The following is a 57,671-nucleotide window of genomic DNA, read 5'->3' as shown; positions in this document are numbered from 1 at the left end:
GGACTACAAGGCAGCCTACAAGGACAGCCAGAAAGTCTATGCTTTTGAACGCTTGCTAAATGACGAAAAACTGTTGGTCCTCAACAATTTCTTCGCAGAAGAGGTTGAACTAGACCTAGCAGACGACTACGCACGTGGTCAAGTCCTCATCAGCAACTATCCTGACAGCAAACTCGGTAAAAAAATTAGCTTGAAACCTTATCAAGCCTTGGCGATTTTGGTGAAATAAGCAAGAAAAGAGGAGCCCGCTCCTCTTTTGTGATAGAATGAAATAAAAAATGGAAAGGAACATTATGCTCCAAGAATTTTTGAACAAGGTCAACAATCCTGTCTTGAAGGACAAACTGGCAAGAATCTTCACCCAAATCCAGCAAGAATTTCCAAGTCTAACCACAGAAATCAAATGGAACCAGCCCATGTTTATCATGGACGGAACCTTTATCATTGGTTTCTCTACTGCCAAGGCTCACATTTCCATTGCACCTGAAACGGTCACTATGGAAACCTTTGCTCAGGACATCAAGGAGGCCGGCTACGAAGCAACCTCCAACCTCTTCAAAATCAAGGAAGACCAAGAAGTCAACTGGGACCTGCTCCGTAATATCATCGCCTATAACATGGACGAGAAGAAAGGCTATGACAAGTTCTGGAGATAAGAAACGAATGAAAATCTGCCTGGAAAATAACTTCAAAAAAATCGTAGTATTTTTAGCTATTTTTCAAAAAATACTGTTACAATATATTACAGAAACAGCTATCTCAGGGGGGAGATAGCTGTTTTTTTGATTGTCCATCGTTTGTAATGCCCTAATGGATCACATATTAGGAGTAGACTGATTGAGCACTTGGTGCTGTACCCAATCAGTATTTTTTAGTGCCACCAGTTCCGTAATAAATGTTTCATGTTAATTCTCCTTTTCAAAATCAAGATCAACCATCAATTCAAAATCCTCCGACAAGCGAACCAAACCAAACTTATCCAGATTTAACTCCTGTCCCAATGCATCCAAATACTTGAAGTAACCTGATTGCAAAGCGATCGCTTCGCCGTCACAGAATGTCGACATAAACTCATCTCCCTTACCAAATCGAACCCCTTCTGCATTGATAAAGTAATACTTGCCATCTTCTACACAGTAGGCATAAGGGCTTGAACCAAATCCTGAGAGGAAGTCTAAATCTTCTGACTGGAACAAGATGTGGCCATCTTCGTTGATAATATTCCAAAAGATCGATTTCTCTTCATCCATCTCAATAATGATATCATCTTCTTCTCTTGCTTGGTCTTGGTCTTCTAGAGCCACTGCTCGTTCAATTTGGACACTAGCTAGACCGTTTGCCCCAAAGGTGCTGGCTCGTAAAAATTGATTTTTAAAGACGATGCTGCCCTCACTATCAATATAACCCCATAGCCCGTTTTGTTTGTAGGGATGCAGATTACCAAACTCACTCACCTCCAAACTCTCGCAACAAGCTGATACGATGACATCTCCCTGCTTATTGATGATACCTACTTCATCCCCAACCTTGAAGGTTGTGATGTCCTTACTTGTAAACTTTTCCACTTCCCATTCGGATGGATAGTAGAAAACGATTTGACCAGAGGTATTTACAAAAGCAGTTTGACCAGTATGCAAGGTCACATTTGACAAACCACCCGCAAAATGAGAGGCAGCCGCAAAGGTCATCCCAAAGACAGCCTCACCCTTTTCATTGATAAACCAGGTCTTGCCATCTTTTGTAACAGGAGCCAAACCATTTTCAAAAATAGAGGCATCGTCAAACTGAGGTTCTATAACAAGATTATTCTCTTTATTGATGTAACCAAACAAACCATTGTCGAACTGGACAGGAGCCAGACCATTCTCCGCAAATTCATAAGCCAATTGGTACTGACAAGGAATGACTTCTCGACCTGTTTCATCTACATAGCCAACCAAGTCATCCATAACCACCTGCCGCATCCCATGGGATATAGAGTAAATTTCATCATAGTGCTTTTCCGACCTAAAAATAACATCCATATCTTCATTGACAGCTATGTAGGAACTCAACTCACGAATTAGATAGGTATTGCTCAAATCTAATTTATGAATACTAGCATAGAATTGGTTGTTTACAATCCGTCCATCTTCCCCAAGCAAGCAATAGGTTTTATAGTGCTGAGCTATGGCTAATCCTTCTTCCGAGAATTCTGAAATTGCATGGTAGCCCTGATCAAAATTCAATTTCTTATTGAGTTGCTTACCTGTCCGATCAATAATTCCCCACGAGCTAGGTGAGTGATTAAATTTAACAGGCGCTGCCCCCTTGGCTGAGAATTTCTTAGCCTCTGTAAATTGGAAAGGAATTACCAGCTGACCTTCTTCATCTAAGTAGCCCCAGAGCTTGTCTTTTCTGACTGCAATCAGACCATTAGAATATTCGGATATTTCGGAATAAAGTGGCGGAAAAATCATTTTTCCATCTACTGTCATCAAACCAAACAAACCATTCTTTTTCAATAATAATAGTGACATCATAGTACCTCTTTTCTTATTTATGTGACTATTATATAAAATGTTATGGGTAGAAGATTACACATTATCAACTTCTATTGGTATTTTTTTAATATTTTTTCTAAACCTTCTTTCATTCTCTTCCGGAGATGGTCGGGAGCTATTATTTCAAAATGTTCCCCGTATTGCAGGGCCCAGTGATAAAAGGCATCTTCATTACAGATAAGCTCAACAGTCACCATATCGCCCTCTTGTTTCACGAAGCGAAAATCCTTGCCAAACCAATCAATTACAATCCCCACTAATTGTTCTTTGAAGGCAATCCGAACTTTGCCAGTCGGACCAGAAAACATATAGAGATGTTCCTTCATGTACTGACCTAGATGAAACCGCTCTCTCATACTAGCACTCTGATCGAGCTTACGTCGTGGTTCTGAGAGGACCTCAACCTGAGTAATCCGATCCAGACGGCGGTTCTCCAGATATTGCCCCCGACAGTCGTCATAACAAATCACATAGTAGCGAGACATGGAAGAAACAATGTAATAGGGACTGATGATACTAGTGCCTGTATCCACTAATTTCCCCGACAGATTGTAACGACAGGTCGTAATTTGAACCTTTCTATTCTTCTCGATAGCCTCCTCCAAACCTTCAACAACTTGATCCAGGCACATATTATCAGTATGGTTCATGGAGGATAGGTAGCTAATGTGTTTGGCCCGGTTTTTGACACGGGTAGGAGATAGATTCCTTAATTTTTCAATCAAGGTGACAGCCTGCTCATCCGGCATATGTTTAGCATAGAGGATACTATCAATCAAGTATTTTAATTCATTATCAGAAAAATCCCGGCGAATATAGACACCCCGTTGACCTTCAATATATCCCTCTTCTTTTAATCTCACCAGATAGTTGGAAAGAGTCTTTCTGGTAATCGAAATGGTATAGTCAGTTTCTAAACGCTTCATAATCTGCGCTTGTGTGAGCCTACTTTGGTGGCTGGAATACTTTTTTAATATCTCTAAGATATAGATCGCCAGCAACAATTTATCTTTCATATCTCAACCGCCAATTGTTATTTTTCTCTATTCTAAAAAATTTTACTACTATTTGCAAGTCCAATAACTTTCCTCTGGGCGACTTTGACCGGTTGGCAGTACAATCGCATAGAATATCTCCATCCCATAGATAAATTTACGCAATTCTTCGCTTTTTTTCTTTTCCCGGACATATTCCAACCAAACGTTTGCTAGAGTATAGTTATCTATGCTGGTAATATGGTGGTTGAGAACTGGCTTATGAAAATTTGTAGCCGCCCCGTCATTTGAACAGAGTTTTCTTAATTGCCAACGGTCTAACATGGTCTGAGTTCCTAAATCAGACCCCATATTAGTATAGAATAGAGATTCCATCACCTTAGCGACATCTTTCAGACCATTTTGTGAGTTGAGAAAAGAAGCAATCCCTGGTTGAGAACGACGGAAAAGACAGAAGGGTTTGCTTTTTAACCACTGAATAATATCACTGTCTACTTTGGCGACTTCCATTGCTCGTATGGTTACTCGCGACCAGTCCTTAGCCCCTGTATCTGACCACAATAAGCTAGCAGATAAAGGTTCAAACAAGTAATCCCTTTTCAAGAGCCGTTCTGTATTATCAATCGCCTCCTTCCTAGCCTTATTTTCATCCTGACGATACTTCTCCACAAAAGAAAAATTCTTTGAATGGGGATAAGCACTAAACTCACAATGTTCCACTGTTCTAGCAGTACATTCCTCCACCATACCCGTTCTCGATGAGTAGTGATATAGCACCATCTTCCAGTCCTCCTTTATTCTTCTAGCTCATAGTCATAATCATCATCTTCTTCAAATAAGTAGGCTATCTCTTTTTCCAACTCTTCATTCACCCTTGCGACTAAGAAGTCCGAATAACCACATCTGTAATAACCAATCCCAATAAATTCTCCCGTACAATAGACTTCGTATCCTAGCCAGGCAAAGAATTCAATAATGTTATATTTGGCATACAAGCGTTCTACCAAAAGGGGCAGTATCTTATCAATGCTCATCCCTGGGGCAGGACTTGGTCCACCCGCTATCCGATAATCCCCTTCACAAGCATAAAATTGCTCCACCATTTTTATTAACTGAGGATCTTCCGTAAAATCAGCCGCGGGACCCAGAACAGTCATTGGTAAGGCTTCATTTTCATACTCTTGGAATAAAAATTCCAAAATAGCTTCCTCAAGCTCCTCACTATTCAAAAACACATGAAGATACTCCGAACTACCTTCTATATTTAACAAATTCCCCGGTCCATGCCCCTTAAAACACGGCTCTACGAGCGAGCTATATTGTAAACTTGGATACCTCCGGCGATTGTCCTCCCATTTTTCCAAATAGGCTTCCCCTTCTGCCTTGGTTTCAAAATGAGGACTGGCTTCTACTTCACATTTTCGAAAAAGACCACCACATTTTGCCACTTTTCCTTGATAATTGATATGAAACATTAGACACTTACTCCATTTTCTAAGCTTTCAAAAGTATAGTTTCCAGGAAGGAAAAAGTTTTGGGTATAGATGATGGATTGTTCCTTGTCCAAGACCTGATACAGGATACCCATGCCAGTGTCAAAGCGATTGATGTCAATAAAAATACATGTATCCTGGTCCCTATTTAAAAGACCAATATCATACATAGCTTCTTTATAGGTATCAAAGATTCTTTCTGTCATCCCCTCAACAGCTATGAATAGACGAGGATCGGCTTCCAAACCGTGAAAAGTAAAGGGAATTAACATCCATCTTTGAAAAACGGGTCCATAGGGTCGCACCCACATCTTCTCTAAAGGAAAATCATCCCCACGGTAGTAGTCAAATGGAACCCTGTGAAAAGAACCCTTACCAAAGAATGCAATCAACTGATGCTTGTCCTCCGAATGATGAACCAAGATAGTATCCTTAGGTATATCTGAAAAATCTTCAGGAGCAACTTCTTGAGGCAATCTTCTGTACTCAATGACAACCGAGGAACCAAAAGGTTCTCCACTGGTCACATAGAGTACATCCTGTTGTTCAAAAGCCTCCAGACGATCATAGTCAGGCGAATAGGTCTTCCGTGTCACAATTTTCTTCCGAATGTGTGGCTTTATTTCACTTCCTGAATGATAAAAGTTTGCGGTCCGATTGGTGAAGTATTCTTTTTTCACAAAATAAACAACACCTGCCATGATAGCCAGACCAAGTAAGCCCGTCAGCACCTTACTTGGCAGAATAATTTTATACAAGACAAAGATAGTTGCTAGAATAAGCAGACAGCCTTTTTTATTGTTCATAGGTCCCCCATTCAAAGGTCACAGGCTTCTCTTCCGTTCCCATGACAAATTCACCCCGTTGCAAGGCACGACCATTCTTGTCCGTCAACACATAGGTCCACTTTGCGCCGTATTTCGTTTTTCTTATCTCCGTATACCAAATAATGTCCTCGACTTGATTGATAGAAGCAAGCAGTTTTTCCCACTCTGGAAATTGATTTCTATTTTGCTCACTAGACCAACCAATAACCAGGCGTGGATCAGCTTCAAAACCATGGTAACCAATAGGAATAATATGAGTCCTATCATACTGCCCAGCATCTACTGGACGGATCCACGGCCGCAAAGACCGTCTATGATAATCTCCCAGCCCTAGCTCCTTGTCACGCTTAAAACGTTTAGCAGACTGTTTACGGAAGCGAGCCAAAACCTGATGAACCTCCCCATCATGATAAATCTTGATATGATCATAGGGCATATCGTCAATGTCAAATTCATGCAACCACCGATTGGAACGACGATAGGTGATAACTGTCTTGTCTGGATTTTCAGCAGTATCTATCGTGAATTTCATAATCGTCTGCTTAGCGAATGCTTCTAAATCATCCAATTGAGGATTGTAGAAACCATCTCTCACGATAATCCCCTCTTGAAAGGCATGGCGCACGGCCAGTGCCTCTTCCGTCTTTCTCTGCTCCATCCTCTTGGCACGTTCTTTTTCATCTTTCAGTGCCTGCTCTTTTTCCCTGAAGGTTGATTTACGATACCAAAGAACCAGGAGAATAAAGATGACAATTGTCCCTTGAAAAGCATAGTCTGTCGTCAACTCCATAATCCACCAAATCGAATAGACAAAATAAAGAATAGGGAGTAGATGGAGATGGGAACGGTAGCGGGCATAAAAGTCTGGAAAGAAAAGCCGCGCAAACAGTATCCCAGTATAGAGCCAAAACATCACATTGATAAAGGTAAAGGGCCACAGGGATGCAAGCGTATTGCGAACCACAAAAACACCCACTCCGAACAAAACTATCCGCAATATAAATTCAAATTTCTTCCCCATAGCTATTTCCTTCTAATATCTGGTTGTTTTGCGACTGGTTTGATAAGACTTGGTTCAGTTAGTGGCTTCAAGGATGTTGCCCGTCTTTCTGCCTCAGTCTTTACCTTGCCAGAGCCAGGACCTGTTAGGTATTGCTCTGGTTTGTAAATTTTCCAATTTTTCCCTTCCTCATCCATAGTCCAATACAAAGATAGAGTAATGAAAGGAAGTTGGACAGGAACAACTGTCGCAGCGTGGTACTTAATTTCTGCATTATACCGCCTATCTTCTTCCCACTTCTGTTGGACAGTAGAGCCGCCTGATGACTTGACCTTGAAAAGTTCCTCATAAAAACCTGGCTTCAGATGTGGAAATACGGGCGAAGCTTGGTCAAAGAGATGATAAGAAAAATTATGCATACTGTAATTAAAACGAATCGAAATCATCTTATACAAGAACACGAGAACCAGAGGGTGAATATAGGTCCCAACCTTTAAAAAAGATAGAAAGGCTGGTAAAGGGACCGACCCTGCTTGAAGATAGACAATACTTAAAAAAATACCACAGACGATAGCTAGGCGATCAAATCTTGGTGTCTTATTAAGAATAAATAGCCTTATCTTCTTAGGCTGATGCTTAAAAAATTTTGGCACCTGCATATAACCAGAACGATCTGTTCCAGCGATAAAAATTGCCGCACGATAGATGAGCCAAAAAGGTAGAACAATTCCGATGCATACAAAAATTAGTAAAGCGATTACAGAAATAAATCCTCCAATTACCCGAAAGAACCCATTCTCCTGTAGCAAACTTTCCACACGAAACAAGGAATAGACTGTTGGAATGAACAGAAAAAGGACGACCGCTACCATAGCAAATAATTTTAGATAAATCTCTTTATAAAAGGTCGATTGCCGTAGATCGTTCATTTTGCCACTGCCGAAAAGCAAGACCACTATTCCCACTACAATAAAATTAGCTAATTTGCTTGGATTGGATAGACTAATGTCAAAAACATCCCAACAAACAATCAGAATAACTATCTTCAGAAAAAACAAAGCAAGATTGCCAATAGACTGAATTCCTTTTAACATATATAACTCCTTAAAATGTATTTGCATATCTCCTATGCTTCTGTCTATAGCATAACAAATACTATGGGTAGTATTTTACCCACAAGGAAAATTCTTAATCTCGTGGTCAAGTTTTTATTCTAGTTTACCCTATTTGTCTATGCCGCTTCCATTATAGCCCCCGTATATTTTATCAATATATTTGATAAATATTCGTCTTTTTTGGATTTACAGCTATTGCTCTTGTGATAAGATTGTTTTTTCCTTATTTTATGACAGCTATTCAATAAAAACATTCCCTTTTATCCAATAAAAGGACGCAAAAAAACTCATCCTCTAAAGGATGAGTTTTACTATTTGTCTTATGGATTAAATGACACGTGTACGTGGTCGTAGTGGTTTTCTGTAATGCTTCCGCGGTCTGGCATCAAGTTCCAAGTGTAAGCTGGACCGTAGATACTGTCAAATGGCGCATAGAAACGTTGTTTCCAGATGATATAAGAAATGTTTTTCGCACCCATATTAGCAATAGCATACTCTGCCACCTGGTCACCTAATGCTGAACTTTGTGGTACCATGAAGTCAATTGCCAATCCCTTACCATGGTCGCCAGAATCACCAGGACGGTAACCTGAGAAAGAAGTAATACCGAAGGCGTTAGCTACTTCTGCACGGAAGGCTGCGACCTGTGGTTGCAAGCCTACATCGTAAGAGCTAGTTGCTGCTTGAGCTGCAGCTGCTGCTTGAGCTGCCGCCGCCGCTTGGGCTTCTGCTGCCGCTTGGGCTTCTGCTGCCGCTTGGGCTTCTGCTGCTGCTTGAGCTTCTGCTGCCGCTTGGGCTTCCGCCGCTGCTTGAGCTTCTGCTGCCGCTTGGGCTTCTGCCGCTGCTTGAGCTTCTGCTGCCGCTTGGGCTTCTGCTGCCGCTTGAGCTTCTGCTGCTGCCTGAGCTTCCGCTACTGCTGGCTCAACGGACGCTGTTGCCTCGGCTGGAGTTTCTACTGCTGGCTCAACGGGAGCTGTTGCCTCGGCTGGAGTTTCTACTGCTGGCTCAACAGGGGCTGTTGCCTCGGCTGGAGTTTCTACTGCTGGCTCAACAGGGGCTGTCGCCTCGGCTGGAACTTCTACTGCTGGCTCAACGGGAGCTGTTACCTCGGCTGGAGTTTCTACTGCTGGCTCAACGGGGGCTGTCGCCTCGGCTGTAGCTTCTACTGCTGGAGCGACTGGGGCTACTACAGGAACTTCAGCCAAGTTTACAACTGTATTATCAATAGTCGCCTGATTAGCTGTCACATCCACAGTTGCTTGAACAGTTTCTGCTGGATTTTCCTGGCTTGGTGTTTCAATTTCAATCTGGGTAACTTGATTGTTTTGATCAAGAGTAGCTGTCAAAACTGTATCTGGGAAAATCAAGTTAATATCTGTAATCTGATTGATTTTAGCCAACAAATGCATATCAACATTCATAGCTGAAGCGATAGCACTAAGGGTATCACCATACTTAACCGTATAAGTCAACTGACCTTCATTGTTGGTAATTTCAGTAACGATTTCTTCAACAGTTCGTGGTGTCCACTCCAATGCGAGAACTTGTGGACTAACCATACCAGTTGTGAAAAGTGAAAGGGCCAAGGTTGACGCGTACATCATTTTTTTATTTGTTTGCAAAAGGGATGTTTTTCTCTTACGACGCATATGCTTTGGTTTTGTAACTCTTTTACGTTTCATCTTCTATTCCTTTTCTGATTTGATAGTACTATCATACCTAATTCTGTTATGAAAAACAAGAACAAAGAGGGCTTTTTAATAAACTGTTGCCCTTACGTAATATTGCTTCTTTTCTGTCACACAACCTATATATTTGTTACAGTTCTGTCACATTGCTCACCAAAGAAAGCCATTCCCAAAATCTACCTAAAGCTCTCAAATAGAGTTCAAGGAGCTTCCTAAACTTCCTCCGGATAGACCAAGCCCCATTCTTTGCGGAGTTGGGTCATAATGTCCATGACATCTTGGGTGTAGGCTAGATGCATGGTATTTTCAAGTCCTGCGACAGCTTTTTCCATATCCGCCACTTCATAAGAGAGGGCCTTGGCTGTCTCGCCCGCTTCGATTACTTCTTGACTACCGTCTTCAGTATAGGTAATGACCGCCTTCTGACCACGAGGATACTCATAGAGTTCAATATAGCCCTTGTCATAGGCGATAGTCCCACGTTTTGGCTGTTTGGCATGGAGGGTCAGAGCAATGGTCGCCATCTCTCCTGCATCATTGCTGAGCAAAATCCCTACCTGCTCGTCCACACCTGTCGGAGCCAATTTGACCTGGGACAAGACCTGATTTGGCTTTTCTGTCATAAACCAACGGACAAAGGACAGAGCGTAGACCCCAATATCCAAGAGGGCACCGCCTGCTAAGTTCTTATTGAAAAAGCGGTTGGTCATGTCATATTCCTTGTAGCTGCCAAAGTTCATCTGAATCATCTTCAACTCTCCAAGTTTGCCACTTGCAACAACTTCACTCAACTGACGATAGATTGGCATGTGGAAAATGGTCATGGCTTCTGCCAAGACGACCTGGTTTTCCTCTGCCAACTGAATAGCTTCTGCTAATTCTTCCGAATTCAAGGTAATGGACTTCTCACAGAGGACGTGTTTCCCAGCCTTCAAGGCCTTTCTCAAATAATTGATATGGGTATTGTGAGGCGTTGAGATATAGATAATATCCACTTCTGGATCCGCAAACACCTCATCGATTTCCGCATAAACCTTTTCAATCCCATATTTTTTTGCAAACTCCACACCCTTATCATAGGTGCGGTTGGCTACCGAATAAAGATTGCCACCCATGGCTTGCAAGGCCTGAACCAATTCATTGGCAATGACACCTGTTCCCAGGGACGCCCACTTGTACTGTACTTGATCTTTCATTGTCTACCTCACTTTCTCCTCCTATTATAGTAAAAACCACCCTTTTCTGCACACTCTAACCCGCATTTGTGATACAATAAAAACATGAATACTCTTGTCCTAAAGCCATCAACCCAGCAAAAACAGGCCATGCTAGCCCACTACGACCGCTATCGACAGGCTAGCAAAAATCCTTATATAGAAGCATTTTTCAAACTAGCTGGTGCTAGCTTGTCCATCTATACTTCAGGCAAGGTCGTTTTCCAAGGGGAAATGGCAGAGCAGGAAGCAAGTCTCTGGGGCTATGAGCCAGAACGCTCTGAACAGTCGACTAGGCCAGGTCAAGATCTGCCCATGATTGGGACCGATGAGGTTGGAAACGGGTCTTATTTTGGAGGTTTGGCAGTCGTTGCCAGTTTTGTCCGCCCAGAAGACCATGCCTTTCTCAAGTCGCTTGGCGTGGATGATTCCAAAAAAATGACAGACCAAAAAATCTGCCAATTCGCCCCTCTCTTAAAAGAGAAAATCCCCCACCAAGCTCTGCTATTGTCACCCCAAAAATACAACGAAGTCATCGAGCAAGGTTACAATGCGGTGTCTGTCAAGGTCGCCCTACACAATCAGGCTATTTTCCTGCTCCTACAAAAGGGAACCCAGCCTGAGAAGATTGTCATTGATGCCTTTACTTCTAGTCAAAATTATCAAAAGTACCTGAAGAAAGAAGCCAATCAATTTACTAATCCAGTGACCTTGGAAGAAAAGGCTGAGGGCAAGTACTTGGCTGTGGCAGTATCTTCTATTATTGCTAGAGCTATGTTTTTAGAAAATCTTGTCCAGCTTGGTCAACTAGTTGGGATGAATCTGCCGTCTGGTGCAGGCAGTAAGTCCGACCATGTCGCAGCCAGCATCTTAAAAGACTATGGCATGGCAGGACTCAACCAAACTGCCAAACTCCACTTTGCCAATACGCAAAAAGCACAAAAATTATTGAAATGAGGAACAAATATGGGAAAAAGACGAGGCACGAAACGCTCGCCATTCATAGCCTTCATAGCTGAATGGGGGACCCTCATTCTCTTTATGATCGCTCTCTTTGCTAGTCGCTACTTCTTGTGGGACCCTGTATCCGTTGATGGTCATTCTATGGATCCTACTCTCCAACACCAAGAAAAGTTAGTAATGTTCAAAACCACATCCATAGATCGTTTTGATATTGTCGTGGCCAGCGAAACAGACAGCGATGGTAAAGAAAAATTGATTGTTAAACGGGTGGTCGGCATGCCAGGCGATACCATTCGCTATGCAAATGATGTCCTCTATATCAACGAGCAGGAAGTGGATGAACCCTATCTTGATGAATACCTAGCAGCCTTTCAAAAGGACAAATTGCAAGAAGAATATGCTTACAACAAACAATTCCAAGCCGTTGCCCAAACTGCCCAAGCCTTTACACAGGATGCTAATGGTTCGGTTGATTTCAGCCTTACAGTACCTGAAGGACAATACTATCTCTTAGGTGATGACCGCCTAGTATCTTTAGATAGCCGTAGCGTAGGAACATTTGCACGCGATAATATCAAGGGGGAAGTTGTCTTCCGCATGTGGCCTTTCAATCGAATTGGAACTGTTGATTAACAGAAACAAGGGAGTGGGAAAGAACTCGACTAGTCTAAAAAAGAGTTCGTCAACAGGTCCTTATTTCCAGTTGTTGAGCTGAAACAGTCTATTCCCAGACATCAATTTATGTGAGCTGACTGCCGTCAGCTTATATCTCCCACTTTAAAAGGTCTCCCAGACCTTTTAAACTCCCACCCCCGCATAGCTCCAAAGGTTTGGGGAACCTTTGGAGGTCGGAGATAGAGCGAATAGAGTTCGCTACAAAACAGTCAGAGTAGTGACTGTTGGAGCTTGGAAATAGAGCGAACGTTGTTCGCAACAGTCGTAATGGTCAGATTTGGAGTGTAAAACATGAACTGCTGAGATTTGCTTTGCAAATCTTATCTCCTACCTTTAACAGTCTCCCAGACTGTTAAAGCCAATCAACCACTGCGCTGAGATGTTGACACGAACACTGAGAAGTGGGCCAGGGCTTTTTGCCCAGCCTCTTCTTTTTTCACTATTTTAGGAAATATTCTCTATGAACGAAGTATATTTTACCGGCACCATTGACCGGATTATTTTTGAAAATCCTAGTAATTTTTATAAAATCCTTCTCCTTGAAATCGAGGAGACAGACGCAGACTATGACGACTATGAAATTATTATAACAGGGACCATTGCTGATGTCATCGAAGGAGAAGACTATCGCTTTTATGGCAATCTAGTCACCCATCCCAAATACGGTCAGCAGATGCAAATCACGCGCTACGAACGCAGCAAACCAACCTCCACAGGCCTAGTCAAGTATTTCTCCAGCGAGCATTTCAAGGGAATTGGACGTAAAACAGCTGAAAAAATTGTTGAGCTTTATGGCGAAGATACCATTGATAAGATTTTAGCTGAACCTGAAAAACTAACCCAAATCACAGGCCTATCCAGCAAGAACATGCAGGCATTTGTGGAGAAACTCCGCCTCAATTATGGAACCGAGTTGATCTTGGCAAAACTAGCCGAGTATGGCATTCCCAATAAATTGGCCTTTCAAATCCAAGACCAGTATAAGGAAAAAACACTTCAGATTATTGAAGAAAATCCCTATCAACTGGTCGAAGATGTCCAGGGGCTCGGCTTTACCATTGCCGATAGGATTGCCGAAAACCTAGGAATTGCTAGTGACTCTCCCCAGCGTTTTCGGGCTGGTATGCTCTTTAGCCTCATTCATCGCTCTATGGAAACAGGTGATACCTATGTGGAGGCTAGAGATTTACTAGAAGCTACCCTTGAACTGCTGGAAAAATCTCGCCATACCGAACTAGACCCTGCTGCCGTTGCCCAAGAGTTGACTGGACTGATAGAAGATGGCAAGGTCCAGCAGGAAGGCACCAAGATTTTCGACAACAGCCTCTACTTTGCCGAACATGGTATCCATAAAAACCTGACCCGCCTGATGGGAAAAAATGGTTTCAAACCCTTCCCACGCGCAGACGTCGAGGCTGCTATAGCAGAGCTGGAAAGTATGTCCTCTTTGACCTATGATGGCATTCAAAAAGAAGCCATCGTCCAAGCCATCACCAATCCGCTCTTTATCCTAACTGGTGGACCAGGAACAGGTAAAACAACCGTTATCAACGGCATTATCGCGGCCTATGCCATCTTGCATAAGATTGACCTGACTCGCAACCGAGAAGAATGCCCTGTCCTCCTAGCCGCTCCAACTGGACGAGCAGCCAGACGAATGAACGAATTGACAGGTCTGCCTTCTGCCACCATCCACCGCCATCTGGGGCTTGTCGAAGGACAGGAAGAAACCTACCGAGATGATTACCTCGAGGCTAACTTCATCATCGTAGACGAATTTTCTATGGTCGATACTTGGTTGGCAAATCAACTCTTCCAGAATATCTCCTCCCAGACCCAGGTTCTGATTGTCGGCGATGCAGAGCAATTGCCTTCTGTCAGTCCCGGTCAAGTCCTAGCTGACCTATTGAAAATTGACAAGCTGCCGAGCATTACTCTAGAACGTATTTATCGTCAGTCAGACGATTCGACCATCGTTACACTAGCCAGCCAGATTCGCCAAGGTGCCCTGCCGAGCGATTTCCGGGAGAAAAAGGCAGACCGCTCCTATTTTGAAGCGCAAAACGAACAAATTCCAGCCCTGATTGAACGCATTGTCGGCGCAGCCATCAAGTCGGGCATTCCTGCAAACGAAGTACAAATCCTCGCTCCCATGTACCGTGGTGCTGCAGGTATTGACCAGCTCAACACCATGACCCAGGCCCTGCTCAATCCACTGGAAGAAGGAGAGTTAGAATTCCTCCATAACGAGCAAGCCTTCCGCCAAGGAGACCGGGTCATCCACCTGGTCAACGACGCCGAAGCCAATGTCTTCAATGGCGACTTGGGCTACATCACCGACCTCCTACCGGCCAAGTATACCGACTCCAAGCAGGACGAAATCACCATCAACTTCGACGGCAGCGAGGTCACCTATCCTCGAAACGAATGGTACAAAATTACCCTAGCCTATGCCATGTCCATCCACAAGTCCCAAGGCAGCGAGTTTCAGGTCGTCATCCTTCCTATCACCCGCTCCAGCCACCGCATGCTCCAGCGCAACCTGGTCTATACCGCCATCACCCGCTCCAAGAGCAAGCTCATTCTTCTAGGCGAAATCTCCGCCTTTGACTACGCCGTCAAAAACGCCGGCACCCTCCGCAAAACCTACCTGGTCCCACGTTTCCAAGGAGAAATGGCAGAGCAGGGCAGCAAGGAAGCTTTGACTGAAAAAGACGAAAGCAAAACAACTGAAACCACGCAAACCCAGCCACCTACACAGCCAGACAGGAAAGAACAGGTTGAAGTAGTCAAAGAAAACAACCAACAACTCTCCCTTCTTGATCAAGACCAGCCAGAAAAAGCAAGTGCCCAACCCAGAGCATACATTCTGACTGTGGACAACCTACTAACCATCGACCCCATGATTGGCATCCAAGAGGCAGATATAGAGGAATTTTTTAAAATTATATAACAAAATTATTTCTTTTGTTACAAAAATGTTACAAATATTACAATTTTGTGTTGACAACCTTGTTTTTATTTGTTATACTCTGTTTATAAGCGGAGGTAAGAACAAATGAAAAAGATATTCAACTATTCAGTATTGTTGCTCTCTGTAACCTGTCTATTGACAGCTTGTTCAGCAAAAAAACAAGAAAGCCTAACAGAAGCAGCCACCAGTAAAACGACCCAAGCAAACACCAAGCAGACCAGTACTGCTGAGAATTCTAGCTCTGTAGAAAAGGCGAGTGAAACTAGCTCCTCGGCAGAAGCAAACCAAAACACTGAAGAAAGTAAACAAGGTCAAGAGAGCCAAAGCTCTCAGACCCAGGAAAGTGTTATAAGTACCGAAACAACTCACACTCAGCTCTTAACCCTACCAGCTACAACTATCCCCGCTGACCTAGTTGGAAAATGGCAAGGAAGCAGTCAACAAGCGCGCAATATTGAAGTAACTATCAGCGCAGATGGCACCTTTACTACTTATGAAGATTTTCGACTTAGTGAAGATGAGGAAGAAGAACACCTTATCCAGACCTACACAGCTCAAGTTACGGACCTGGTTGAATATGCTCCAAACCACTACCTAATCCGTGGAGTTGATGGCGAAGGTTCTGCCCTTCTTCCAGGAGTAACTGGACTAGGCGGACGTATTGCACCAGGTTTTATCCTCGAGGATGGACAATACAAGGTTATTATGTGGGGAAATCCTTTTGACCCATCTGTAGAAGCCGTGTACGACCTGGTATCAGAACCTCATGTACATGTAACCTTGGATAAGGTTGAGTAACATATTGTATCTAGCACTTATTAAAAAGCAAATAGCACGAGTTGCTATTTGCTTTTTTGCATTATCACACCAAAACTCACTAAAAGCATCGTTTTTGAAAAATATCAAAAAATAAATGCTGACAGATGAATATGTATTACACCTCTTCTAGAACAACTTTACCCGCTATCTCTGCAAATTGCTCTGCTTCGACTTCTGGGAAGTAGTTAAGACAGTTGGCAGTTGCAAATGCTGCTGCCTCTTTCAAGAAAATTTCAGGGTCTTGTCCTTGGCTGATCCCCTTAACCAGCAAGCCCAGGTAGAAATCTCCTGCCGCAATGGGATTGCGCGTTTCCTTCTTGGGCGACTGGATGCGGAAGAAGCGCTGACCAATCTTTGCCAAACTGCCCTTTCCACCCATGGTAATAATGATATTCTCATGAGGAGTGACTTCTTTTAGTATCCGCAAAATATCCTCTGTACTTTCTTCATCCAGCTCTGGATAGATGTCCTTGAGTTCCTCATTATTGATTTTAATCAGGGCTGGGCGAGCTTGATAGGCAGCTTGTAAGGCTGGTCCACTGGTATCCACAATGGTCAAGACCTCTGGGTATTTTTCAATAAATCGCTGAATATAATCATCCGGCATGCCCTTCATCAGACTGCCTGAAAAGACTAGGATATCGCCAGCCTCTAGGCTATTTTCTATCTGCTGGGTAAATTGGTCAAGCAGGTCCTCTGTCAGTTCAAAGCCTTTTTCATAGAAAAGAACGACATCGCCTGTGCTGGTTTCCACGTAAATATTGCAGGTTCTTGTGTTCTGATCATTTTCAACGACCTGCAGTTGATTTCCCTTTTGGACATTAAGGTCTTGAATGTAGCAACCTATCTGCCCACCTAGAATGGTATGGATAGTGTAGTCTGTCACACCATTTTCTCGAAGGGCATAGGCTACGTTGAAACTCTTACCTCCTGGATAATCTCTGACTTCTGACGGACGTAGGGGAATGTTCTTTTCTATCTTCTCCACAAGAAGCGTACGGTCTAGGGCTGGATTGGGACAAATCAAGTGAATCATAGGGAACTCCTTTATGTTTTTGTACATATTATTATACTATATAAATTGAAAATAAAAAAGATAATTCCACGAGGGGAACTACCTTTTCTTCTATTTTATGATGCAAATACCGAAATACGTTCTTGCTGGTAGCCACCTTTTTCGGCAATGTCTACTAAGGCCACCGCATAGTCTACATAACTAATATAGCTTTCACCTTGGGCATTGACCTGGAAAACCTCGCCAGCAAGGGTGTAAGCACCTGCTTTTTGACCTTCTGCATCAAAATCAGCTGCTGGGCTGATATAGGTCCAGTTGACCGCTGTCGCCTGACGGTAGATGTCAAGACCTGCGCCCATAGCCTCTGCGACTGGTAGGTAGTCCGCTGGGAAGTCTGGGGCATCCTTGAGCATAGTTGTTTGGCTCTGATCCAGGTAGAGGCTACCTGCACCACCGACAATCAAGAGGCGAGTGGATGTCCCTGCAAGCAAGTCTGTCAAATGGCTTGCTAGACGGCTGTGATCTGGCAGCGTTTCTGGTGTCCAAGCACCAAAGGCGTTGACAACCACATCAAAGCCCGCCAAGTCTTCCTTGCTAAGTGCAAAAGCGTCTTTTTGGATGACTTCTTGAGCTGCACTCTTGTTTTCAGAGCGGACAATGGCCGTCACCTGATGACCACGTTCTACTGCTTCTTTGGCAATGACTTGACCTGCTTGACCGTTTGCTGCGATAATGGCGATTTTCATATTGTTTACCTCACTTGCTTTGTTGTAATATTTTTGTTTACAACAATCAGTTTATAACACGTTTGTTGTAATGTCAAGAATTACAACTGGAAAATTTAAAAAAATCATCACGAGGATGATTGAATATCTATAATTCTGCCAATAAATCAGCAATGGTTGTTTGTCCCAACTCTCTTTCCAGAGCTGACTGGGCATTTTCCAAACGGCTATCTAGCAGGGGATGGATATTGCGGCCAACCTGACAGGCTGGATTGGGTTGTTCATGAAAACCAAAAAGTTTCCCCTTTTCTCCAAATAACTCCACTGCCTGATAGACATGAAGGAGGGTAATCTTGTCTGGAGCTTGGGCCAAACGTGCACCACCTACACCACGCGCCACCTGAACCAAACCAGCCTCTTTCAACTGAGCCAGAATATTGCGGATGATGACAGGATTAACCCCTACACTGCCTGCAATGCTAGTACTGGTCTGTTTTTCCTTTTCTCCCTCCAAGGCTAGCAAGACCAAGATATGACTAGCAATGGTAAATCTACTCGAAATTTGCAATTCTACTTTCTCCTTCCATAAAATTGGTAACGGTCACTCCTAACAAGCGAACACCTTTCTCAGCCCGTCCAACTTCTTCAAAAAGCTGACGGATTTCTTTCTCTATTACTTGAGCTTGATTGGTCGGTTCTTCCAAACTATGTCGCTTGGTCAGGGTTGAAAAATCCCCATAGCGGATTTTCAGGACAATGGTTCGCCCTTGTTTCTCATTTCGCTCTAAGCTGGCGGCCACCCGTTGACAGAGGCTGACTAGCTCTTTCAAGACATCTTCATCACGATAGAGGAGCTTGCGATAGGTCCTTTCCTTACCGATAGACTTGCGCACCCGATTGGTTTTCACGGGACTATTCGAAATGCCCCTAGCCTTCCGATACAAATCATAACCAAAGCGCCCAAAGCGATCGATCAAGACCATTTCTGGCACGTCTAGTAAATCCTTGCCTGTGTAAACTCCCATATCCTGTAGGCGTTCGACCGTTTTCTTTCCGACTCCGTGGAATTTTTCAACAGGCAGAGAAGCCAATACTTCAACCGCATCTTCAGGCAAAATCAGGGTCAGGCCATGCGGTTTTTCCATATCCGAGGCGATTTTGGCTAGAAATTTATTATAAGAAACCCCAGCAGAAGCGGTCAAATGTAGTTCATTCCAGATGTCGTATTGGATGAGTTTGGCAATTTTGACTGCCGAGCTTAATCCCAGCTTGTTTTCTGTCACATCTAGATAGGCCTCATCAATGGACATCGGTTCCACCAAGTCGGTATAGCGATGGAAAATTTCCCTGACCTGTCGCCCTACTTCCTGGTATTTTTCATAATTTCCAGAGATGAAGACGGCTTGCGGACAGCGTTCATAGGCCTCCTTGGAGGACATGGCCGAGTGAATACCAAAGGCACGCGCCTCGTAGCTACAGGTAGATACCACTCCACGACCGCCAGACAGTCGCGGATCTGCCCCGATAACAACTGGCTTGCCTTTCAAAGCAGGATTGTCTCTGACCTCTATAGCAGCAAAAAAAGCATCCATGTCAACATGAATAATTTTTCGAGATAAATCATTGATTAGGGGAAAAATTAACATGGAAACTCCTTTCTGCTCCTTACTACTAGACATATTATAGCCTATCTAACAAATTTTTTCATAAAGCGAACATTGACGGGCAAGTAGTACTCAATGAAAATCAAAATCAGACTAGGCGACGCAGATGCAGATAGAGCACCACTACTTCGCATTTTTAGATATTAGAATTTTCAAATCTATAAACTTAGACGTGTCCTGTTTCTAATTCCATTTTACTATAAGTTTGCGAAAAGCTTCGATAAACAATACAAAAGAGGCAGGTCCGAGACCCACCTCTAATGTATTTGGAGAACAAGCTATGTTATTCTGAAATGGCTACTCAAATCGTCTTCTGCGAGCCGCCATAGCCATTAGACCTACCAAACCAGCTGCTAGGAGAAGACCTTGTTCAGTTGTTTCACCTGTTTGCGGTAAAGTAGCTGAAGTAGCTTTTGCTGGTTTTGGACTAGCAGTTTCTTTCGCCAAGCTTGCAGGATCAATACTATGAAGAGCGGCTGCTGTAGGTGCATAGTTAGGAACTAAGCCTCCATCGAAAGCAGGTAATGGTTCTGCTTTAACACTATCACCTTTTGCAATCACAAGCGGTGGCAATTCCCCTAACGGAAGAGGATCTACTTTGGTACTTTCTCCTTTAGCAGTGACGATATCCTCATCTTGTTTGACTGGAGCATCAACTGGCTTCTCACCCGTGCCTGGTTTAGGTGTCTCAGGTGCTGGTTGAGAAGTGTGGCTAGCTAGCCAGTCATTCAACATCTGAGTAGCATCGTCTACCAATTCTTGACTAGTTGACTCTAGGGTTGCTAAAGCATTTTCAAGTAATTCCGTTAGAACTGCTAAATCCTCCGCTGAATATGCAGCTTGGTCTAAAGCCTCTGCTTTGGCAATTGCTACCTCAAGATTTTCTGTATTAACAACTGTCTCTGTCGGCTTATCAACTGGTGTTTCTCCATTATCTGGTGTTGGAGTTTCTGTTGTATTCCCTGGATTTTCAGGCGTTTCGGTAGTAGTACCTGTCGTATTGCCTGGGTTTTCAGGTGTTTCAGTAGCATTCAAGAGAGCAACTGTAGCATCTAAGATATTTGCTGTCAAAAGATTTGCAGCTTCGACAGAAGCCATAAAGTCTTCCACTTCTTTGACAAGAGCTGTCTTACCTGCTGAACGTGCGGCCGCAAGGGCTGCTTCATAAGGTGACTTATCAAGGGTGGCTTCTTCCTGAACAGGTGTCAAGAAACGGAATTCAGCAGCAGACATAAATTGATCTGCAGTATCACCGTATGAGGCAGTACCTGTAATCACAATCTTCTTAGCCTTAATTGTCTTACCGAAATCAATTGTCTTAGTAGCACTTGTTGCTGGCCAATCCGCACCAGTAAAGGTATGTTCCACGTTTTGATCATCAGTAATCACCAATGTCAATGCTTTCAAGATACCGTTGCGGCCTGATTGTCTTGGCACATATTCAAAGCGTTGAATGTCAACTGGTCTACGAAGGTTCACTGTCGCTGGCTCATTAATATGACGGCCATTCCATGGTGTGTGCCAGATAGTAGACGGATTGCCGTCAAAGGCTTTAGCTATTTCTTCACCTTCTTGAGCACTAGCCTGAGCCAAGCCAATATCTTCATTTGTGATTGCTGTTTTCTTCACTTGAAGATTTTGACGGGCTGTATTGGCAGTAGCAATCAAGGTACGAGCATCTTCGATACTAATATCCTCAGGAGCTGCAGACACTGCTAACAAAGCTTCTTTGTACGGTGCCAAACTTACTTGAGTATAGTTTTCATTCAAGACTGGAGTATTCAAGTTATAGTAATCCGTTGTCAACAAGTGACCAGTCAAGGTAACTTCTTCAATCACCAGATTATCTAGCATAAAGTCATTGTAGCCTCGGAAGTTGGCATTTCCACCAGTATCTCCCTTAGTATCACCACCACGGCGAGTTGAGAAAATACCAACCCAAGTATTGCCAGACTCTGCACCTGTAACTAAGAAACTTGCTTTCTTAGCCTTATCACTATCTTCCCATGAATTGTTCAATGGATTCAGCGTTAGGCTACCAGCATCATTGTTATAACGTCCTTCACCGATAGCAAAGGCATAAGTTCCATTGGAACCAGCTTCATAATCAAAGCTTACACGATAGGCCTTGCCAGCTTCAAAGCGGAAGTTTTGAGGAATAGTTTGGTAAACAATGCTATTGCGAGCTGTCAGACCATTTGTCTTGAGTGACCAAGTACCTTCAATGACATCGTCCACCTTCTTACCATTCCAGCCACGCTGAGTATATGGAGCATGTTTCTCTGCAAGGTGGGTACGGTTGTCCTCAACTCGTTCAATACCACCGATAACAAATGGGAAAATACCTTGCGGAACACTCTCAAAGTTTTGCTTGAAGGTACCAGCAGTTGTATTGTGACCACCTGCAAACATGGTTGAATCATTTTCAAAGACACGAATTTCATCAAAATAAGTTGCTGCCGCATCTGCATCACGAGATAGGGTCAAATGTACATTATCCACATTGTCTCCAGTTGTGAAGAAGACATACATGTTTTGGAAGTAACTTGTATTATCAACCGTTGCGTTTTGTTGCAATGTATTATGAGCATAGGCTTTTACATAGTTCAGAGCAATAGACTCATTTGTATAGTTTGTAACTTCTGAACTGCCTGTATTGACCGTAATGCTAGCTTTTGCTGTACTGCGGTTGTCTACCCCTACATAAGCTGCATAGCTGGTATTTGGTTTCAGGCCAGTCAATTTTTGACTGAGACTAACTTTGGATGTATTGCCTTGGATACGGAGCATATCGTTGGCACCTTGGGATTTGACCAAAGTAGCCTTGCTAGTATCACCATCAATTGTCCAATGGTCTAGCTTACCTGAGTTAAAGCCTTGGTCATAGATATGCATGCCGTCACTCCAGGACATCTCTGGATTTGTCTGTGGAGATTTATAGAGGACATACGGCACATTTGCATCCGCTTGAATGGTAATTTGACCATTGGTTACTGCCAATTCTTGAACATCTGTCTTACCTAGCTCAGTAAGTTTGTAGAGATAAACCTTATTACCAGTCCAATCTGAAGGAAGGGTCCAAGTTGTGGCACCTGCTTCTTCGTTGAAGTAGTACATTTTGTGTTTGTCACTAGTCAGGTCATTACCATTCGCATCCCAGTTCCAAGGCACCAAATAAGCTGCTCCATCTTGAATCGTACGACCATTCAAGGTTACTGTCCGTTGACGGTAGCCAGCATTGTTAACATCATTTGACTTACGGGTCAAGACCAAGGTATTGTCAGACTTGTCTTTCAAAGTGATTTCCATCTCTGGCGTCCAAGTATAGGTTTCACCGTTGTCCGTCATACGAACAGGGTCACCATTCTTCCAGTTGGTTACTTGGAAGTGTTGGATATACTTGGTCATCAGGTTGTTGGCAAACAAGTTGGTAATGTAGCCATTGTAGTCGCTACGTCCTTGCCAACCTTCGAAGTCTTTCATATCGTAGCCACCAAGCAATGGATAGTTGGCTGCGCCACCGTAAGCTGGGTAGTCACCAACCCATGAATCTTTTTGGTGGTTACGGATAAAGCGAGCGATGTTTGAGTTGATACCTTTCAGAGTAAAGCCACCGTAGGTCAAATCTGCTGCCCAGTGTTGGAAGGTCGAGTCATACTCACCTGCATAACCCCATTCAAAGGCATTTCTCCAACCCTGCATATTGATTTCTTTGGCAAGAACATGAGTTTCCCAAGCATTTTCGCCACCAGACTGACCATTACCCCACACATCGACATAGATAAAGTCTAATCCGTCACCCAGTTCTTTCTTCAAATCTTCCCAACGTTTCAAACGGTTGTGGGCCAAATCATAATGACCACTGATGTTGATACCTTGATCAATCCAGTTCCAACCATAGGCGTAGTCACCATTTGCCTGACGACGAAGAATCTCTTCAGAGAAGTATTGGGATTCTGGATAGGTTTCAGATGCATTGACGTGAATACCTAGTTTTGCACCATATGGTTGTGATTTTTCAATCAAGGTCTTGAAGTCTTCTGTGCCACCGATACGTTTACCAATATCTGCATAATTCAAGTGTCCAGAGTCATGACCTTCACTACCATAACCTTTCAAGAGGATACTTTGTCCCAAGCCATCTGTATGAAGGGCAATTTTCTTAATACCATCCAAGGTCATCAAGAATGGGTTTTGAGCCTGTGATCCAAAGTTCATAGCGATACGGTAAGCTACCAGTTCCGGTACATATTCATGCCCTTTTGGATTGTTCATGATGTCACGGTAAGCTATAGCCCCATCTTGCCAGTCTACCTTATTATCATTGTTTGCATCAGCTGCAAAAACTACTTTTGCACTTGGCAATTCGAGAGTATATTCTGGATAAACGACACCGTTGTGGGCTCCCTCCCATCTCCATGGAGAGGAAGCAATTCCTAGATGAACACCAGTTTCACCATCAACAGTATATCGGTGGCTATTTGTTGTCAAGCGTGTAAAGTCACTTGCACCACCACCATAGCTATTTTGTGAATTACTCCAAACTGCTGCCGCAAATTGATCTGTTGAAACAAAGCCATACATGTATCCTTGACGTTGGTAATTCACACCATCTTGCAAGTGAATATGCTCATCACCTGTACGATGGGTGTGGGTCGACATGCGGCTTCCATCAAATTTTGCATCGGTTTGATGGCTAGCGACTGAAACCAAATTATTTTCATCAAAAGCAATGGTTTGGATCAACTTGGCAACATCATCAATCTCTGCTCCATAGGTCACTTGGTTGCGGTTATTAACTTCCAAAACATCAAAGTGAAGTTCTTTACCTTCTACCTTGATTTGAACCTTGATAGAAGCGTTGATTTTGTTAGCTTCATCCACAACATCCAAAACATAGTGAGCGGTCTTGTCGTCAACTTTGTTATAGGTAACGGTTGGCGTCACTTTCACATTGTTGATGCGTAGTGAATTGAGAGAATGGACTTGTCCAAATACCTTGTTCCCGTTGAAGGTATATTCTCTAACTCGTGGGAATGCCCGGTCAATCTTGGCAGTCAATTCACCTGAATTGAGTTCATCATAGGCAACTGCCGCATCATTGACAACAAAAGCTGTTGTAGGTGTTTCTTCTTTTTCATCTGCAGGGGTCACACCTGTTTGGTCATCTGCTTTTATATCAACCTTAGTTAATTGCTGACCAAATGTACCTAATTTCAAAGCAACTCGTTTTTCAGCTGACAAGGCTTCTTTCACAGCTGTTTCCAAGTTTAGTGTATCAAACAACTGTACATCATTGTTTGTAGCATTCAACTGCCCATCTGATTTGTAAGAAATCGATAGAGTATTTTTACTATCTTTTACAGGAGATGTAGTGACTGTCCGTTCACGTAGCCAGTTTCCTGTACCGTTAACCTTGTACTCCCAGAACCATCCTAAATTATCATATCCAACAAAGAGGAAGTTATTAACATCTTTGTATTTGACAAAGACTCCAAAACGGCCTTGGTTGTTTTCAGAACGCTCTACAAACTCCAAGTTTAGATTGACATTGCCTTCTGGACTAGCTTCCAATCCAGCTTTTTCAAAGATGGCAATGCTATCTCCATTATTGTTTTGAGTCGTTGAAGAAAGTGCATTGTAACGAACCCCACCTTCTTCCTTAATGGCAACTGTTCCTTTGATAGCTGAAGTAGATCTCCAGTCTGGTTGGATTTCGGTTGGCGTAGGTGTATTCGTCTCTCCTGTACCAGTTGTGGCATTCGTTGTTGGCTGGCTAGCTGTTTCTGAAACTCCTTCTTGGTTTTTAGCAACGATATCCACCACTGTACGATCAGTATTACGACTAGTAACTTTTAATTTAGCTGATAAGGTATTCTTTAAATCATTCCAAGCTGCTTCGGGAATTTGCTGAGCCACAAACAATTCCTGTGCCTCGGTCATGGAATCCGAAAGAATGGATGCCGAAATCTCACCAGTAGGTGTTAAATTGACACTTAAATCATAGAGAACATTTCTTTCAGGAGCCGGTACCCGTTGACCTTGGTACCAAGTACTTGCACTTGGAGACTTGTACTCCCAGAACCAACCATCTTTATCATAACCAACTAAAACATGCTTATTCTGATCAGTATGGTTAAGATAGATACCAAAGCGAGCCTGTGCTGGTTCAGAGCGTTCTACAAATGACAATGATACCTCCGCACTGCCATCTGCATTCATCTTCAAGTCCGGATTTTCAAATGTTCCGATATTTGTCGAATTGTCCTGACCCTCAACTGAGGACAAGCGGTTGTAACGAATTCCTTCTTCTTCTACGACCTCAACTGTACCAGCCGGTGTAGAAGTTGGCGTCCATTCCGCAGCGACTTCTTGAGATTCTGACTGGGCAAAATTCAATTCCGTCCGCGCAGCTTCTATATCCGTAGCAACTACCTCGTCTGTTTGGGAGCTATCTTGATCCACAACTCCTTCATTTGTATTGCTAACATCATTGTTTTCTATCGTCTCAACAGGAGTATCGGCAAGTGCTGTTCCCTCTGCTAATACTGTTCCACCTGAAAATAGAGAAATTCCTACGATAACTGACGCCGCACCCACTGTCAATTTTCTAATTGAATATCTATTCTTCTTAGAAAATAATTCCTTAGAGTATGCTTTCATCGTCTACCTCCTTTTTATCTTTTGTTATTAATATAATATACACATACATTCTACATGATAACGCTTTCTTTGTCAATATATCAATCCATTATGTTTGACCATTGTTGAATATTTTAATATAATGATAATTCAAGAGACCGATGACTGATTATTGGATCTATATTCCACTACCTGGAAAAAATTCCAATTTATTTTTCAGTGTTTTGTCTTGAAGAAAGTGCTTACATATGATATACTAAAATATGTGAAAAACAAAACTATCTAAAAGGAGAACCCTCATGTCAACAAAAGTGAAAACAAAAAATGTTGCTGAAGACATTTTCGCTCAAGCCTGGGAAGGCTTTAAAGGTGTAGACTGGCAAGAAAAAGCTAGCGTAACACGTTTCGTTCAAGCTAACTACACTCCATATGATGGAGATGAAAGCTTCCTTGCAGGTCCAACTGAGCGTTCACTTCATATCAAAAAAATCATTGAAGAAACTAAGGCTGGTTACGAGGATACTCGTTTCCCAATGGACGTAGATCGTGCTACTTCTATCGCTGACATCCCAGCAGGTTTCATTGATAAAGAAAACGAACTCATCTTTGGTATCCAAAACGATGAGCTCTTCAAACTCAACTTCATGCCACGTGGTGGTATTCGTATGGCTGAAACAACTCTTATCGAGAACGGCTATACTCCAGACCCACTTCTTCATGAAATCTATACAAAACACGCTACAACTGTAAACGATGGTATCTTCCGTGCCTATACAGCTGACATCCGCCGTGCTCGCCACTCACACCACGTTTCTGGTCTTCCAGACGCTTACTCACGTGGCCGTATCATCGGTATGTATGCTCGTTTGGCTCTTTACGGAGCTGACTACTTGATGGAAGAAAAAGTAGCTGACTGGAATGCCATTACTGAAATCGATGAGGAGTCAATCCGCCTTCGCGAAGAAATCAACATGCAGTACCAAGCATTGCAACAAGTTGTACGCTTGGGTGACTTGTATGGTGTTGATGTTCGTAAGCCTGCCATGAACACCAAGGAAGCTATCCAATGGACCAACATCGCCTTTATGGCAGTCTGCCGTGTTATCAACGGTGCGGCAACTTCTCTTGGTCGTGTGCCAATCGTTCTTGACATCTATGCAGAACGTGACTTGGCTCGCGGTACATTTACTGAATCAGAAATCCAAGAATTTGTCGATGACTTCGTATTGAAACTTCGTACAGTGAAATTTGCTCGTACAAAAGCCTTCGACGAAATCTACTCTGGTGACCCTACTTTCCTTACAACATCTATGGCAGGTATGGGTAACGATGGTCGTCACCGTGTTACCAAGATGGACTACCGTTTCTTGAACACACTTGACAACATCGGTAACTCTCCAGAGCCAAACTTGACAGTTCTTTGGTCTGACCAACTCCCATACGCTTTCCGTCGCTACTGTATGGCAATGAGCCACAAACACTCTTCTATCCAATATGAAGGTGTAACAACAATGGCCAAAGACGGTTACGGTGAAATGTCATGTATCTCTTGCTGTGTGTCTCCACTTGATCCAGAAAGCGAAGACAAACGCCACAACATCCAGTACTTCGGTGCGCGTGTTAACGTTTTGAAAGCCCTTCTTTCAAGCTGGAACAATGGTTACGACGATGTTCACAAAGACTACAAAGTATTTGATGGCGTTGAACCAAACACTTCTGAAATCTTTGACTACGACCAAGTTATCGCAAACTTTGAAAAAGCCCTTGACTGGTTGACAGATACCTATGTTGATGCCATGAACATCATCCACTTCATGACAGACAAGTACAACTACGAAGCTGTTCAAATGGCCTTCTTGCCAACTCACCTTCGTGCAAACATGGGCTTCGGTATCTGTGGTTTTGCAAACACTGTTGACTCCTTGTCAGCTATCAAGTACGCACAAGTGAAACCAATCCGTGACGAAGATGGCTTCATCTACGACTACGAAGTAACTGGCGACTTCCCACGCTATGGTGAAGATGATGACCGTGTAGATGACATCGCGAAATGGCTCATGGAAGCATTCTATACTCGTCTTGCTAACAAGAAACTCTACAAGAATGCAGAAGCTGCGGTATCTATCTTGACCATCACTTCAAACGTTGCCTACTCTAAACAAACTGGTAACTCACCTGTTCACCGTGGTGTATTCCTCAACGAAGATGGCACTGTCAACACTTCTAAAGTAGAATTCTTCCCACCAGGTGCTAACCCAACTTCTAAATCTCGTGGTGGTTGGTTGCAAAACTTGAACACCCTTTCTAAGCTCAACTTCAACCATGCCAACGACGGTATCTCATTGACAACTCAGGTTTCTCCAAAAGCACTTGGTAAGACCTTCGATGAACAAGTAAACAACTTAGTAACAATCCTTGATGGCTACTTCGAGCAAGGTGGTCAGCACGTTAACTTGAACGTTATGGACTTGAACGATGTTTATGAGAAAATCATGGCTGGTGAGGACGTAATCGTTCGTATCTCTGGATACTGCGTAAACACTAAATACCTCACTAAAGAACAAAAAACTGAATTGACACAACGTGTCTTCCACGAAGTTCTTTCAATGGATGACCACGCTGCTGAAGTTTCAGGTCAAGCTTAATCAAACAAAGACAAAAGGACTTGCACATGCAGGTCCTTTTTGGGAGTGGGAAAGAACTCGACCAAACAAAACATACTAAGATTAGTAGTGAGGAAATCTCCGACGGGAGAGAGTACTCACTACTTTTTCTTTATGATAAAGTAGAGGTGTCTTGTTAAGTCGAGAACTCTTTTGACGCTAGACGTCGCATCAAAAACTGGCAAGGCACCTGTTTTAGAAAGAATGTTATCAAAGTATGTGGGACGCCTGACGTCGAGTATTGAAAATGACATCACTAAAACAAGGAATCATTCAAGACAAAGAGGTAATATCATGCGTGCAGTTTTTGGGATTGATATGAGTAAGGCAAGTTCAGAAGTGGCCATTCTAGTCAATGGTGAGAAAGTTCACAGCTATACCATGTCCAATGACGCCTTAGGCTTTGCTCGGCTACTTGGCGATTTGAGAACCGTCCATAAGCCAGAAATCATCTTTGAAGCAACAGGTGTCTATTCTCGTCGTCTTCAAGCTTTTCTGGATGAACATGGCTACGCTTATACACGGCTTAATCCCTTAGAAGCTAAGAAGCAACTGGATAGCTTGCGTGTGAGGAAAACAGATCAAATTGACGCCGAAAAACTGGCTCAATCTCAATTTGTGCTAAATCGTAAACCCACTTTTGTCCAAGAAGAAGTCTACCAAAACTTGCGGGATCTCAGCCGTTTCTATCAGAATCTGACCGAGGACATTGTTCGAGCTAAAAACCGTCTGCACAAGGTCTTACAAGTCACTTTTCCTGAATTGGAAACTATCTTATCAACACCATCTGGCGAACAATACTGGAACCTGGTCATAGCTTTTCCTTGCAAGGACTTCGTGCTTGATTTAAGCAAGAACGAACTCTCAGAGAGCATTCGTCAGTCCACCTCAAAACGAATTTCTGACAAGCGTGTGGCGTATTTAGCTGAGAAGCTGATAGCACTAGCTAATCAATCTTATTGTGCCGTCAAGAAAACCTCTCCAATGCTGGAAGAGGTTCGTTACTATGGAAGAGAATTGCTTCGGCTTTCTGAACAGAGACAAACTGTTCTAGACCAAATGGTGGAGCTAGCTCAGCCATTACCTGAATATGACATTCTGCTCTCTATTCCTGGAATAGCTGAGACTACTGCAACAAGTATTATTGGTGAACTGGGAGATATTCGCCGTTTTCAGTCTGCCAATCAAATCAATGCCTTTATCGGTATTGACCTGAGACACTATGAATCTGGTAACTTCCTCGCTAAGGAACACATTACCAAGTGTGGCAATCCCTACGCTAGAAAGATTCTGTTCAAATGTATTCACAATATCGCTTCAGCCAGTCACACCAATCCCTGCCATATCTCAGACTTTTATGAGAAACGAAAAAGACAATCGCAAACGACTTCAACGAAGCCGCACACGATTGCCTCCATACATCGTCTCATTCGGACAATGTATTACCTCATAACGCACAACAAACTTTACGATTATCGTTCTACCCAAAATCAGTAAGATTGTTTATGCTATATTATTGTAACACCTTATCAAAAATTTTCAACATAAGGTGTTAATTTCGTGTACTCTTTTTTACACGAAACTTTAGTCCAAAAGAAAACAATTTCCTTATTTTGACTATTGAACTCAACATATTTTTCATCAAATACCTTGATAGACTTGACAAATGGTAGAAAAAGAGTTCGTCTTCCCACCCCCGCATAGTTGATTAGGTCAGATTTGGAGTGTGAAACACGAACAAATCTGCCAATCAACCACTGCGCTGAGATGTTAAGACCAACTCTAAGAAGTAGCCCCAAGCTTAAACCCAACTTCTTTTGCTATTTCCCCGCTTTTTGCGGTAGGATAGGGGAGAGAACGGAAGGATAATTAGATTATTTGAGGAAGGATACCAAATTGGTCAAAATAAAATCCCCTCACGAAATCCAATTCGAGAGGGGGAGTTCATTTCTTAGTTATTGTAAATATAGGTAATTTCACCAGCTGTATCCGTTGGATTGAACCAACCACGGAAGTTATCAACCCACTGTTGCCCACGATAATTTGCTTCAAGGACTTGGATTTGCCCTTCTTCGTTGACAGCTGTCACATAGGCAACGTGTCCTAGATTACCATCGTTCCAGGAAATAATAGCACCGACTTCTGGCACTGTTCCTGTACGGAAACCATCACGCACAGCGTTAGCTCCCCAAGTAGCCGCGTCGCCCCACCAGTCGCCTGCCCACGGAGCAACTTTTTGTACACCCCATGTACATTGACCAACAGGATAGTTAATCCCCGGCTCATATTCATAACCAGGTAGATAGTAGCTATCGCTACTTGTATCGACAGCCTGACCCCATATTGTTTCTGTCAACTTCAAAATTTGACCAGGATGCAAAGTCGTTTCAAGGGTCAATTGATTTTGCGCTAATAAGTCGTAGACGTCCAATGAAAAAGCATCTGCAATACCATAAAGAGAATCCCCCTCTTGAACAACATAGTCAGACTGACCTGCACCAGCTTCTACAACTTCTTCTTCGACATAGGCTTGACCTGGCACTTCTAAAACTTGTCCTGGTGTGATTAGGCCTAGAATGTCCAATCCATTGGTTTCTGCTAGTTGATAAGGATCCACACCATACTGGTCTGCGATTGAGTAAATGGAATCACCTTCTACCACAATATGACTGTCTGCTTGAACACTATAGACACCCATAACAGTAGTCACAAAACCTGCCAACAACAAGGCCGACTGACAAATATACTTTTTCATTTTACACCTCCTAAATATACTTTTATTTTATCAGGATTTTCTTAAAATGACTATGTCAAAACTATTACAAATCTGAGACTATCTCATTTCTTATTCAAGGTTTCAAATAATTTGAGAGAGCAGAAAATGTATTGCCATTTCGAATAGTGACCTGCTTGTAAAAAGGGGACTTTGCCAACTGCTTGTGATAGGCTGTTTGCAGATAACTACTTTCAGAGTATTTACCCCAATAAATAGCTCGATCAGAGATATGTAAAACTTCGTCACCCAACTTCAATGAATCAACATAGCTCATTAACCTCACTTTATCCATTCCTTCTGTATAGAACAAGATATCCTTCCGAGCCATATCATCCTCCCACCAAGTAGGGAGCTGTCCGACTTCTGTCGCATAATCCTCAGCACTCAAAAGAGAGAAGGCTTCAACAAAGGGATAGTGACTGGCAAAGAAATCAAAAAAGTCTGCCACAATCTCCCTTTGCTTCTTTTCCGTATCAAAGAAGAGATTGCCGCTGTTGATGTAGGTTTCAACATTGTCATAGCCCAAATCTGCCACGGCTTGACGCAATTCAGCCATCACAACCTTATTACGACCGCCAACATTGATCCCTCTCAGCAATAGCACATATCTCATTGTCCCTCTCCCTCCAAGACCTGACGAATCAGAGCCATAAGCTGGTTTCGATCCAGCTTCCACTGGGCACGAACATCCTTTTCAAAAGTTCGATTCGAAAGGAAAATAGCCGCCTTTTGCAAGGGACGATTGTACATGATAAAGGTCCCCGTATAGCCCGTATGGGACAACCAATCTCCTTTTTTATCCCAGGCCAATGACCGCTTGCGCTTGTCGTCAAAGCCATAATCCTGGGTCAATCCTGTCGCAAAGTCCTCGGTTAGATAGCGCTCCAAAAAGATTTCCAAATCTCTGACCGTCGAAAAGAGACCCGCACTACCCGCATGGATACCCAAGACACGCGCCTTGGGATCGTGCACCACACCTGCTTTTACGCCACGCACCGTCGGCACCGCCTGACTGACTGGTCCATAAGAGGTTTGGGACATGCCAAAGGGCTCTAGAACGCCTTGACTGATTAGCTGGTCCAGACTAGCTCCACCCAGTTCCTCCAACAAAAAGCCCAACAGGAGAAAATTGATGTCTGTGTAGAGAAAATCTTTTTTATCCGTCACCTTAATCTTCAAAATAGCTTCTTTTAATTGGTCTGCATCCAGACTATCCCGATTGGGAATAAAGGGATCAATGCCGCTAGTGTGGGTCAATAATTGCCGAATGGTCACTTGACTATCTGCAAAAGCTGGATAGTAAGACTGCAAGGTCCTATCTAGCTCCAAAGCTCCGCTATTGACCAAAAAAGTCGCAAGAGTGCCTACACCAACCACCTTGGAAACAGAAGCCAAGTCATAGGTCAAACCTACCTCAACTGGCGTATGTCCATCCTGGGTACCCAGATAATACTCCTGCCATCGCCCCTTAGAAAAAAGAGCCAGACTGGCACCAGGATAAACTCCTGCCGCAATCTGCTCTGAAATCTTGTCTAAAATCGCTTGTCTCATTTTTCAAACCACAATTCAATACCACTCGGATCAACCGTTTGGATAAAGGTTTCTTTTTTGTCTTTAAAGAAAGGACCTTCCAACTGGCTTTCCAAGTTTGCCCAGTCAAAATCCTGCTCGACTGGAAAACGCAAACTGTCCAAGTCCCAAACCTGATCCGCAGGGGTTACTAAATCTTCACCTTCCGCCCCAACAAAATGCAAAAAGTCTTGTTCAGGTAGGATTGCCTCATAGAAATCTTGACTGACGCTGGCTTGTGGACTATTAATCCAGACAGATTCCACTGCAAAAGCAGTCAGACCTGAAAAATCAGCTTGACCAGTAAAGTGAACTGGGGGAAGAATAGCCGTCAAATCCTCGATAGACTGTTCGGCATGGAGCAAGAAGCTATCTCCATCTGGCGAAAGAACTTCAAATCCAAAACCAGCTTTTCCTTTATAGAGTTTGGTAAACACTGTACCTCGAGCTAACAAGGTCTCAATTTCATGAGCCTCTTCGACCTTGATGACCAGTTTATTTAATTTTTTTAGTCCCTTGACAGCCCGAGTGCGATTACCCGGCGACTCCATCAAAACCAATTTTGTTGCAGAACTGGTTCTATCGCCAAAATCAGCAAAAGGACCGTCTTCTAATTTCACTTTCATTCCTAGTTGATTTTCTAGGAAGGCTTGATTGATACCACGATTATTGACACGCAATACAGGCACAATCACATCATTTTTTCTCAACACGATAGCTATTCTCTCCTCAATAAATACTAGAATATTGTATAAAAAAAATCACTATTTTACAACTAATTATACTGTCATTTTCTACATAGATATACTGATGTTCCAACAAATCTTAGACAAAGCACCCCTTATCAGCTATAATAAGTACAGACTACTAAGTAAAAAAGAGGAAAAGCTATGCGTTTTAATCAGTTTTCTTTTATAAAAAATGACATACCTGGCTCTTTGGAGGAGCTAATCAATCTTGGTTTTGCCTTGCAGAGCGACCACAGTCAGAAGAAAAATCTGGAAATCTTTGTCAGAAAGTGCCATTTTTTAACAACCAATACAGACTTTGCCCTGTCTAACATGATTGCGGATTGGGAGACAGATCTTCTGACCTTCTTCCAGTCTGACCGTGAGTTGACTAACCAGATTTTCTATCAAGTGGCTTTTCAGTTGCTGGGCTTTGTGCCTGGTGTGGATTATACAGATGTCCTGGACTTCGTGGAGAAAAGCAACTTCCCTGTCATCTATGGAGATATGATTGACAACCTCTACCAACTGCTTGCCACCCGTACCAAGTCCGGAAACACCTTGATTGACCAGCTAGTTAGTGACGACCTAATCCCAGAGGACAATCATTACCACTTCTTCAACGGCAAATCGCTAGCAACCTTTTCAACCAAAAACCTCATTCGAGAAGTGGTCTATGTCGAAACGCCTGTCGATACGGCTGGGAATGGCCAGACTGATATTGTCAAAGTTTCCATCCTCCGTCCGCACTTTGACGGGAAAATCCCTGCGGTCATTACCAACAGTCCTTATCATCAAGGAGTCAATGAAGTTGCCAGCGACAAGGCCCTGCACAAAATGGAAGGGGAATTAGTTGAAAAATCTGTCGGCACCATTGAGGTCAAGCGGACTAAGATTAACAAGTTGGAATTGGACCAGCGGAACCTGCCTGTCAGCCCTGCTACTGAAAAACTGGGCCACATCACTTCTTACTCCCTCAATGATTATTTCCTTGCTCGTGGTTTCGCCAGCCTCCATGTGTCTGGTGTCGGCACGCTGGGCTCGACTGGCTACATGACATCTGGCGACTACCAGCAGGTGGAGGGCTACAAAGCGGTGATTGACTGGCTGAACGGCCGCACCAAGGCCTACACAGACCACACTCGCTCGATTGAGGTCAAGGCCGATTGGGCCAATGGTAAGGTAGCGACGACGGGACTGTCTTACCTAGGAACTATGTCCAATGCCTTGGCAACAACTGGCGTGGACGGATTGGAAGTCGTCATCGCAGAAGCTGGGATCTCCTCTTGGTATGACTACTACCGTGAAAACGGGCTGGTGACCAGCCCTGGCGGCTATCCCGGCGAGGACCTGGACAGCTTGACCGCCCTGACCTACTCGAAAAGCCTGCAAGCAGGTGACTTTCTCCGTAGCAAAGAAGCCTACGAAAAAGGCTTGGCTGCCGAACGAGCTGCCCTGGAACGCACCAGCGGTGACTACAACCAATACTGGCATGACCGCAACTACCTGCTCCACGCAGACAAGGTCAAGTGCGAGGTCGTCTTTACCCACGGCTCACAGGACTGGAATGTTAAGCCAATCCATGTCTGGAATATGTTCCATGCCCTACCTAGTCACATCAAGAAGCACCTCTTCTTCCACAACGGTGCCCACGTTTATATGAACAACTGGCAGTCCATCGACTTCCGCGAGTCCATGAACGCCCTGCTCAGCCAAAAACTGCTGGGCTACGAGAACAACTACCAACTGCCAACGGTCATCTGGCAGGACAACAGCGGTGAGCAGACTTGGACGACCTTAGAAACCTTTGGCGGTGAAAACGAGGCTGTCTTACCACTGGGAACTGGCAGCCAGACTATTTCCAATCACTATGCCCAAGAAGATTTTGACCGCTACGGCAAATCCTACCCTGCCTTTCACCAAGACCTCTACGCAGGCAAGGCCAATCAAATCAGCATGGAACTGCCTATAACGGAGGACCTCCTGCTCAACGGACAGGTCACACTGAAACTCCGTGTATCTTCTAGTGTAGCTAAAGGTCTCTTATCTGCTCAGCTATTGGACAAGGGAAGCAAAAAACGCCTGGCCCCAATCCCAACACCGAAAACACGATTAAGTCTGGATAACGGTCGCTACCATGCCCAAGAAAATCTGGTGGAGTTGCCTTATGTGGACATGCCACAACGCTTGGTAACCAAGGGCTTTATGAACCTGCAGAACCGCACTGACCTAATGACTGTCGAGGAAGTGGTGCCAGACCAGTGGATGGATATGAGCTGGAAGCTGCAGCCGACTATTTATCAGCTGAAAAAAGGTGACGTCTTAGAGCTGATTCTCTATACAACCGACTTTGAGTGTACTGTTCGGGATAATAGCGATTGGACTATTTCGATTGATTTGAACCATTCAACCATCCATCTTCCAAGGTAATATGACAAGAAAACGAGCTGCACCTGCAACTCGTTTTTGACTGCCTATTTTTCCAAAGGATGAATAATCACACCCTGCACCACACGGTTTACGGTACCTGTTGGGGATGGTGTATCTGGTAAGTTCTTACACTTGATGGCTGCCATGATAGACACTGTCTGTGCAAAGATGATGTAAGGGAAGGTTAGGAAAACATCTGGCAAATCTGCTCCGCCTTCTGCCAAGACAAAGTTAGCTGCCTCTGTATCTGCTAGCTTGTCAGCCGACAATGCCACTATCCGCTCTGCTATGCCATCACCATGAACTTCATTGAGCAAGTCCACATCATACTGACGAGTGTAGGCATCGTTTGAGGCAAAGAGGAAAATCAAGGTCTTTTCATTGATGAAGGATTTTGGTCCATGACGGAAACCGAGTGGTGACTCGTACATGGTCGCAATCTTACCTGCAGTCAATTCCAAAATCTTGAGCTGTGCTTCGTGGGCTACACCATAGAAGCCACCCGAACCAAGGTAAATCACTCGTTCAAAGTCTAAATCAACAAGCTCTTGTACATAATCCTCACGGTCCAAGACATCTTGACCCAGACGAGCAATGGTATCGACCCAAGCAGTTTTTTCTTCTTGGCTAGCTGGTGAGAAGACAAGCAGAGCAGTCAAGGACATACAGCTGTATGAGCCTGTCATGGCAAAGCCCTTATCGTTTGAACCCGCAGGCTGTAAGAGCAAGAGATTGTCCGCATCTCCTTCAGCCGCTAGTGCCAGCTTACCTTCTGGCGCACAAGTAATGGTCACTTGGTAAAGCTGATCAACCAATTGCTTGGCAACTTCTACTGCTGCCACACTTTCTGGTGAATTACCTGAACGAGCAAAGGATACCAAGATCGTTGGCACATCTGCCTGTAAATAGTCATGTGGACGACCGACCAATTCAACCGTACCAATAGCAGAAAAACGGATATGCTTCAAATCATTGACTTGGTTGAGGTAGTTGGCAATGCTTTGACCAACAAAGTCTGAAGTTCCAGCACCCGTAAAAATAACATGAACAAAATCATGCTTGTCCTTGATAGCTTTCAAGAAGCCCTCAATCTTCTCAAGCTGGTCAAGATAGAGTTGATGAGCCTCTTTCCACAAGCCTGGCTGTTGGTAGATCTCAGTGGCTGTGATATGGGCCCCCAATTTTTCTAATTCTTCTTTTGCTAAACGGAACATAGCTCCTCCTTGTTTTCTGGTTATAACCAGTTTTTCTTTTATTATACAAGAAAGTGCTTACAAAGTCAAATTAAAATAGATTGATATATGTAATTTTGAAAGTTGTATGATTTAGCTTTATAAAAATTTGATTACTCTTTATCTCTTCCTTAAAAAACGGTAGAGCTGTGGTGGTACTACCCCACAAAACTCTACCAAAATGCTTACTTACGTTTACGAGCTTTAGGTGCAAGCCCCATCAATCCAATACCGATTAGACCCATGATACTTGTCACTTCACCAGTTGAAGGAAGGGTTGCCTGTTTGCTTTCTGTAGCTGTTTTAGTAGCTACTGTAGCTTTTTCTTCTGTAGCCTTAACTGTAGCGGTAGATACAGTCTTAACAGTTTCTGTCGCTTCTACAGACTGCTTGTTTCCGTCAACGTAAGAGATGACTTTCCCTGTTTCGTCCTTGACTTCAACTGGATTGCCATTGTCTTCGATAATTTGAGCGTATTGTTCAGCCAATTCAGCTTGGCGTTTTTGTTCTGCAAGTTGTTCTTGATGTGCAGTGTAGAGAGCCAAGAGTTTATTGTATTCAGCCTCTGAGATAGTTTTTTCAGCCTTCAAGACTTCCAACTTCTCAACTTCTGCCTTCAATACTTCTTGTGCCTCCGTCAACTTAGCCACTTCTGAACTGTAAGTCGCTTGGGCTTGTGCCAAGAGTACAGGTGCGTTTTTAAGGTTTGATACACGCTGTTTAGCAGTCGTAAGGTTAGCTTCTTCTGTAGCCAACTCTCTTTCCAAATTAGCAATCAAGTCCTCAATCTTAGCAACGCCTGCTTTCAAGCCTGCAAGTTTTTCTTGTTCTGCTGTGAGGTTAGCTTGTTCAGTCGCAAGTTCAGATTTCTTAGCTTCCAAGGTAGCTTTTGCGTTAGTAAGGATTGCTTGTTTTTCTTGAACGCTTGCGGTGAGGTTAGCCACTGCCTCATTTGCCACCACAAGTGCCTCTTTAGCTGTTTCCAATTCAGAAACTGCCTTATCGTAGTTTGCTTGGGTTTGTGGAGTACGAATAGCCACTTCCTGTGCTTGTGCCAATGTCGCTTTAGCAGTTGTTAGGTCTGCCACTGCTTTGTCATAGTTTGACTTAGCTGTTTCCAAGGCTGTTTGTGCTTTGTTATCTGCTGATACGGCTTGGTTGTAGGCTGTTTGTGCCTCGTTCAATGCAGTCGTCAACTGTGACGATGTGTTAGGGTTGCTGATAGGTGTAGTATCGAACGTATGACCTCGGAACAAGCCATTCTTATCAACATTATTGACATGGATATTCACAGCGTTATCTACAACTGAAATATCAGCACCGATGTATGTTTCACCACCTGTTTCAGAGAAACCTGCAATACTTGTTGCGTGTAGCCACTCTTTCCCATTGTAGAGGTAATCTACCATCGCACGATAAATCAAAGACTTAACGTGGTCAAGTGTGGTTGTAGTGATAGTACGTTTCCAAGTATTAAGGTTTTCGCCTACAACAACTTTTGTAAAGTAGTTTCCTGCTGTATCAAGGGCATTGTCATCGTGTCCTGCTGTTGCTTTTGACCAACCCCAACCATCAGTTACATAGCCATCAGTTACCAAATCTGAGGCAAGAACGCTATCTGCTGTAACAACTGTTTGTGTCGTGCCGAACCTAGCACGAACTTGGTTGACCAAATCTGAGGCAAATAGAGAAAGTTCCGTGAGTGTTTCTGTAGATAGGTTGTTTAGGTCTGTCAATGTGATAGCCTTGTCGTTATCGTTTGACTTATAGATATTAGCCTCTCGCAATGATTGGTTAATATCTTTTAGTTTAGACACGACTTTTTGATACTCTTCTGTACCAAAACGACTATTTTCGTAAGTCTTCAACGCCTCAACATATTCATCAGATACATAAATCGTATTGATGCCTGCAACATTGGCTTGTGCAACTGCGAGGACGTTCTGAGCAACTGTTTTCGTTAATGCTGTATCTTTTGCAACATCAACAGCTTTATCAAGAGCAATTTCAGTTGTCTCAACTGCACCAATCGCAGTAGATACATTTGTTGTAGCAGTCGTAATAGCTTGGCTACGTTGTTCATCAGCCTCTTTGGCAGATGTCAATTCAGAAGTCACTTTAGTCAAGTTTGTTTCAGCAGTCGCAACATTCTTCTCTGCCTCTTGTTGTGCCGAAACGACCGTGCTTGCTCCTGTACCGTCTAGGTTGGCTTGTGCAGTATCTACAGCAGTTTGTGCAGTTGCAACTTCGGATTGCTTACCTTCAACAACTGTAGCTTGTGCTGACACAACAGCTTCTTGCGTTGCAACTGTTTCCTGTTGCTGTACCAAAGCACCTTGTGCTTCCGCTTGGTCTGCTTTGACCTCTGAGATAATCGTCTCAGTATTCAGCACTGTTGCTTCTGCTTGTGCGATTGTTTGAGGCGTTGATTGCTCTGCTGTTGTCGTTGCATTGTTCACAGCTTCTTGTGCAGTCACAACTACACTCTCTTGTGCCGACACAACTTCCTGTGCTGTAGCAACTACAGCTTCTTGGCTCACTACCGCTGTACTATCTGCTTCAAACTCACTCTTAGCAGTTGCTACCTCTTGCTCTGTAGGCACTACAACAGTTTCTGTTGCAGTCTCAACTACTGGCTCAGTCACTGTTGTGGTTGTTACTTCTTCTGCCTGAGCAGTGATACCTGTGAGTGCAACTGTAGTTGAAACAATTCCTAAGGTTGAAATCATAACTTTTTTATTCATAAATCCCTCCATTATATACCTATATGTCTACTATTATACATTTAATGTACTTATAAATCAGCTTATCTTTAAAAAATGATATTTTGATGTCTGATATTCTTTTTCCAGCCAGTTTATCATGTTACTAAGGAACTTTTTAGGAGGCAACTATGACACTGGGCTTACATATCGCGCAGCGAATCAAAGAATTAAGAAAACAACAAGGGTTATCTCAAGAGCAATTAGCAACCAAAGCTGATATGGAAGCCACTGTACTTAGCCGAATTGAACGTGGACAAAATCCTAATATACAGGTCAATACCTTAGATAAAATTATCTCAGCGCTAGGTGTTCCCTACCAAATCTTTTTTTCATTTACAGATACAGATGACCAACTCTCTCGAGTTGTCGGTAAAATTTCCCTCACAGAAAACGAAGAAGACACTCTGGAATTATTAGAGAATATATTAGATTGGAAATTAAAATAGTCCTACCTCAAAACTACTAAGCAACTAGGCTATATTTTGAGTTATCTTGCAAACATGATATAATGTGTAAAGTACCTACAATCACCTCATCTTTGAACATTTTTTAAAAAGAGGTCACGATTGGACAACATTTCAAAAACAAGAGGGGCTAAACCCTTGATACGAAAGGAATCTTAAAAATCTTATGATGAACATGCAACAAATGATGAAACAGGCTCAGAAGCTTCAAAAGCAAATGGAGCAGAGCCAGGCTGAATTGGCAGCTACTCAATTTACTGGTAGCTCTGTACAGGACTTGGTCACTGCTACTTTTACTGGCGATAAAAAGTTGGTTTCTATCGACTTCAAGCCTGAAGTTGTAGATGCTGACGATATTGAAACCTTGCAGGATATGACTGTCCAAGCAGTCAATGATGCTCTTTCAAAAATTGACGATGCCACTAAGAAAAAATTGGGTGCCTTTGCTGGTAAATTACCATTTTAAGACAGAAAAAGACGCGATTGGGCTAGGCCCTCGCGTTTTTTGCTTATTCAAAATGATAGAGTAGGGATTGAAATTGTAGGAAAAAGAGGTCAGCATATCTGCGGTGAACCTTAACATCTTCCAGCAAGGCTTTCAATTCCGTCATATTGTCCGTTATGATACCATCCACCTGCAACATGACCATCTTTGTCATAGTTTCCTCATCATTGGCTGTCCAAGCATAAACAGATTTTCCCTTAATCCATGACTTTAAGATAAAGTTTTGATCCAAGGATGTATATTCCATGGTGTAGCCATCTGCTACTGTCGTGGGATAAATGGAGTTGAAAGGGAGGATGAAGAATGATACCAGCTTTTTACTGTACTCTTTGACTTCTATAATCGTTTTGTAATCCAGAGATTGAATTTGATGCCCCTTGGCTAACAAACGTTGTCCGTATTTTTTCAGAAAATTCTTGGTCAATTCTGGGGAATCCTGCTTGGTCACTTTGATTTCCACCAATAATTTTTGCCCTAAGGCATCCGCCCTATCAAGATAAGTATCAAAAGAAGGGACTGGAGCTGTCATGCCATTTTCGGATGCAGTCATGGTAGTCATCTCTGCTAGGCTATAATCATGTGTACCTCCGGGATTTCCCGTCAAAGCCATCAAGTCCGTATCGTGCATGACCACAAACTGACCGTCCTTGGTTTCCTGAATGTCCATCTCAATGTAGTCCGGCTGGAGCTGAGAGGTTGCTTCCAGAGCCTCAATCGAGTTCTGCACGGCATTTCCAGCGTCCACCCCACGATGGGAAATGGTCAGCGGTAGGCTATCAAAGGGATAGTGGAGGGCCAGACTGCCCTGCATACCAAAAACCAGACTAGACACTGCCAAGATGGTCAGTCGGAGGCGGTGACGGAGCCGTTTCCGTCGGTAAGAAGGTAGCTTCTTTCCCGTCACATAGCTGATAAAACCAATCATGAAGAGGGAAACAACACCGTAGTAGAGCAATTTGAGGAGAATATAGCAAAAGACGGCTAGGAGAAATGACAGCTGAGGAGCTATTTTTTCGACTACTAATTGCAGTTCGTAAAGTAAGGTGCCGCCGATTGAGAACAGAAAGACTGGAAGGGTCACCAGCCAGAATAATTTACCCATGGAACGGACCTGTTGCCAACCCCTTGTCCTCTCCCATGAATAAGCGATGGATTCTTTGACGCTCCTGTGTTCAAAATAAATCTTTGGCAGGGCGTACATGAAGCGAGCTGCCAACCAAAAGAAGAGTATAAAAGAGAGGAAAATCAAGACTGCCAGCCTCAAAGTATTGGAAAAATGGTCAATCAAGAACTGGGGAACCACAATCTTATTAAAATAGTAGATATTTAAAATCCGGCGAAGAAAGGGCAGGAGAATGACCGAATAAAAAAGGAGAAAAAGCACCTTGGGCACACTACTATGTCTGATAATATCCAGCATACTGTCCCTCATATCCCTCACATAATCCGGGAAATGCTTAACCCTCTGGTCTAGGAGCTGTCCTACTCCGGAAAATAGCAGAGCAAGTTCCAAGTAGGCTATGGCTAGATTGACGAGGAATAACAGAATAAAGAGGCCTGTCACCAAGATGTTTTCAGAGAGAACGGAGAAAACATTTGTCGGAGACAGATAGGCATGCCCCGTCATGGCCAACAATCCTTCGGAAACCCAGGAATTTAGCGGTATCCAAATAAACTCCATCACAGAGAAGAGGGTAAAAAAGAGCAGTAAAATCTTATCTAAATTGTAATACACTTTCTGGAATGTTCGTCGTATCTTTTTCATATACCTAGTTTCCCATATTCTACAAGGAATTGCAAGGGTGTCGTAAATATGCTAGACTAGAAAAATAAGGGAGGTACTCATGATTACGATTGCACCTATGAATGAAAGCTATTTACATAGACTTTGGGAGATTGGTTACCGTCAAGCCGCTCCCCGCTGGAAAGAATTTGCGGCCCCCTATTTTGATGACTACCAGGCCTGCGCTACTTTTGAAGACTTTCAAGCACTGGAACTCTACCAGTGGTTACAAAAAGAATGCGTTAGGGCCATCCTAGTGAACCAACAACCTATCGGCTTTGTTTCATATTACTGGGAATGCAAACCGACGCGCTGGCTAGAAGTCGGAATAGAAATCCATGATGATAAGGTCTGGGGCAAAGGATATGGTACCGCGGCCCTTGGGCTCTGGATTGATACCATTTTCCAGCATTTTACAGAATTAGAACACATCGGACTAACCACTTGGTCTGGTAACAAGGGGATGATGCGGACTGCTGAAAAATTAGGCATGACCAAGGAAGCCCAGATCCGAAAAGTCCGCTACTGGCAAGGCCAGTATCACGATTCAGTCAAATATGGAATTCTGAGAGAAGAATGGTTAGAGAATAATAAAAAATCAAGTTCCTAAGAGCTTGATTTTTTACTTATCTATCTTCCAAATAAACGAGCAAAGAATCCTTTGGTTTGGACTCCTTCTGCCTGAGCCTTGACTTCTTCCAGCTCTAGCTTGAGGACATCCTTGTCTGCCATTGCTTTAAGGGTCAATTGTTGCTGTTGGTCAATCTGCTTGTCTTTCTCAGCAATTTGCACATCCTTGACCTTGAGTTGTTCATCTTTTTCGGCAAGTTGCTTATCCTTGGCTTTTAATTGACTATATAAACGGATAATCTCCGCATTTTTTTCGTCTACTAAAATTTCCATCATCTCACGGTGCTTGACTTCGTCGCTAATCGGCTCATCTTCAAAAATCGTTGTTTTATAGATTTTTTCTAGCTCAATCAAGCCCGAACGATTTACAACAGTTACGCCCTTATCATTTTTATCTACAAATTCTTCTGGAAGGGCTTTGACTCGGTTATTCATGGCCTGACGGCTCACACCCAAAATCTCAGCTAATTCGCTGACTGTTTTTTCGATTCCCATACAATCCTCTATCATTTGTTTTTGTTCATAATAATGTCTATCAGTAAAATAGTACCATAAGACCTAAAAACTGTCAAATCAGGGGAGTTAGAAGTCTTGGTACATCTAGCTTCGGAAACATTTTCCAGCAAAAAAAGACATCCTGAGAATGTCTTTCTACATACTATATTATGCTTGTTTTACGATGTTACTTGCTTGAGGGCCACGTTGACCTTCTGTCACATCAAAAGTCACTTTTTGACCTTCATCCAATGATTTGAAACCATTGGTTTGGATTTCTGAAAAGTGAGCAAATACATCTGGTCCGTTTTCCTGAGCGATGAAGCCGAAGCCCTTCTCAGCGTTGAACCATTTTACTGTTCCTTGTGCCATGTCACTACTTCCTTTCTCTAGATTTGTAAAACTAGAAAAGGTAAAGCAGGTGAAACACAAACAGAACTCAAAAACTAATTTACTTCCCTACTCTAACAGGAAAGGAGGACAAAGTCAAGGACAAGCCCTCATTTTGAAAAACTTTCCTGAATTTATGATACAATAAAGGCATGAATACAGTAGATACTATTATTATCGGAGCGGGGCCTGCTGGCATGATGGCCGCTATTTCTTCCAGCTTTTACGGTAAGAAAACCCTGCTCCTCGAAAAAAACAAGCGTTTGGGCAAGAAACTGTCTGGCACAGGTGGCGGACGTTGCAATGTGACCAACAACGGCACCTTGGAAGACCTACTAGCTGGCATTCCTGGCAATGGCCGGTTTCTATACAGCGTCTTTTCCCAGTTTGACAACCACGACATCATGAATTTCTTTCAGGAAAATGGGGTCAAGCTCAAGGTGGAGGACCACGGTCGTGTCTTTCCGACCACCGACCGTTCCCAGACCATTATCAAGTGCCTGGAGATGAAGATGCTGGAAAATGGCGTGGATATCCGTACAGGGACAGAGGTGGTTTCCGTCCGCAAGATTGACGACCTATTCCATGTCAAGACCAGCGAGGAGACTTTTACAGCTCCCCAACTCATTGTCACCACTGGCGGCAAGACCTATCCTTCCACTGGCTCAACCGGCTTTGGTCACGACATTGCCCGCCACTTCAAGCTGGAAGTCACGGAGATTGAAGCCGCTGAAAGCCCTGTCCTGACCGATTTCCCCCACAAAAAGCTCCAAGGCATTTCCCTGGACGACGTCACCCTGACCTACGGCAAGCACGTCATCACCCACGACCTGCTCTTTACCCACTTTGGCCTGTCGGGACCCGCTGCCCTTCGTCTGTCTAGTTTTGTCAAAGGCGGCGAAACCGCATTTCTCGATGCTCTGCCGACCCATTCTGAACAAGATTTGCTTGAGCATTTAGAAGCCAACAGGGAAAAATCAGTCAAGAATGCCCTAGCTGAACTCATGCCAGACCGCCTAGCAGACTTTTTCGCTGAAAACTACGACTGCAAGGTCAAACAGGTCTCCCAAAAAGATCTGACTGAACTGGTTACTCTCCTCAAAGCCCTACCGATCAAGATTACCGGCAAGATGTCCTTGGCCAAGTCCTTTGTGACCAAGGGCGGCGTTGACCTCAAGGAAATCAATCCAAAAACATTAGAGAGCAAGAAGGTTCCTGGCCTCCACTTTGCAGGTGAGGTCTTGGACATCAACGCCCACACGGGTGGCTTTAACATCACCTACTGTCTGGCAACTGGCTGGGTGGCTGGAAGTTTACATTATTAGGAGAAAACCATGCCTATCAATTCATTCGGTCAAGAAATTGGTATGCCCTTGCCGTATTATAGCAGTGGTGAGCAACCAAGTCTGGAGACTATACAAGGACACACAGTCCGCTTAGAAAAACTGAGCCTGCACCATGCAGATGATCTCTATCAGTTTTATGGACCCAATGCCAAGAAATCCGACTGGACCTATCTACCCATTGACCCCTTTGAGAACAGAGCGACATTTCAGGACTATTTCCAGACTCTTTTGGACTCGACCGACCCCTATTATTTTGCCATCATTGACCAAGCAACTAATCAGGCAGTCGGAACCTTTGCACTCATGCGAATAGATACCAACCATCGTAGCATTGAAGTTGGCTGGGTCATCTTTTCTCCTCAACTGCAACGGACCCGACAGGCGACAGAAGCCCACTATCTTCTCATGACCTATGTGTTTGAAGAACTGGGCTATCGACGCTACGAATGGAAATGCGACTCTCTCAACCAAGCCAGTCAAGCGGCTGCCAAACGCCTTGGTTTCACTTACGAAGGCACCTTCCGTCAAGCCCTAGTCTATAAGGGACGTAACCGAGATACCGCCTGGTTTTCTCTATTAGACCACGAATGGCCTGACCAAAAGCTTGCCCTTGAAAACTGGCTAAAGGATAGTAACTTCAATGCCCAGGGCCAGCAAAAACAACCCCTATCCTCTTTCTAAATTCAAGCAAAAATCTGCTTGAATTTTTTTGTTTATTGTTGTATGATAAATCCATAACAATATAACAAAAAGGAGATTGGCTATGCAACTGAAATTATCTTCTGTTTCCAAGAAATTCGACCATAAAATCATTTTGGAAGATACTTCCTTTACCTTCGAACAAGGAAAGATTTACGGTTTGCTAGGGCGGAATGGGGCAGGTAAGACGACCTTGTTCAACTGCATTGCCCGTAATCTGACCTTGGATGGTGGCTCGATTCAGTTTGTGAAGGATGAAAATGCCTTTGACTACGATAATACGGACATCGGTTTTACCCAGACCTATCCGCAACTACCTGCCTTTATGACGGCTTACGAGTTTGTCCGTTTCTATATGGATATTCACAAGGATAAGCTCAAATCTCCTCGTAGTCCAGAAGAATGGCTAAACTTGGTCGGTATCGGAGAAGAAGACCAGCACCGTCTACTCAAGGATTTTTCCCACGGTATGCAGAACAAGGTCCAGTTGCTTCTGTCTTTGATTGTCCAGCCACCTGTCCTTCTCTTAGATGAGCCACTGACGTCCTTTGACCCTGTGGCTGCCCACGAGTTCAAACAGCTGATTCGGGAGGCTAAGAAGGATTCCGTTATTATCTTTTCCACCCATATTCTACAGCTGGCTCAGGATCTCTGTGACGAGATTGTTTTACTACATCACCAAGAACTACAGGCTGTTCCGAGTGACAAGCTCCACGATCCTGATTTTGAACAGGAAGTGGTTGCCCTCTTGACAGCAGACTAGGAGGGGCTTATGAAAACCATTCTACGTTATTTTTGGTATCAGGAAAAGTACAACCTCTATCGGACCGTCAACGGATTTTTCTACTATCTGCGAAAACTGTCACTTGTGGGCAAGAAGATTCCAGAGAGTATTTTCAAGTCTTACAGTTTTAAGTCCGCTCTCTTTTTGATCCTACACATCCTCTCCATCCCCAGTCGCTTTCTGGTCAAGGGAATTTGGTTAACCATCTATTCTTGCATTGCTGCCTTCTGGATTAAACTCCTATACAACAATCAGCTGGACTTTTGGCAAATCCCGTCAGATACTTGGCTTCTAGGCTTTTCCATGTGGATGGTCTTTGTTGGCTACACCTATCGGTTTGGCAAGGGATTTGAGCCTTTTATCGCCAAGTCCGAGCGGGAATTCATGCAAAATTTTGGACTTTCCCAATCTAGTTTTCTACAGAGTCAACTCTTTGTAGAGCCCATTATCACCTGTCTGTTCTACCTACCTGCCCTACTGATTTTTTCTAGTCTTGCTGGAAATTGGCTCTATCTGCCTCTAGGATTACTGACCATTCCAGCAGGAAGTTTTACTGGACAGGCTCTCAATCGAGCACTATTCAACAGAGGTATTTTGGCACGTCGAAACTCTTGGCAATCCTGGGTTATCTTGGGTACTGGTCTAGTAGCTATTGCCAGTCTTATCCTTTTCCGCAATCATCTGTCTCCCATCTTTTTACTGCCTGTGCTTGTCTGTCAGGTCTTGCTCATTTGGTTTGGCTACGGTTATTTGAAGCAACAGACCAATCATCTGGACTATCTCTACTATTGCATGGACCAGTCCTTGCAGATGGATAAGAAGATTTTTGAGATGACCAAAGGGAACGAGTACACCCGACAAGGGTTGCAGATGCAGGCGAAACTGAGTATGGAAACAGGAAAGGACCTGTCCCACCTATCAGGCATGACCTACTTAAACGCTCTGCTATTTGACCGCTATCGTTCTGTCCTTACGAAAAAACTGCATTTTCGCTTGGGTTGTCTTTTGGCTATTGTCCTTTTTATTGAAGGAATTCGTTGGTTTTCAAAAGATGACATTCAGATAAGCAATACCAACTATATCGAGGGACTGCCTTTTGCTTTCATGGTCATGTATGCCGCCTCCATGGGTAAGGCTGTCGCACAGATGGTCTTTGTTAATTGCGATATTTCCATGCTCCACTATCCATTTTACCGCGAAGCAAAAACCATTATTGCAGGCTTCCATTATCGTTTTCTGCAAACTGTAAAATTAAATGCTACATTCTCAGGGTCTCTACTTTTGGCCCTCATCATCTTTACTAGAGGGCAGCTACCTATTGAAACCTATCTCCTGACTGCTCTGCTCCTGCTGAGCCTAACAGCCCTATTTTCCTTCCACGATCTCTTTATCTACTATATTCTCCAACCCTTTACCAAGGACATGGAGGTTGTCAACCCAGTCTATAAATTTCTCAGTGGAGCTCTCTACTGGGTAGCCTATCTCAATATCAAGCTGGATATAGGCAGTCACTTGTACATCCTACTCATTTCCTTGGCTATGATTGCCTATGTCAGCATCGGCTACTGGATTTTATTGAAAAAAGCTCCGCAGACTTTTAGATTGAAGGGATAACTAGAACTATTTTTATGGAGTATCTAGGTTCAGTCTTTCCAAGGAAACGCTTTTATGTTAAACTGTAAGAATACTACATGCATAAAGGAGAAAATTTGTTATGATTATTGGTGTTCCTAAAGAGATTAAAAACAATGAAAATCGTGTCGGAATCACACCAGCAGGTGTCCTGAGTTTTACACAAGCAGGTCACGAAGTTTGGGTAGAAAAAGGAGCAGGTCTTGGATCTGGTTATAGTGATGCAGAATATGAAGCACAAGGTGCCATTCTCAAAAATACTGCAGAAGAAACCTGGGCAGCCGATATGGTCCTCAAGGTTAAAGAACCACTAGAAAGTGAATACACATTCTTTCGTCCAGGCCTGTTACTCTTCACCTATCTCCACCTAGCTCCTGCACCAGAGTTGACTCAAGCTTTGATAGACGGTGATGTGATTGCTGTCGGCTATGAAACGGTAGTTGATCATGGGACACTTCCTCTCCTAAATCCTATGAGCGAAGTTGCTGGTCGCATGGCGACACAATTAGGGGCACAATTCCTTACCAAGATTGAAGGTGGTTCGGGTATTCTACTAGGTGGTGTTCCTGGGGTCAAAAAAGGTCATGTAGTTATCATCGGTGGCGGAAATGTCGGTGTCAACGCTGCGCAAATGGCTGTCGGTCTAGGCGCAAAAGTGACGATTTTAGATATCAATCCAAAACGTCTGGCTGAACTAGACGCACAATTCGATGGCAAGGTTCAAACTCTCATGTCCAATACACTCAATATTACTGAAAGTGTAAAAGAGGCCGATCTATTGATTGGGGCAGTTCTTATCCCTGGAGCACGCGCACCAAAATTAGTGACCAAGGAAATGGTTGCGAGTATGAAGCCTGGCTCTGTCATCATCGATGTCGCTGTAGACCAAGGTGGTATCATCGAAACAGCCGACCGTGTCACCACACATGATAATCCAACCTACCTAGTAGATGGAGTTGTTCACTATGCGGTTGCCAACATGCCGGGTGCTGTTGCACGTACATCCACTCAGGCACTCACAAATGCCACCCTTCCTTACGCTCTCGAATTAGCCAATAAGGGAGCAGAGCAAGCTATCGCTGACAGCACAGCCCTACGAACAGGTCTAAACATCTATCGTGGCAAAGTAACCAACCAAGCCGTTGCTGCTTCGCTTGGACTTGCCTATTCAGACATCTAAATCTAGCAATCATTACAAACGCAAATTCTTTTCCAGTTACTATAGTCAAATGAATTAGCTTTCAGACAAGGAACTGAGGGCAGGCAGTACTAGAGTAGGGCAAGCCGAAAGTGACGATGTATCAAAGTTAATTCAAATGACTATATTTATGCTTAACTCAAGTAATAAACCAGTCTATATAAACCAAAAAATCCTAGCTCCAAACTAGGATTTTTCTATTTTATTACCAAAGTCCCAAGATTACCTGCCAAACCAGTGTCAGAACAGTCACTCCCAGCCAGCAAACTAGCCCGACAAAAAGAGCTGCTCTGCCATTTTTCATCAAAGAAAAGACATCTGTTCGCAAACCAATGGCAGCCATAGCCATACAAATGAGAAACTTGGACAGGGTTTTGAGCGGAGTAAAAATATCCGCACCCAATCCAAAGTGACCTGCGATTAATAGTCTAGATTTTCTTTGTACAACATTTCAACTCTCCCTCTGTTCATTAGCCAGCATTCCTATCTCTTTTACTTTGCATATGAAAAGCCGTTAGAAATCGAACTCTAACGGCTTTACCTTCGTCTTGTGAACAAATCACTCTCATTTCACAATTCATTTGACTGTATAATTCTTAATTAAACTGTTTGTAGTATTTGTCGTTAAATAGTTTTTGAAGGTTGATTTTAGGCTTAGGTTGCGCTTCTAGGATAGGAGGTAGGATTTTTTCAAGAAGTAATTCCGCCTCTTTTTGATAGTGTGAATCATATTTTTTGTTATCAATATCATTAGTGTAATAATAAGAAAATTTTCCAGTCATATCAAAATGATAATTTTCGTTTTTAGTGCTATTCCAGAGTAAGAAATCTGTCCCGTATGCTAACACCAAAGATTTATCCAATAAAACTGCGCCATTTCCATCAAGGTCGTAGGATAAGTTATTGGTTGAAGGTCTTTCAATACTGTCCAGATGAGTTAAAATGATGACTAATTCTGGATTCATCCCCTCTTTCCGAGGCAAGTGCTGAACATAGTACCCTGCGTAATGAGATAGATTATATGCGATATATAGCTTTCCAATCCCCCAAAGCAGGAGGCTTAGGAAGGTTAGGATAAGGGCAACAAGTATTTTCTTTTTCATCTTCTTTTTCCTTTAGATTTTGTTTTTGGTTTTGGTCTAGACTTTGGTTTAGCAGTAGGTTTGGGTTTCGGGCTTGCTTTTCGTTTTGCAGTAGGTTTGGGTTTCGGACTTGCTTTGCGTCTTGCAGTTGGTTTTGGTTTTGGGCTTGCTTTGTGTTTTGCAGTTGGTTTGGGCTTGGAACTTGCTTTGCGTTTTGTAGTTGCTTTTGGTTTCGGATTTGCTTTGCGTTTTGCAGTCGTTTTTGGTTTCGGACTTGCTTTGCGTTTTGCAGTTGGTTTTGGACTAGCCTTAGGTTTAGCAGAAGCTTTTGGCTTTGGAGAAACCTTCGAGTTTCCTGTCAGTTTCTGAAGCATTCCAGTTATAGGTCTTGTAATGTTACGACCAATCTTACTGAAAGATTTTGAAACTTTTGTGGGAGATTTTTTAGCTGGTTTTGATGTAGATACCTTCTTCTTGGGTGAGATAAATTCTATGAATTTATTGAATTGTTTTTTTCCTGATTTTAAAATATTTTTTCCCGTTTTGACAAGTGAATTAGCTGTATCTTGAATCGTTTTTACAACTTTTTTTCCTATTTTGACAATCGGGGACACAATAGCTTTAACCTTGTTTACAGCTTTTTCAATATAGATACTAGAAATATCCTTGATAGCTTCAAATGGTTTTTGACGCCATCTGTCAAAGGTGCCTCCTAGCGCTACCTTATCTGTGATAGCAAGGTTTTGAGCAATATCCTTTGGTTTCCGGCTATTCAATAAAGCATAGCCAAGGGCGATTACTCCCCCCATGGTCAGGCTCGCCTCAATCATATCCAGTGCCGCTTTTTCTCCTGCTTTTTTTGTATTCTTGTCGTAGCTTTCTAAAAACAGTTTCTGCCGTTTTTCATTTAAATCACGCTGACCATAGTAAGCTTTAATCCTCTCTGCCAAAGGTAGATTTTTATAGTCAGGATGACTACTTAAAATGACAGCATCCATATCGGAATGAACATCTTTTATAGAGTTAAAGGTATAGATATCCCCAACAAAAGAATTGAGCTGTAAGATTGTCTCTTTATTATTGTGACCAGCAAAAGCTTTTCCTAAATCATATTGTACCAATGCCTCTCCTAGTTTTCCACTTTTTGCTAATAACCACAAGTACTGTGGATGTTTTAAACTAAAGATTCCTTTTGTCATATTATTCAGATGATTGTCTTGCTGTTCAAGTGAAGCCAGGGTTGTCATTGTATGCGCAAAATCAATTTGTGCTGAAAGATAGCTATGGTTTTTTAAATAACTTCAACAGCTTTTTCTTTATTTTCGTGGTCATACGGCTCAACAAAATTATTAAGTAATTGTTGTAATTTATCTGTACTGTAACTACTATAAGCAAGCATTATAGCCAAATCACGGTTGATTTTTGCCTGATTTCCTTTATGCTTTTCACCTAATTTTTTAGCTAAAAAGTCAATATAATCAAGTGTGCTGGCCGAGTTAGCTCGAGTGTCGATGTTTAGATTTTTCTGGAAATAATCATTGATATCAAGTTTAGCCTGCTTGTCTTTTAGCTCCTTTTCCATAAGAGAGGGTGTTGAAGCCTGTGTCCATGGTTTTACCTTTGGAGAAGTCTTGCTTGCTTTGTTTACTATTGACGGCTGATAGGTAGGGTAATAGGAAACTATCGGAGACGTTGGCTCAGGATTGCTATGTATTCGTGGCTGATAAACGGGATAGGTTGTTACAGGAGAAATAGCATGCGCTGGTAGAGTTTTGATTGCTACTACTGGTTTATTAGAGCGCGAAGGTAGTTTTGTAGGTGGTCTATAAATACTTCTATGATAAAAGACAACTATTGGATTCGGAGAGCTTGGCTTTTTAACAACCAATGGCTCCCTTGGATTTTTCACTTCCTTTGGTTTGACAGGTTCTAGTGGAAGTGAAACAGAGATAAGCTTGAGTTCACTTGGTTTTACAGGAGGTATAGGTTTGCTAAGGATTTGATAATTGGGAACTAGAGGCTCAGTAGGTCTTACTGGCTCACTAGGGATATTGATAACTTCACGAATTGGTTTAATGGGTGCAGTAGGTTCTGGACCAAGTATTCCTTTGGCCTTTACATCACTATTAAAGGCGAACCAATAGGCGAAACCATTACTATTTCCAAAGTTGAAACGAATTGTTTCGGTAGACTTTCCAACTATAGCACCTATGTAGGCATCTGGGCTAGTATTACTATCCCAGCCTGATGCTAGGCTTTCTTGAGGTGTAGAAGAAAAGTTCATTGCGCGCCCGTCTTTTATGGTAATTGTAGAACCAGTAATTGGGAACAAAGTGCCATTGTATCCTGCGACATACTCACCACTGCCGTTTAGGGAATTGATACTGGCAAAACTGGTTAAGGCATATTGTTTATCATTTGGAATGATTTCCATACCCTCATTGTCAAAAAACTGTACCTTCATTTCTATTTCAAATGATCCTGTTGTTCGATCATCTTTATTATAAATATGAACATAAGCAGTAACAGTTGGATCATCAATGGCCTGAAGAATGACAGACTCATCATAATGTGTAGAGTTTAAAAGGGTATAGGTATATCTCACGCGAGCCAGCTTATGACCTGAGAAACTAGAATTTTCTAGCCCGCTATAGTCAACTTGTACACTATCACCAATTTTCATATAGGCAGCGTTCCATTGACCTTTAGTGGTAACCGTTTTTGTAGAAATTGGAAAGTTGACTGTTCCAGGGTCAAACCAGTTATTTGTATGCTTTGACAAAAGCGCTAATTGTTCGGGAGAGATATATTTTCCAGTAAAAGTTTGAGTTGTATTTGGCTCAGAACGGAAAATTAAATTTTGAGCCAGTACCTCTGTAAGATATCCTGTTTGACCAAGTTTCCCTTGAGCTTCCAGCATTTCCTCCTCATATCTCGCTTTAGCCAGTATATAAGTTTTCTGCTGGTTTTGATAGATTTCTAGGGCTTGTTGATAACGTTTTTCCGCTTCTAAATCGTCTAATTGAGCTTGATCATAGTTTTTCTTTAAATTTTGGTAAGCTAATAAGTCTTGTTCGTACTTTTGTTTCGCTTCTTCATATTGCTTTTGAAGTGCTTCATTTGTTAATTGCCCATTTTCATAGGCTTGAAGATTATCTTCATATGTACGAGACGCCTCTTCATAGGTTTTAAGTTCTGATTGATAGGTATCTTGTTTTTCTTTGTTTGCTACTAACGTTTCATCATACAATTTTTTATCAGCCTCGTATTGCTGATAGTTTTCCCGATAGGCTGCAATTTCTTTTAGGTAGTTTTCATACTTGATACTATCTTGCTCATATTTGCTCTTATCCTCCAGATAAGTTTGGTAATTTTGAACCTCTTGTTTGTATGTTTGTTCCTCTATTTTTGCAGATTCCACTGCTTGGTTGATCGTATTGATTTGTTTCTGAGTATCTTGCTCAGCTAATGTCTCGTCTTGAAATACCTGCTCCTTAGTTTCAACTAAGATAATTCCATTTTGCTTGGCAGCTTCAATCGATGTATCTAGCGTATTTGGAGAAGAATTGGAGTTATAATCAGTGTTATCTTCTTTGGTACTGACAATATCATCTGCTAGTACGTTATTATTTGTTTGTAACAGTAGAACTGTACTAAAAAGAACTAGTCCAAATGATTGTAATAAAGTGCATTTCTTTTTCATATTACCTCTTTTTCATAATTTCATAAAAGTTCATTATAGCACAACTGCTTTAAGATAATCTACCTTAATTAGCTTTTAGTCACGCCATAGGCGTGAAAAAACGCATATAATCTTTTTCAAGCTACATGCATTTTTCAACAATATTTTCGCGACTTTTACATACTTGCGTGGATTTATCCTTATTTTCCCTTACATTATCAAAAGTCTCAGGATAAAAATATAAGTTTTTATGAAAAATTTATTTCTACCAAACCCCAAGTATCACCTGCCAAACCAGTGTCAGCACAGTCACGCCCAACCAACAAACTAGTCCGACAAAAAGAGCAGCTCTGCCATTTTTCACCAAAGAAAAGACATTGGTCCGCAAACCAATAGCAGCCATGGCCATACAAATGAGAAACTTGGACAGGGTTTTGAGCGGGGCAAAAAAATCCGTCCCTAATCCAACATGACCTGCGATTGTAGTCACAAGACTAGCTAGGATAAAATAGAGGATAAAGGTCGGAAAACCTGCCAAGAGGGACTGCTTGTCTGCCTGAACCCCCTTTCCTCGAGCTTGCCAAATCGCCAAGACCGTTGTAATGGGAATAATGGCCAGAGTCCGCGTCAACTTGACCGTCACTGCCGTGTCCAAGGTCTGACTGCCCAGTCCGTAAAGGCTATCCCAAGTAGCTGCTGTCGCGGTTACCGACGAGGTGTCATTGACCGCCGTTCCGGCGAAGATCCCAAAGGCCTGACCCGAGTCAGTTGAAAACCCAAGCCAAGTTGCCAAAGTCGGAAAAATCAAGGCCGCCAAGAAATTAAAGAGAAAGATAACCGAGATAGCCTGAGCCACATCCTCATCATCTGCCTGGATAACGGGAGCTGTCGCCGCAATGGCCGACCCTCCACAGATAGAGGTCCCTACGCCAATCAAGGTCGCCAGATGAGATGAAATGGGCAAGATTTTCCACATCAGAAATGCCAAAATTAAGGCAAAACTAATGGTCGAAAGAATAATTGGAAGAGATTGAACTCCAACTGCAAGAACCGCAGACAGATTCAAACCAAATCCCAAACAAATCACCGCATACTGCAAAATCTTCTTAGAGGTAAAGGTCAAGCCTGGCTGAAACGCATTTTTCCTTGAGATATAAGAGTGCAGGCTCATCCCGATTAGAAGGACAAAAACGGGCCCACCCACTACTGAAAACCAACTCCCTAAGCACCAGCTTATTCCAGCCAAGACTAGACAAAGTGCCACACCTCTGGCATTTTTCTTAACCATAAGTCCCTCCTAGAAAAGCAATCGGAGAGCAGCTGTCGTCAAGACACCAACCACTACTGCGAGGAGGATATTTTTTGTCCTCAAGACCACCAAAAAGGTCGGAATGAGGGCTAGACTTTCGACAGGAAGCAGGCTAGGTAGCGATCCGACTTCTTCGTCCATGATGCTGGACAGGGTCAATGCAAAGATAATGGTGATGGGTAGAAAGCTGAGAAATTTCACCAACTTTGGAGGCAGGGATTTGTTCTGTGTCAGGACAAAAGGCAGGACGCGTGGCAGCCAGGTCACTAGAGCCGACGCCAGAATAATCAGTAAAATACTAGTTTTTATCATCAATCATCACCCCCACAAAACAGCCCAAAAGCGTCGCCAGAAGCACCGCAACATAGGACGACACTAGCACAGACAGACCAACATAGGCCAGACCCACCGCCAGCAGAATCAAGCCGATTTTTTTCAAAGGAATAGTCCGAGCCATGGCCTCCAACTGACCCGAGAAAATACCAACAAACATAGCAACCAAGGCAAAATCTAAACCAAACTGCTCTGGATTTGGAATCAGCCCACCAATCAGATTACCCAAAATGGTAAAGGTTACCCAAGAAGCGTAGCTCGCAAAGTTATTGCCGTACATCCAGCTTGGGACAATCTGCTTGTCCTCAATGTGTTTCCGCAAGAGAACCGCATAGGACTCATCCGTCACAAAAGAACCAATCAGGATATTAGACCCCAGACTGTTCCCTTGAAAAATGGTCGTCGTGTGCAGGCACATGAGAAAATTCCGCAGATTGACAAAGAAAACGGTCACCGCAATGGACACCAGAGGAGCCCCTGCCAAAATCATAGCACACATAACAAATTGGGCACTCCCTGCATAGACCAAGAGGCTCATCAAAGCCATTTCCACTGCGGAAATGCCTGAATTGACCGAAACGACACCGCAGGCTAAACCAATACTGGCATAGCCCAGAGCTGTTGGGATAGCATCCCGCAGCCCCTCACGAAAATCCTCTTTTTTCATCTTCTCTCCTTTGAAAAGCAAGTTATATCATTCTAGTATAGAGGACAAGTCCTCCTCCGTCAATAGAAAAAGTCGCTTTCTGAACTGCACCCCAAAAGTTAGACACAAAATCTAACGATTGGGGTGTTTTTCTTATGAAATTAAGTTATGAAGATAA

At 43.0% G+C, this 57,671-nt stretch carries 47 protein-coding genes (1 of these 47 running past the window's edge); 17 read left to right on the top strand and 30 right to left on the bottom strand.

What is annotated here, in order from left to right; translation table 11 throughout:
* On the top strand, window positions 1–229 hold the 3' portion of the coding sequence (treC, locus tag ACEE44_RS03070) for an alpha,alpha-phosphotrehalase (RefSeq protein ID WP_449171235.1). Its footprint begins 1,397 nt before the window's first position; only the last 229 of its 1,626 coding nucleotides appear in the window; its start codon lies beyond the left edge, outside the window; its stop codon occupies window positions 227–229.
* Between the two features lie 49 nt (window positions 230–278).
* Window positions 279–656 (top strand): iron chaperone, encoded by a 378-nt coding sequence (locus tag ACEE44_RS03065; protein ID WP_449171234.1) that lies wholly within the window; start codon window positions 279–281, stop codon window positions 654–656.
* Between the two features lie 249 nt (window positions 657–905).
* On the opposite strand, the gene ACEE44_RS03060 is transcribed toward ACEE44_RS03065, so the two are convergent.
* From ACEE44_RS03060 to ACEE44_RS03020, 9 genes are all read right to left on the bottom strand, one after another.
* Window positions 906–2,519, bottom strand: a complete 1,614-nt coding sequence (locus tag ACEE44_RS03060; RefSeq protein WP_449171233.1) for a WG repeat-containing protein — start codon at window positions 2,517–2,519, stop codon at window positions 906–908.
* Between the two features lie 74 nt (window positions 2,520–2,593).
* Window positions 2,594–3,559 (bottom strand): helix-turn-helix transcriptional regulator, encoded by a 966-nt coding sequence (locus ACEE44_RS03055; protein WP_449171232.1) that lies wholly within the window; start codon window positions 3,557–3,559, stop codon window positions 2,594–2,596.
* Between the two features lie 48 nt (window positions 3,560–3,607).
* Window positions 3,608–4,318, bottom strand: a complete 711-nt coding sequence (locus ACEE44_RS03050) for a hypothetical protein (protein WP_449171231.1) — start codon at window positions 4,316–4,318, stop codon at window positions 3,608–3,610.
* 14 nt (window positions 4,319–4,332) lie between these two features.
* Window positions 4,333–5,013, bottom strand: a complete 681-nt coding sequence (locus ACEE44_RS03045; RefSeq protein ID WP_449171230.1) for a hypothetical protein — start codon at window positions 5,011–5,013, stop codon at window positions 4,333–4,335.
* Window positions 5,013–5,837, bottom strand: coding sequence for a hypothetical protein (locus ACEE44_RS03040; protein WP_449171229.1), 825 nt, complete (start codon window positions 5,835–5,837; stop codon window positions 5,013–5,015). The genes ACEE44_RS03045 and ACEE44_RS03040 overlap by 1 nt, the downstream gene beginning before the upstream one ends.
* Complete coding sequence (locus ACEE44_RS03035) at window positions 5,827–6,879, bottom strand: hypothetical protein (RefSeq protein WP_248055293.1); 1,053 nt, start codon at window positions 6,877–6,879, stop codon at window positions 5,827–5,829. The genes ACEE44_RS03040 and ACEE44_RS03035 overlap by 11 nt, the downstream gene beginning before the upstream one ends.
* Before the next feature lie 2 nt (window positions 6,880–6,881).
* Window positions 6,882–7,952 carry a hypothetical protein gene (locus tag ACEE44_RS03030; protein WP_449171228.1) on the bottom strand — a complete coding sequence of 357 codons (1,071 nt, stop codon included), beginning with the start codon at window positions 7,950–7,952 and terminating at the stop codon, window positions 6,882–6,884.
* 341 nt (window positions 7,953–8,293) lie between these two features.
* On the bottom strand, window positions 8,294–9,655 hold the full coding sequence (locus tag ACEE44_RS03025; protein ID WP_449171227.1) for a LysM peptidoglycan-binding domain-containing protein: 1,362 nt from the start codon (window positions 9,653–9,655) through the stop codon (window positions 8,294–8,296).
* A gap of 218 nt (window positions 9,656–9,873) precedes the next feature.
* The gene (locus ACEE44_RS03020; RefSeq protein ID WP_449171226.1) at window positions 9,874–10,857 is read right to left on the bottom strand and encodes a Gfo/Idh/MocA family protein; all 984 of its coding nucleotides are present in this window, start codon (window positions 10,855–10,857) and stop codon (window positions 9,874–9,876) included.
* Window positions 10,858–10,941: 84 nt separating this feature from the next.
* Here ACEE44_RS03020 and rnhC point away from each other — a divergent pair, with 84 nt between their 5' ends.
* The 4 genes from rnhC (at window position 10,942) to ACEE44_RS03000 (ending at window position 16,285) form a co-directional block, all read left to right on the top strand.
* Window positions 10,942–11,832 (top strand): ribonuclease HIII, encoded by an 891-nt coding sequence (rnhC, locus tag ACEE44_RS03015; RefSeq protein ID WP_449171225.1) that lies wholly within the window; start codon window positions 10,942–10,944, stop codon window positions 11,830–11,832.
* Between the two features lie 9 nt (window positions 11,833–11,841).
* Window positions 11,842–12,471, top strand: coding sequence for a signal peptidase I (gene lepB, locus ACEE44_RS03010; RefSeq protein WP_449171224.1), 630 nt, complete (start codon window positions 11,842–11,844; stop codon window positions 12,469–12,471).
* 502 nt (window positions 12,472–12,973) lie between these two features.
* Window positions 12,974–15,466 (top strand): SF1B family DNA helicase RecD2, encoded by a 2,493-nt coding sequence (gene recD2 / locus ACEE44_RS03005; protein ID WP_449171223.1) that lies wholly within the window; start codon window positions 12,974–12,976, stop codon window positions 15,464–15,466.
* A gap of 105 nt (window positions 15,467–15,571) precedes the next feature.
* Window positions 15,572–16,285 (top strand): hypothetical protein, encoded by a 714-nt coding sequence (locus ACEE44_RS03000; protein ID WP_449171222.1) that lies wholly within the window; start codon window positions 15,572–15,574, stop codon window positions 16,283–16,285.
* 136 nt (window positions 16,286–16,421) lie between these two features.
* Here the strand turns inward: ACEE44_RS03000 and ACEE44_RS02995 are convergent, their stop codons facing one another.
* The 5 genes from ACEE44_RS02995 to ACEE44_RS02975 all read right to left on the bottom strand — a co-directional run bounded on the left by ACEE44_RS02995 (window position 16,422) and on the right by ACEE44_RS02975 (window position 26,373).
* On the bottom strand, window positions 16,422–17,342 hold the full coding sequence (locus ACEE44_RS02995) for a 1-phosphofructokinase family hexose kinase (protein WP_449171221.1): 921 nt from the start codon (window positions 17,340–17,342) through the stop codon (window positions 16,422–16,424).
* A gap of 95 nt (window positions 17,343–17,437) precedes the next feature.
* Entirely contained in the window at window positions 17,438–18,067 is a 630-nt protein-coding gene (locus ACEE44_RS02990; RefSeq protein WP_449171220.1) for an NAD(P)-dependent oxidoreductase, read from the bottom strand.
* 127 nt (window positions 18,068–18,194) lie between these two features.
* The gene (locus tag ACEE44_RS02985) at window positions 18,195–18,614 is read right to left on the bottom strand and encodes an Rrf2 family transcriptional regulator (RefSeq protein ID WP_332412808.1); all 420 of its coding nucleotides are present in this window, start codon (window positions 18,612–18,614) and stop codon (window positions 18,195–18,197) included.
* Window positions 18,598–19,692 carry a DNA polymerase IV gene (gene dinB, locus ACEE44_RS02980; protein ID WP_449171219.1) on the bottom strand — a complete coding sequence of 365 codons (1,095 nt, stop codon included), beginning with the start codon at window positions 19,690–19,692 and terminating at the stop codon, window positions 18,598–18,600. The genes ACEE44_RS02985 and dinB overlap by 17 nt, the downstream gene beginning before the upstream one ends.
* A 315-nt stretch (window positions 19,693–20,007) precedes the next feature.
* The gene (locus tag ACEE44_RS02975) at window positions 20,008–26,373 is read right to left on the bottom strand and encodes an endo-alpha-N-acetylgalactosaminidase family protein (protein WP_449171218.1); all 6,366 of its coding nucleotides are present in this window, start codon (window positions 26,371–26,373) and stop codon (window positions 20,008–20,010) included.
* A gap of 278 nt (window positions 26,374–26,651) precedes the next feature.
* Here ACEE44_RS02975 and pflB point away from each other — a divergent pair, with 278 nt between their 5' ends.
* Entirely contained in the window at window positions 26,652–28,997 is a 2,346-nt protein-coding gene (gene pflB / locus ACEE44_RS02970) for a formate C-acetyltransferase (RefSeq protein ID WP_449171217.1), read from the top strand.
* 312 nt (window positions 28,998–29,309) lie between these two features.
* Entirely contained in the window at window positions 29,310–30,512 is a 1,203-nt protein-coding gene (locus tag ACEE44_RS02965) for an IS110 family transposase (protein ID WP_449171216.1), read from the top strand.
* A 454-nt stretch (window positions 30,513–30,966) separates the two neighbouring features.
* Here ACEE44_RS02965 and ACEE44_RS02960 read toward each other — a convergent pair whose 3' ends face one another.
* The 4 genes from ACEE44_RS02960 to ACEE44_RS02945 all read right to left on the bottom strand — a co-directional run bounded on the left by ACEE44_RS02960 (window position 30,967) and on the right by ACEE44_RS02945 (window position 34,073).
* Window positions 30,967–31,770, bottom strand: coding sequence for a COG3942 and LysM peptidoglycan-binding domain-containing protein (locus ACEE44_RS02960; protein ID WP_449171215.1), 804 nt, complete (start codon window positions 31,768–31,770; stop codon window positions 30,967–30,969).
* Window positions 31,771–31,864: 94 nt separating this feature from the next.
* Complete coding sequence (locus ACEE44_RS02955) at window positions 31,865–32,404, bottom strand: DUF1697 domain-containing protein (RefSeq protein WP_449171214.1); 540 nt, start codon at window positions 32,402–32,404, stop codon at window positions 31,865–31,867.
* Complete coding sequence (locus ACEE44_RS02950) at window positions 32,401–33,342, bottom strand: serine hydrolase domain-containing protein (RefSeq protein ID WP_449171213.1); 942 nt, start codon at window positions 33,340–33,342, stop codon at window positions 32,401–32,403. The genes ACEE44_RS02955 and ACEE44_RS02950 overlap by 4 nt, the downstream gene beginning before the upstream one ends.
* Entirely contained in the window at window positions 33,339–34,073 is a 735-nt protein-coding gene (locus ACEE44_RS02945; protein ID WP_449171212.1) for a CppA N-terminal domain-containing protein, read from the bottom strand. Before ACEE44_RS02945 ends, ACEE44_RS02950 begins: the two co-directional genes overlap by 4 nt.
* A 177-nt stretch (window positions 34,074–34,250) precedes the next feature.
* Here ACEE44_RS02945 and ACEE44_RS02940 point away from each other — a divergent pair, with 177 nt between their 5' ends.
* On the top strand, window positions 34,251–36,518 hold the full coding sequence (locus tag ACEE44_RS02940) for a Xaa-Pro dipeptidyl-peptidase (protein ID WP_449171211.1): 2,268 nt from the start codon (window positions 34,251–34,253) through the stop codon (window positions 36,516–36,518).
* Between the two features lie 44 nt (window positions 36,519–36,562).
* Here the strand turns inward: ACEE44_RS02940 and ACEE44_RS02935 are convergent, their stop codons facing one another.
* Window positions 36,563–37,732, bottom strand: a complete 1,170-nt coding sequence (locus ACEE44_RS02935; protein WP_449171210.1) for an SIS domain-containing protein — start codon at window positions 37,730–37,732, stop codon at window positions 36,563–36,565.
* A 203-nt stretch (window positions 37,733–37,935) separates the two neighbouring features.
* Window positions 37,936–40,494: an SEC10/PgrA surface exclusion domain-containing protein gene (locus ACEE44_RS02930; RefSeq protein ID WP_449171209.1), complete on the bottom strand. Its 2,559-nt coding sequence runs from the start codon at window positions 40,492–40,494 to the stop codon at window positions 37,936–37,938.
* A gap of 149 nt (window positions 40,495–40,643) precedes the next feature.
* Between ACEE44_RS02930 and ACEE44_RS02925 the strand changes: the two genes are divergently transcribed.
* Window positions 40,644–40,961 (top strand): helix-turn-helix domain-containing protein, encoded by a 318-nt coding sequence (locus ACEE44_RS02925; protein ID WP_172080731.1) that lies wholly within the window; start codon window positions 40,644–40,646, stop codon window positions 40,959–40,961.
* A 184-nt stretch (window positions 40,962–41,145) separates the two neighbouring features.
* The gene (locus ACEE44_RS02920; protein WP_449171208.1) at window positions 41,146–41,445 is read left to right on the top strand and encodes a YbaB/EbfC family nucleoid-associated protein; all 300 of its coding nucleotides are present in this window, start codon (window positions 41,146–41,148) and stop codon (window positions 41,443–41,445) included.
* 43 nt (window positions 41,446–41,488) lie between these two features.
* Here the strand turns inward: ACEE44_RS02920 and ACEE44_RS02915 are convergent, their stop codons facing one another.
* Entirely contained in the window at window positions 41,489–43,249 is a 1,761-nt protein-coding gene (locus tag ACEE44_RS02915; protein ID WP_449171207.1) for a glycerophosphoryl diester phosphodiesterase membrane domain-containing protein, read from the bottom strand.
* A 79-nt stretch (window positions 43,250–43,328) separates the two neighbouring features.
* Between ACEE44_RS02915 and ACEE44_RS02910 the strand changes: the two genes are divergently transcribed.
* Window positions 43,329–43,877 carry a GNAT family N-acetyltransferase gene (locus ACEE44_RS02910; RefSeq protein ID WP_449171206.1) on the top strand — a complete coding sequence of 183 codons (549 nt, stop codon included), beginning with the start codon at window positions 43,329–43,331 and terminating at the stop codon, window positions 43,875–43,877.
* Between the two features lie 20 nt (window positions 43,878–43,897).
* Here the strand turns inward: ACEE44_RS02910 and ACEE44_RS02905 are convergent, their stop codons facing one another.
* Window positions 43,898–44,392, bottom strand: coding sequence for a DUF536 domain-containing protein (locus ACEE44_RS02905; RefSeq protein ID WP_029998400.1), 495 nt, complete (start codon window positions 44,390–44,392; stop codon window positions 43,898–43,900).
* A gap of 168 nt (window positions 44,393–44,560) precedes the next feature.
* A complete protein-coding gene (locus ACEE44_RS02900) occupies window positions 44,561–44,764 on the bottom strand; it encodes a cold shock domain-containing protein (RefSeq protein WP_172084791.1) in 204 nt (67 codons plus the stop codon).
* A 170-nt stretch (window positions 44,765–44,934) separates the two neighbouring features.
* Here ACEE44_RS02900 and ACEE44_RS02895 point away from each other — a divergent pair, with 170 nt between their 5' ends.
* The 5 genes from ACEE44_RS02895 (at window position 44,935) to ald (ending at window position 50,423) form a co-directional block, all read left to right on the top strand.
* The gene (locus tag ACEE44_RS02895) at window positions 44,935–46,107 is read left to right on the top strand and encodes an NAD(P)/FAD-dependent oxidoreductase (protein WP_449171205.1); all 1,173 of its coding nucleotides are present in this window, start codon (window positions 44,935–44,937) and stop codon (window positions 46,105–46,107) included.
* Window positions 46,108–46,116: 9 nt separating this feature from the next.
* Window positions 46,117–46,809: a GNAT family N-acetyltransferase gene (locus ACEE44_RS02890; protein ID WP_449171204.1), complete on the top strand. Its 693-nt coding sequence runs from the start codon at window positions 46,117–46,119 to the stop codon at window positions 46,807–46,809.
* Between the two features lie 82 nt (window positions 46,810–46,891).
* Window positions 46,892–47,590 (top strand): ABC transporter ATP-binding protein, encoded by a 699-nt coding sequence (locus ACEE44_RS02885; RefSeq protein WP_024382099.1) that lies wholly within the window; start codon window positions 46,892–46,894, stop codon window positions 47,588–47,590.
* Window positions 47,591–47,599: 9 nt separating this feature from the next.
* Window positions 47,600–49,225 (top strand): hypothetical protein, encoded by a 1,626-nt coding sequence (locus tag ACEE44_RS02880; protein WP_449171203.1) that lies wholly within the window; start codon window positions 47,600–47,602, stop codon window positions 49,223–49,225.
* 100 nt (window positions 49,226–49,325) lie between these two features.
* On the top strand, window positions 49,326–50,423 hold the full coding sequence (gene ald / locus ACEE44_RS02875; protein WP_449171202.1) for an alanine dehydrogenase: 1,098 nt from the start codon (window positions 49,326–49,328) through the stop codon (window positions 50,421–50,423).
* Between the two features lie 223 nt (window positions 50,424–50,646).
* Here the strand turns inward: ald and ACEE44_RS02870 are convergent, their stop codons facing one another.
* From ACEE44_RS02870 to ACEE44_RS02840, 7 genes are all read right to left on the bottom strand, one after another.
* A complete protein-coding gene (locus tag ACEE44_RS02870; protein ID WP_449171201.1) occupies window positions 50,647–50,844 on the bottom strand; it encodes a putative sulfate exporter family transporter in 198 nt (65 codons plus the stop codon).
* Between the two features lie 193 nt (window positions 50,845–51,037).
* Window positions 51,038–51,544: a hypothetical protein gene (locus tag ACEE44_RS02865; protein ID WP_449171200.1), complete on the bottom strand. Its 507-nt coding sequence runs from the start codon at window positions 51,542–51,544 to the stop codon at window positions 51,038–51,040.
* Window positions 51,541–52,722: a hypothetical protein gene (locus tag ACEE44_RS02860; RefSeq protein ID WP_449171199.1), complete on the bottom strand. Its 1,182-nt coding sequence runs from the start codon at window positions 52,720–52,722 to the stop codon at window positions 51,541–51,543. The genes ACEE44_RS02865 and ACEE44_RS02860 overlap by 4 nt, the downstream gene beginning before the upstream one ends.
* 92 nt (window positions 52,723–52,814) lie before the next feature.
* On the bottom strand, window positions 52,815–55,226 hold the full coding sequence (locus ACEE44_RS02855) for a GbpC/Spa domain-containing protein (RefSeq protein ID WP_449171198.1): 2,412 nt from the start codon (window positions 55,224–55,226) through the stop codon (window positions 52,815–52,817).
* A 244-nt stretch (window positions 55,227–55,470) separates the two neighbouring features.
* On the bottom strand, window positions 55,471–56,493 hold the full coding sequence (locus tag ACEE44_RS02850) for a YeiH family protein (RefSeq protein ID WP_449171197.1): 1,023 nt from the start codon (window positions 56,491–56,493) through the stop codon (window positions 55,471–55,473).
* A gap of 9 nt (window positions 56,494–56,502) precedes the next feature.
* A complete protein-coding gene (locus tag ACEE44_RS02845) occupies window positions 56,503–56,826 on the bottom strand; it encodes an AzlD domain-containing protein (RefSeq protein ID WP_029185734.1) in 324 nt (107 codons plus the stop codon).
* On the bottom strand, window positions 56,813–57,514 hold the full coding sequence (locus ACEE44_RS02840; protein WP_449171196.1) for an AzlC family ABC transporter permease: 702 nt from the start codon (window positions 57,512–57,514) through the stop codon (window positions 56,813–56,815). Before ACEE44_RS02840 ends, ACEE44_RS02845 begins: the two co-directional genes overlap by 14 nt.
* Window positions 57,515–57,671 lie beyond the last annotated feature (157 nt).

This window comes from Streptococcus sp. 32226D021BW (genome assembly GCF_053545015.1).
The sequence above is the reverse complement of the archived record's forward strand: the minus strand, read 5'-3'. Positions and strand labels throughout refer to the sequence as shown.

What these genes read in the sequence shown, in the direction of transcription:
- ACEE44_RS02995 (WP_449171221.1), bottom strand. Translation starts at nt 17,342, where the DNA reads ATGATTCACTTGATTTGTCCCAATCCAGCCCTAGACCGTACGCTTCTT.
- ACEE44_RS03050 (WP_449171231.1), bottom strand. Translation starts at nt 4,318, where the DNA reads ATGGTGCTATATCACTACTCATCGAGAACGGGTATGGTGGAGGAATGT.
- ACEE44_RS02890 (WP_449171204.1), top strand. Translation starts at nt 46,117, where the DNA reads ATGCCTATCAATTCATTCGGTCAAGAAATTGGTATGCCCTTGCCGTAT.
- ACEE44_RS02930 (WP_449171209.1), bottom strand. Translation starts at nt 40,494, where the DNA reads ATGAATAAAAAAGTTATGATTTCAACCTTAGGAATTGTTTCAACTACA.
- ACEE44_RS02950 (WP_449171213.1), bottom strand. Translation starts at nt 33,342, where the DNA reads ATGAGACAAGCGATTTTAGACAAGATTTCAGAGCAGATTGCGGCAGGA.
- ACEE44_RS03020 (WP_449171226.1), bottom strand. Translation starts at nt 10,857, where the DNA reads ATGAAAGATCAAGTACAGTACAAGTGGGCGTCCCTGGGAACAGGTGTC.
- ACEE44_RS03025 (WP_449171227.1), bottom strand. Translation starts at nt 9,655, where the DNA reads ATGAAACGTAAAAGAGTTACAAAACCAAAGCATATGCGTCGTAAGAGA.
- ACEE44_RS02935 (WP_449171210.1), bottom strand. Translation starts at nt 37,732, where the DNA reads ATGTTCCGTTTAGCAAAAGAAGAATTAGAAAAATTGGGGGCCCATATC.
- ACEE44_RS03045 (WP_449171230.1), bottom strand. Translation starts at nt 5,013, where the DNA reads ATGTTTCATATCAATTATCAAGGAAAAGTGGCAAAATGTGGTGGTCTT.
- recD2 (WP_449171223.1), top strand. Translation starts at nt 12,974, where the DNA reads ATGAACGAAGTATATTTTACCGGCACCATTGACCGGATTATTTTTGAA.
- pflB (WP_449171217.1), top strand. Translation starts at nt 26,652, where the DNA reads ATGTCAACAAAAGTGAAAACAAAAAATGTTGCTGAAGACATTTTCGCT.
- ACEE44_RS02855 (WP_449171198.1), bottom strand. Translation starts at nt 55,226, where the DNA reads ATGAAAAAGAAATGCACTTTATTACAATCATTTGGACTAGTTCTTTTT.
- ACEE44_RS03065 (WP_449171234.1), top strand. Translation starts at nt 279, where the DNA reads ATGGAAAGGAACATTATGCTCCAAGAATTTTTGAACAAGGTCAACAAT.
- ACEE44_RS02885 (WP_024382099.1), top strand. Translation starts at nt 46,892, where the DNA reads ATGCAACTGAAATTATCTTCTGTTTCCAAGAAATTCGACCATAAAATC.
- dinB (WP_449171219.1), bottom strand. Translation starts at nt 19,692, where the DNA reads ATGTTAATTTTTCCCCTAATCAATGATTTATCTCGAAAAATTATTCAT.
- ACEE44_RS02865 (WP_449171200.1), bottom strand. Translation starts at nt 51,544, where the DNA reads ATGAAAAAGAAAATACTTGTTGCCCTTATCCTAACCTTCCTAAGCCTC.
- ACEE44_RS03055 (WP_449171232.1), bottom strand. Translation starts at nt 3,559, where the DNA reads ATGAAAGATAAATTGTTGCTGGCGATCTATATCTTAGAGATATTAAAA.
- ACEE44_RS02965 (WP_449171216.1), top strand. Translation starts at nt 29,310, where the DNA reads ATGCGTGCAGTTTTTGGGATTGATATGAGTAAGGCAAGTTCAGAAGTG.
- ACEE44_RS02960 (WP_449171215.1), bottom strand. Translation starts at nt 31,770, where the DNA reads ATGAAAAAGTATATTTGTCAGTCGGCCTTGTTGTTGGCAGGTTTTGTG.
- lepB (WP_449171224.1), top strand. Translation starts at nt 11,842, where the DNA reads ATGGGAAAAAGACGAGGCACGAAACGCTCGCCATTCATAGCCTTCATA.
- ACEE44_RS03040 (WP_449171229.1), bottom strand. Translation starts at nt 5,837, where the DNA reads ATGAACAATAAAAAAGGCTGTCTGCTTATTCTAGCAACTATCTTTGTC.
- ACEE44_RS02940 (WP_449171211.1), top strand. Translation starts at nt 34,251, where the DNA reads ATGCGTTTTAATCAGTTTTCTTTTATAAAAAATGACATACCTGGCTCT.
- ACEE44_RS03060 (WP_449171233.1), bottom strand. Translation starts at nt 2,519, where the DNA reads ATGTCACTATTATTATTGAAAAAGAATGGTTTGTTTGGTTTGATGACA.
- ACEE44_RS03000 (WP_449171222.1), top strand. Translation starts at nt 15,572, where the DNA reads ATGAAAAAGATATTCAACTATTCAGTATTGTTGCTCTCTGTAACCTGT.
- ACEE44_RS02975 (WP_449171218.1), bottom strand. Translation starts at nt 26,373, where the DNA reads ATGAAAGCATACTCTAAGGAATTATTTTCTAAGAAGAATAGATATTCA.
- ACEE44_RS02850 (WP_449171197.1), bottom strand. Translation starts at nt 56,493, where the DNA reads ATGGTTAAGAAAAATGCCAGAGGTGTGGCACTTTGTCTAGTCTTGGCT.
- ACEE44_RS02900 (WP_172084791.1), bottom strand. Translation starts at nt 44,764, where the DNA reads ATGGCACAAGGAACAGTAAAATGGTTCAACGCTGAGAAGGGCTTCGGC.
- ACEE44_RS02925 (WP_172080731.1), top strand. Translation starts at nt 40,644, where the DNA reads ATGACACTGGGCTTACATATCGCGCAGCGAATCAAAGAATTAAGAAAA.
- ACEE44_RS02845 (WP_029185734.1), bottom strand. Translation starts at nt 56,826, where the DNA reads ATGATAAAAACTAGTATTTTACTGATTATTCTGGCGTCGGCTCTAGTG.
- ACEE44_RS02860 (WP_449171199.1), bottom strand. Translation starts at nt 52,722, where the DNA reads ATGACAAAAGGAATCTTTAGTTTAAAACATCCACAGTACTTGTGGTTA.
- ACEE44_RS02915 (WP_449171207.1), bottom strand. Translation starts at nt 43,249, where the DNA reads ATGAAAAAGATACGACGAACATTCCAGAAAGTGTATTACAATTTAGAT.
- ACEE44_RS02990 (WP_449171220.1), bottom strand. Translation starts at nt 18,067, where the DNA reads ATGAAAATCGCCATTATCGCAGCAAACGGTCAAGCAGGTCAAGTCATT.
- ACEE44_RS02840 (WP_449171196.1), bottom strand. Translation starts at nt 57,514, where the DNA reads ATGAAAAAAGAGGATTTTCGTGAGGGGCTGCGGGATGCTATCCCAACA.
- ACEE44_RS03035 (WP_248055293.1), bottom strand. Translation starts at nt 6,879, where the DNA reads ATGGGGAAGAAATTTGAATTTATATTGCGGATAGTTTTGTTCGGAGTG.
- ald (WP_449171202.1), top strand. Translation starts at nt 49,326, where the DNA reads ATGATTATTGGTGTTCCTAAAGAGATTAAAAACAATGAAAATCGTGTC.
- ACEE44_RS03030 (WP_449171228.1), bottom strand. Translation starts at nt 7,952, where the DNA reads ATGTTAAAAGGAATTCAGTCTATTGGCAATCTTGCTTTGTTTTTTCTG.
- ACEE44_RS02910 (WP_449171206.1), top strand. Translation starts at nt 43,329, where the DNA reads ATGATTACGATTGCACCTATGAATGAAAGCTATTTACATAGACTTTGG.
- ACEE44_RS02955 (WP_449171214.1), bottom strand. Translation starts at nt 32,404, where the DNA reads ATGAGATATGTGCTATTGCTGAGAGGGATCAATGTTGGCGGTCGTAAT.
- ACEE44_RS02895 (WP_449171205.1), top strand. Translation starts at nt 44,935, where the DNA reads ATGAATACAGTAGATACTATTATTATCGGAGCGGGGCCTGCTGGCATG.
- ACEE44_RS02920 (WP_449171208.1), top strand. Translation starts at nt 41,146, where the DNA reads ATGATGAACATGCAACAAATGATGAAACAGGCTCAGAAGCTTCAAAAG.
- rnhC (WP_449171225.1), top strand. Translation starts at nt 10,942, where the DNA reads ATGAATACTCTTGTCCTAAAGCCATCAACCCAGCAAAAACAGGCCATG.
- ACEE44_RS02905 (WP_029998400.1), bottom strand. Translation starts at nt 44,392, where the DNA reads ATGGGAATCGAAAAAACAGTCAGCGAATTAGCTGAGATTTTGGGTGTG.
- ACEE44_RS02880 (WP_449171203.1), top strand. Translation starts at nt 47,600, where the DNA reads ATGAAAACCATTCTACGTTATTTTTGGTATCAGGAAAAGTACAACCTC.